Source organism: Microbispora triticiradicis, assembly GCF_005864065.1.
In the GTDB taxonomy this organism is placed as follows: Bacteria; Actinomycetota; Actinomycetes; order Streptosporangiales; family Streptosporangiaceae; genus Microbispora; species Microbispora triticiradicis.
In genome coordinates this window covers 115,344-173,014 of the sequence record NZ_VANP01000010.1, presented here as the reverse complement: position 1 = coordinate 173,014, position 57,671 = coordinate 115,344, and the positions used below count along the sequence as shown (strand labels likewise).

Annotated in this window: 48 protein-coding genes (2 of these 48 cut by a window edge); 25 read left to right on the top strand and 23 right to left on the bottom strand. The window is 71.5% G+C overall.

The window, feature by feature from the left end:
* Positions 1-1,666: the 3' portion of a malto-oligosyltrehalose trehalohydrolase gene (gene treZ, locus FED44_RS24875; protein WP_138462230.1), read on the top strand. Its footprint begins 32 nt before the window's first position; only the last 1,666 of its 1,698 coding nucleotides appear in the window; its start codon lies beyond the left edge, outside the window; its stop codon occupies positions 1,664-1,666.
* Between the two features lie 20 nt (positions 1,667-1,686).
* Here treZ and FED44_RS24870 read toward each other — a convergent pair whose 3' ends face one another.
* The 4 genes from FED44_RS24870 to FED44_RS24855 all read right to left on the bottom strand — a co-directional run bounded on the left by FED44_RS24870 (position 1,687) and on the right by FED44_RS24855 (position 5,391).
* On the bottom strand, positions 1,687-2,376 hold the full coding sequence (locus FED44_RS24870) for an FkbM family methyltransferase (RefSeq protein ID WP_138462229.1): 690 nt from the start codon (positions 2,374-2,376) through the stop codon (positions 1,687-1,689).
* A gap of 9 nt (positions 2,377-2,385) precedes the next feature.
* On the bottom strand, positions 2,386-3,642 hold the full coding sequence (locus tag FED44_RS24865) for a hypothetical protein (RefSeq protein ID WP_138462228.1): 1,257 nt from the start codon (positions 3,640-3,642) through the stop codon (positions 2,386-2,388).
* Positions 3,639-4,742 carry a hypothetical protein gene (locus FED44_RS36575; protein ID WP_187406045.1) on the bottom strand — a complete coding sequence of 368 codons (1,104 nt, stop codon included), beginning with the start codon at positions 4,740-4,742 and terminating at the stop codon, positions 3,639-3,641. The genes FED44_RS24865 and FED44_RS36575 overlap by 4 nt, the downstream gene beginning before the upstream one ends.
* A gap of 157 nt (positions 4,743-4,899) precedes the next feature.
* Positions 4,900-5,391, bottom strand: a complete 492-nt coding sequence (locus FED44_RS24855) for a PIN domain-containing protein (protein ID WP_117409973.1) — start codon at positions 5,389-5,391, stop codon at positions 4,900-4,902.
* Positions 5,392-5,538: 147 nt separating this feature from the next.
* Between FED44_RS24855 and FED44_RS24850 the strand changes: the two genes are divergently transcribed.
* Positions 5,539-7,578, top strand: a complete 2,040-nt coding sequence (locus FED44_RS24850) for an N-6 DNA methylase (protein WP_244302235.1) — start codon at positions 5,539-5,541, stop codon at positions 7,576-7,578.
* A gap of 9 nt (positions 7,579-7,587) precedes the next feature.
* Here the strand turns inward: FED44_RS24850 and FED44_RS24845 are convergent, their stop codons facing one another.
* From FED44_RS24845 to FED44_RS24835, 3 genes are all read right to left on the bottom strand, one after another.
* Positions 7,588-7,932, bottom strand: coding sequence for a hypothetical protein (locus FED44_RS24845; protein ID WP_138462227.1), 345 nt, complete (start codon positions 7,930-7,932; stop codon positions 7,588-7,590).
* Positions 7,933-8,152: 220 nt separating this feature from the next.
* Positions 8,153-10,384, bottom strand: coding sequence for a catalase/peroxidase HPI (gene katG / locus FED44_RS24840; RefSeq protein ID WP_117409975.1), 2,232 nt, complete (start codon positions 10,382-10,384; stop codon positions 8,153-8,155).
* Positions 10,385-10,416: 32 nt separating this feature from the next.
* The gene (locus FED44_RS24835; RefSeq protein ID WP_138462226.1) at positions 10,417-10,854 is read right to left on the bottom strand and encodes a Fur family transcriptional regulator; all 438 of its coding nucleotides are present in this window, start codon (positions 10,852-10,854) and stop codon (positions 10,417-10,419) included.
* A gap of 392 nt (positions 10,855-11,246) precedes the next feature.
* Between FED44_RS24835 and FED44_RS36005 the strand changes: the two genes are divergently transcribed.
* Positions 11,247-12,383 carry a hypothetical protein gene (locus tag FED44_RS36005; protein WP_167521583.1) on the top strand — a complete coding sequence of 379 codons (1,137 nt, stop codon included), beginning with the start codon at positions 11,247-11,249 and terminating at the stop codon, positions 12,381-12,383.
* A gap of 52 nt (positions 12,384-12,435) precedes the next feature.
* On the opposite strand, the gene FED44_RS24825 is transcribed toward FED44_RS36005, so the two are convergent.
* Positions 12,436-12,843, bottom strand: a complete 408-nt coding sequence (locus FED44_RS24825) for a winged helix-turn-helix transcriptional regulator (RefSeq protein WP_138462225.1) — start codon at positions 12,841-12,843, stop codon at positions 12,436-12,438.
* Positions 12,844-12,977: 134 nt separating this feature from the next.
* On the opposite strand from FED44_RS24825, the gene FED44_RS24820 reads away from it, so the two are divergent.
* From FED44_RS24820 to FED44_RS24810, 3 genes are all read left to right on the top strand, one after another.
* Positions 12,978-13,910, top strand: a complete 933-nt coding sequence (locus FED44_RS24820; protein WP_138462224.1) for an NADP-dependent oxidoreductase — start codon at positions 12,978-12,980, stop codon at positions 13,908-13,910.
* Positions 13,911-13,974: 64 nt separating this feature from the next.
* Positions 13,975-14,916, top strand: coding sequence for a hypothetical protein (locus FED44_RS24815; protein ID WP_138462223.1), 942 nt, complete (start codon positions 13,975-13,977; stop codon positions 14,914-14,916).
* Positions 14,917-15,083: 167 nt separating this feature from the next.
* Complete coding sequence (locus FED44_RS24810; RefSeq protein ID WP_117409982.1) at positions 15,084-15,626, top strand: MOSC domain-containing protein; 543 nt, start codon at positions 15,084-15,086, stop codon at positions 15,624-15,626.
* A 91-nt stretch (positions 15,627-15,717) separates the two neighbouring features.
* Here the strand turns inward: FED44_RS24810 and FED44_RS24805 are convergent, their stop codons facing one another.
* The 7 genes from FED44_RS24805 to FED44_RS24775 all read right to left on the bottom strand — a co-directional run bounded on the left by FED44_RS24805 (position 15,718) and on the right by FED44_RS24775 (position 23,092).
* A complete protein-coding gene (locus FED44_RS24805; protein WP_138462222.1) occupies positions 15,718-16,563 on the bottom strand; it encodes an LLM class flavin-dependent oxidoreductase in 846 nt (281 codons plus the stop codon).
* Between the two features lie 235 nt (positions 16,564-16,798).
* Positions 16,799-17,149, bottom strand: coding sequence for a hypothetical protein (locus tag FED44_RS24800; protein WP_117409984.1), 351 nt, complete (start codon positions 17,147-17,149; stop codon positions 16,799-16,801).
* A 24-nt stretch (positions 17,150-17,173) separates the two neighbouring features.
* Complete coding sequence (locus tag FED44_RS24795; RefSeq protein WP_117409985.1) at positions 17,174-17,851, bottom strand: uracil-DNA glycosylase; 678 nt, start codon at positions 17,849-17,851, stop codon at positions 17,174-17,176.
* Between the two features lie 188 nt (positions 17,852-18,039).
* Positions 18,040-18,939, bottom strand: a complete 900-nt coding sequence (locus FED44_RS24790; RefSeq protein WP_117409986.1) for a carbohydrate ABC transporter permease — start codon at positions 18,937-18,939, stop codon at positions 18,040-18,042.
* Entirely contained in the window at positions 18,936-20,186 is a 1,251-nt protein-coding gene (locus FED44_RS24785; RefSeq protein WP_138462221.1) for an ABC transporter permease, read from the bottom strand. The genes FED44_RS24790 and FED44_RS24785 overlap by 4 nt, the downstream gene beginning before the upstream one ends.
* Positions 20,187-20,486: 300 nt before the next feature.
* Positions 20,487-21,827, bottom strand: a complete 1,341-nt coding sequence (locus tag FED44_RS24780) for an ABC transporter substrate-binding protein (RefSeq protein ID WP_117410237.1) — start codon at positions 21,825-21,827, stop codon at positions 20,487-20,489.
* 2 nt (positions 21,828-21,829) lie between these two features.
* The gene (locus tag FED44_RS24775; RefSeq protein WP_117410236.1) at positions 21,830-23,092 is read right to left on the bottom strand and encodes an ABC transporter substrate-binding protein; all 1,263 of its coding nucleotides are present in this window, start codon (positions 23,090-23,092) and stop codon (positions 21,830-21,832) included.
* A gap of 132 nt (positions 23,093-23,224) precedes the next feature.
* Here FED44_RS24775 and FED44_RS24770 point away from each other — a divergent pair, with 132 nt between their 5' ends.
* The 3 genes from FED44_RS24770 (at position 23,225) to FED44_RS24760 (ending at position 26,975) form a co-directional block, all read left to right on the top strand.
* Positions 23,225-23,740 (top strand): PadR family transcriptional regulator, encoded by a 516-nt coding sequence (locus FED44_RS24770; RefSeq protein WP_138462220.1) that lies wholly within the window; start codon positions 23,225-23,227, stop codon positions 23,738-23,740.
* An 84-nt stretch (positions 23,741-23,824) separates the two neighbouring features.
* Positions 23,825-24,571, top strand: coding sequence for an ABC transporter ATP-binding protein (locus tag FED44_RS24765; protein WP_117410234.1), 747 nt, complete (start codon positions 23,825-23,827; stop codon positions 24,569-24,571).
* A gap of 52 nt (positions 24,572-24,623) precedes the next feature.
* Entirely contained in the window at positions 24,624-26,975 is a 2,352-nt protein-coding gene (locus tag FED44_RS24760) for an FtsX-like permease family protein (RefSeq protein ID WP_244302233.1), read from the top strand.
* On the opposite strand, the gene treS is transcribed toward FED44_RS24760, so the two are convergent.
* From treS to FED44_RS24745, 3 genes are all read right to left on the bottom strand, one after another.
* A complete protein-coding gene (gene treS / locus FED44_RS24755; protein WP_117408989.1) occupies positions 26,902-28,644 on the bottom strand; it encodes a maltose alpha-D-glucosyltransferase in 1,743 nt (580 codons plus the stop codon). The two genes, FED44_RS24760 and treS, sit on opposite strands and share 74 nt — an antisense overlap.
* Before the next feature lie 234 nt (positions 28,645-28,878).
* Entirely contained in the window at positions 28,879-30,579 is a 1,701-nt protein-coding gene (locus FED44_RS24750; protein ID WP_117408988.1) for an asparagine synthetase B family protein, read from the bottom strand.
* 102 nt (positions 30,580-30,681) lie between these two features.
* A complete protein-coding gene (locus FED44_RS24745) occupies positions 30,682-31,947 on the bottom strand; it encodes an ATP-binding protein (protein WP_138462219.1) in 1,266 nt (421 codons plus the stop codon).
* A gap of 316 nt (positions 31,948-32,263) precedes the next feature.
* Here FED44_RS24745 and FED44_RS24740 point away from each other — a divergent pair, with 316 nt between their 5' ends.
* The 4 genes from FED44_RS24740 (at position 32,264) to FED44_RS24725 (ending at position 37,985) form a co-directional block, all read left to right on the top strand.
* Positions 32,264-34,291 (top strand): glycosyltransferase family A protein, encoded by a 2,028-nt coding sequence (locus FED44_RS24740; RefSeq protein WP_138462218.1) that lies wholly within the window; start codon positions 32,264-32,266, stop codon positions 34,289-34,291.
* A 97-nt stretch (positions 34,292-34,388) separates the two neighbouring features.
* Entirely contained in the window at positions 34,389-35,087 is a 699-nt protein-coding gene (locus FED44_RS24735) for a DALR anticodon-binding domain-containing protein (RefSeq protein WP_138462217.1), read from the top strand.
* A gap of 141 nt (positions 35,088-35,228) precedes the next feature.
* On the top strand, positions 35,229-36,635 hold the full coding sequence (gene lysA, locus FED44_RS24730; RefSeq protein WP_396699235.1) for a diaminopimelate decarboxylase: 1,407 nt from the start codon (positions 35,229-35,231) through the stop codon (positions 36,633-36,635).
* 42 nt (positions 36,636-36,677) lie between these two features.
* Positions 36,678-37,985 carry a homoserine dehydrogenase gene (locus tag FED44_RS24725; protein WP_117408983.1) on the top strand — a complete coding sequence of 436 codons (1,308 nt, stop codon included), beginning with the start codon at positions 36,678-36,680 and terminating at the stop codon, positions 37,983-37,985.
* A 67-nt stretch (positions 37,986-38,052) separates the two neighbouring features.
* On the opposite strand, the gene FED44_RS24720 is transcribed toward FED44_RS24725, so the two are convergent.
* The 3 genes from FED44_RS24720 to FED44_RS24710 form a co-directional block, all read right to left on the bottom strand.
* Positions 38,053-38,373 (bottom strand): hypothetical protein, encoded by a 321-nt coding sequence (locus FED44_RS24720; protein WP_138462216.1) that lies wholly within the window; start codon positions 38,371-38,373, stop codon positions 38,053-38,055.
* Positions 38,374-38,475: 102 nt separating this feature from the next.
* Positions 38,476-38,838 carry a GntR family transcriptional regulator gene (locus FED44_RS24715; RefSeq protein WP_117408981.1) on the bottom strand — a complete coding sequence of 121 codons (363 nt, stop codon included), beginning with the start codon at positions 38,836-38,838 and terminating at the stop codon, positions 38,476-38,478.
* On the bottom strand, positions 38,832-39,809 hold the full coding sequence (locus FED44_RS24710; protein WP_138462215.1) for a hypothetical protein: 978 nt from the start codon (positions 39,807-39,809) through the stop codon (positions 38,832-38,834). The genes FED44_RS24715 and FED44_RS24710 overlap by 7 nt, the downstream gene beginning before the upstream one ends.
* A gap of 181 nt (positions 39,810-39,990) precedes the next feature.
* Here FED44_RS24710 and FED44_RS24705 point away from each other — a divergent pair, with 181 nt between their 5' ends.
* From FED44_RS24705 to FED44_RS24690, 4 genes are all read left to right on the top strand, one after another.
* Positions 39,991-41,532: a glycosyltransferase family 39 protein gene (locus FED44_RS24705; protein ID WP_138462214.1), complete on the top strand. Its 1,542-nt coding sequence runs from the start codon at positions 39,991-39,993 to the stop codon at positions 41,530-41,532.
* Between the two features lie 82 nt (positions 41,533-41,614).
* Positions 41,615-42,505 carry a polysaccharide deacetylase family protein gene (locus tag FED44_RS24700; protein ID WP_138462213.1) on the top strand — a complete coding sequence of 297 codons (891 nt, stop codon included), beginning with the start codon at positions 41,615-41,617 and terminating at the stop codon, positions 42,503-42,505.
* 92 nt (positions 42,506-42,597) lie between these two features.
* Positions 42,598-43,713 carry a glycosyltransferase family 2 protein gene (locus FED44_RS24695; protein WP_244302232.1) on the top strand — a complete coding sequence of 372 codons (1,116 nt, stop codon included), beginning with the start codon at positions 42,598-42,600 and terminating at the stop codon, positions 43,711-43,713.
* Positions 43,710-45,368, top strand: coding sequence for a glycosyltransferase family 2 protein (locus FED44_RS24690; protein ID WP_117408977.1), 1,659 nt, complete (start codon positions 43,710-43,712; stop codon positions 45,366-45,368). Before FED44_RS24695 ends, FED44_RS24690 begins: the two co-directional genes overlap by 4 nt.
* Before the next feature lie 156 nt (positions 45,369-45,524).
* Here the strand turns inward: FED44_RS24690 and FED44_RS24685 are convergent, their stop codons facing one another.
* Positions 45,525-47,144, bottom strand: a complete 1,620-nt coding sequence (locus tag FED44_RS24685) for a glycosyltransferase family 2 protein (protein ID WP_244302230.1) — start codon at positions 47,142-47,144, stop codon at positions 45,525-45,527.
* 186 nt (positions 47,145-47,330) lie between these two features.
* Here FED44_RS24685 and thrC point away from each other — a divergent pair, with 186 nt between their 5' ends.
* The 3 genes from thrC to rho all read left to right on the top strand — a co-directional run bounded on the left by thrC (position 47,331) and on the right by rho (position 51,801).
* The gene (gene thrC, locus FED44_RS24680) at positions 47,331-48,389 is read left to right on the top strand and encodes a threonine synthase (protein WP_111700011.1); all 1,059 of its coding nucleotides are present in this window, start codon (positions 47,331-47,333) and stop codon (positions 48,387-48,389) included.
* Between the two features lie 38 nt (positions 48,390-48,427).
* Positions 48,428-49,354 (top strand): homoserine kinase, encoded by a 927-nt coding sequence (gene thrB, locus FED44_RS24675; protein ID WP_111700012.1) that lies wholly within the window; start codon positions 48,428-48,430, stop codon positions 49,352-49,354.
* A 413-nt stretch (positions 49,355-49,767) separates the two neighbouring features.
* Positions 49,768-51,801 (top strand): transcription termination factor Rho, encoded by a 2,034-nt coding sequence (gene rho / locus FED44_RS24670; protein ID WP_138462212.1) that lies wholly within the window; start codon positions 49,768-49,770, stop codon positions 51,799-51,801.
* A 187-nt stretch (positions 51,802-51,988) separates the two neighbouring features.
* Here the strand turns inward: rho and FED44_RS24665 are convergent, their stop codons facing one another.
* Positions 51,989-53,086, bottom strand: coding sequence for a hypothetical protein (locus tag FED44_RS24665; protein WP_138462211.1), 1,098 nt, complete (start codon positions 53,084-53,086; stop codon positions 51,989-51,991).
* A gap of 316 nt (positions 53,087-53,402) precedes the next feature.
* Between FED44_RS24665 and rpmE the strand changes: the two genes are divergently transcribed.
* The 5 genes from rpmE to FED44_RS24640 form a co-directional block, all read left to right on the top strand.
* Entirely contained in the window at positions 53,403-53,621 is a 219-nt protein-coding gene (rpmE, locus tag FED44_RS24660) for a 50S ribosomal protein L31 (RefSeq protein ID WP_117409077.1), read from the top strand.
* 106 nt (positions 53,622-53,727) lie between these two features.
* Positions 53,728-54,774, top strand: a complete 1,047-nt coding sequence (gene prfA, locus FED44_RS24655) for a peptide chain release factor 1 (protein ID WP_117409076.1) — start codon at positions 53,728-53,730, stop codon at positions 54,772-54,774.
* Positions 54,775-54,947: 173 nt separating this feature from the next.
* Positions 54,948-55,802 carry a peptide chain release factor N(5)-glutamine methyltransferase gene (gene prmC / locus FED44_RS24650; RefSeq protein ID WP_117409075.1) on the top strand — a complete coding sequence of 285 codons (855 nt, stop codon included), beginning with the start codon at positions 54,948-54,950 and terminating at the stop codon, positions 55,800-55,802.
* A 78-nt stretch (positions 55,803-55,880) separates the two neighbouring features.
* A complete protein-coding gene (locus FED44_RS24645; protein ID WP_117409074.1) occupies positions 55,881-56,528 on the top strand; it encodes an L-threonylcarbamoyladenylate synthase in 648 nt (215 codons plus the stop codon).
* Between the two features lie 144 nt (positions 56,529-56,672).
* Positions 56,673-57,671 carry the beginning of a hypothetical protein gene (locus FED44_RS24640; RefSeq protein WP_167521582.1) on the top strand. The gene runs 1,677 nt beyond the window's last position, so 999 of the gene's 2,676 nt are visible here — the first part of the coding sequence; the start codon lies at positions 56,673-56,675; its stop codon lies beyond the right edge, outside the window.

Genomic DNA, 57,671 nt, shown 5'->3' with positions numbered 1-57,671 from the left:
GGTCGAGGTCGAGTACGAGGGCGCCCGGCACGCGATGTCGCCGGGCGAGGGCGGCTGGTGGACCGCGCCCGGTGACGAGCACGACCGCGACTACGCCTTCCACGTGGACGGCGAGGGTCCCTTCCCCGACCCCAGGACCCGGCGGCAGCCGTACGGCGTGAACGGCCCGAGCCGGGTCTACCACCAGGACAGGTTCGCCTGGACCGACCAGGACTGGCGCGGTCGGGACCTGCGCGGCGGGGTGATCTACGAGCTGCACGTCGGCACGTTCTCGCCCGAGGGCACCTTCCAGGGGGTGGCCGACCGGCTCGGCCACCTCGTGGACCTCGGCGTCGACTTCGTCGAGCTCATGCCGGTCCCGCCCGTCCCGGGCACCCGCAACTGGGGCTACGACGGCGTGGAGCTGTACGCGGTCTTCGAGGAGTACGGCGGGCCGGACGGGTTGAAGAGCCTGGTGAACGCCTGTCACCGGGCCGGTCTCGGCGTGATCCTCGACGTCGTCTACAACCACCTCGGGCCGTCGGGCAACTACCTGGCCAAGTTCGGGCCGTACTTCCACGACGCGAAGGGGTCCTACTGGGGCGACGCGGTCAACCTGGACGGATACGGCTCGGACGGGGTGCGGCGCTACTTCATCGAGAACGCCCTGCAGTGGCTGCGCGACTACCACGTCGACGGGCTGCGCGTCGACGCCGTGCACGCGCTGCACGACAAGCGTGCCGTCCACTTCCTGGAGGAGCTGTCGGTGGAGGTCGACGCGCTGTCCACCGCGGTGGGCCGTCCGCTCACGCTCGTCGCCGAGTCGGACCTCAACGACCCCCGCATGGTCACCCCGCGCGAGGCGGGCGGCCTCGGCATGCACGCGAGCTGGAACGACGACGTCCACCACGCCATCCACGCGAACGTCACCGGGGAGACGAACGCCTACTACGGCGACTTCGGCACGCTGTCGTCCCTGGCCAAGGTGCTCACCTCCGGATATTTCCATGACGGCACCTATTCGTCCTTCCGGGGCCGCTCGCACGGCCGTCCGGCCGCCGGGATCCCGGGGCACCGGTTCGTCTGCTGCGCGCAGAACCACGACCAGATCGGCAACCGGCCCGAGGGCGACCGCATGCGGCCCGACCAGCTCCGCCTGGCCTCCGGTCTGCTGCTGACCTCGCCGTTCACGCCGATGCTGTTCATGGGCGAGGAGTGGGGCGCCACGACGCCGTTCTACTTCTTCACCGACCACTTCGAGCGGCACCTCGCCGAGGGCGAGGGCGAGCGGCGCAGGAAGGAGTTCGAGGGCTTCGGCTACGACTGGAAGGCCCCCGAGCCGGGCGAGGAGGACACCTTCCTGCGGTCCAAGCTCGACTGGGAGGAGCTGTCGAAGGACGAGCACGCCTCCCTGCTGGGCTGGTACCGCGCCCTGATCGCCCTGCGCAGGTCACATCCCGACCTCACCGACCCCCGGATGGACCGGGTGCGGGTCGACGTGGACGAGGAGCGCCGGGTCGTGGTGATCGAGCGCGGCTCGCTGCGGGTCGCCGCCAACCTCGCCTTCGACCCGGTCTCCGTACGGCTCGCCGCGTCGCGCCTCCTGCTCGCCTCCGACGAGTCGGCCCGCCTGACCGATCACGTCCTCGACCTGCCGGCGCGGTCCCTGGCCGTGGCCGAGATCTGAGAGCCGGGCCGGGGTGGGGATCAGGACGAGCGGGGGCGTCCGCGGACCGGCGACGCCCGTGATCGCCACACCCCGCCCCGGCTCCGGGACACCACCGACCGGTGTGCGTAGACGTCGTCGCAGCCCAGCTCGGCGACGCGCAGATAGCCGTGCCGCGCCAGCAGGTCGTGGATGGGGCAGCGCTGGGGCCCCCAGTTGTGCTCCACCGTCAGCATCCGCACCAGGTATCGGCCGAAGGGGAACGTGCGGAGGATCGCCAGCTCGGAACCCTCGGTGTCCAGGCTCCAGTAGTCGATCACACGGGGAGCGTCGAAGTGCCGCAACAGCGAGCCGACCGTCCGGCACGGCATGACCGTCGCGGGCATCGGCGCGTCGTCCGGCAGGTCCAGGGCCCGGCGCACGTACGGGATCAGCTGCGGGGAGTACTCGCCGAGGATCCCGCCGATGGTGCCCGCCTCCACGAACTCCACCGTGCCGTCGTGGTCGTACAGGCAGCAGTTCACGCAGAGGCAGCGGCGGTTCGCCGTCAGCTCCGCGTAGTAGTGCGGATTGGGCTCGACGCAGATTCCCGTCCAGCCGTATTCCTGCTCCAGCAGCCTGGTGTTGCTGCATCGGACCCCATTCGAGGCGCCCGAATCCAGGAAGTATCCCGCCCGCTTGTGCCCGAGGGCGGCGAGCACGTAGGCGTCCTGGCCATGTTGTGACGTCACCTTGCGACGTCAACGTCCCGCTCGCCGCCGGGCCAGCGCGTTGGAGCGCCACGCCGGACGGTAGGGGAGCTGGTTCGGCGTCGCCTGCCGCGACAGGCTGGGGTGGTGGACGTCGTCGGCCCGCTCGCCGTAGAGCATGGTGATGTTCACTCTGCGGTTCTCGTAACCGGGTCGGAAGCGCACCTCGGCGGTCGCGTGGAACAGGTCGGAGTTGAAGATGATCGCCCGGTTGGCGCGGTACGGAATCCGCACCGCCTCCGCCTTCCGCTGGGCCAGGAAGGGCTTGATCAGGTCCTGGCGGCCGTTGTACATGTGGAAGTTCCAGTCGGGCGGCGCGTCGACCCCGTACACGATCAGGCCCCCGCTGCTCTCGTCCAGGTTGGCCTCCGACGGTGTGATCCAGAAGTTCACGTTGACCGCGGCGAAGTCGGCGTGCGTCGTGGTGTCACCGGGCAGGTAGTCCTTGTTCTTGAATCCCCACAGCTGGCGGAGCGGATAGGGGCCGAGCACCTGCGGCAGCGTGCCGCGGAGCTCCTCCGCGACCTGCAGGAGCAGCGGGCAGTTGAAGCCGTCGTGGAAGAACGCCCCGAGCCGGCCGTTCGCGTAGCGGTTGCCGAACCAGACCGTCGACCCGAGGCAGAAGCGCCGGACGGCGTCCAGCGCGGCCGGGGAGAGGAAGTCGTCCACGACGACCAGCCCGGCACGACTGGCCAGGTAGCGTTCGGTGACCTCCCGACCGTTCCACGAAGCCGACAGCGCCCGCGGTAGGCGCGGGGCCGGCTGCAGCGTGACGATGCGGTTGAAGACGTCCCCTATCGCCGCCTCCGCCTGCTCGTCGAACGGCACGTGCTGGTCGGGATCGACGCCGGCCTCCAGCAGGCGGTCGGCCGTGTCCGCGTAGGCCTGGACGACCGCCCCGAACTCGCCGCCCAGGATCCCCGACTCCAGCAGGTAGGTGAACTGCTCGATGTCGTGCCGCAACTTGTGGATCGTGATGAAACGGTTGACCGGGCGCGTGGCGCCGTCCGCGCTCTGGACGGGGAACCACCGGCTGCCCCGGCGGATGGACGCCAGCAGGTGCGCGAACTCGCCCGCGAGCGTGAGATCCGTGGACCGCATCAGCTCGCCGGTCTGTTCGGACAGCCAGCCCAGATCGTCGTCGGAGAAGTCCGCGCCTGACCACAGCGCGAAGGCCTCGCTCTGGTGGCCGGCCTCCAGCAGCGCCCGGGTCGTCTGTCGCAGGGAGCCGGTGTCGGTGGTGGTCATCCGCCGCCCCCGATCTCGTCGAGCACGCCGGAATCGCGGAGTTGAGCGGCGAATTCACGGAGGGTTTCCAGGGTGACCTGCGCCGCGCCCGAGTCGAGGGCGTTGATGTTGAAGTGCCCGAACGTTCCGCCGAAGGTGCCACCGAATGTCCCGCCAAATGTGCCGAACGTTCCCGGGGACGTTCCGCCGAATGTCCCGGGGGACGTGCCCGGCGGCGTCAGCGTGGTGATTTGGGTGATTGACGTGATTTCGGTTGTATGGGTAATTGGGGGGAATGTGTGCTCTTCAGTGCTTCCGAAGGTGAATGTCACATCGGTGCCCGGAATCGTGGCCGGGGGGCCCGTCTCGGTGCCGGTGCCTGTTCCCGTCCCGGTACCTGTTCCCGTTCCCGTTCCCGTCCCTGTGCCTGTTCCGGTTTCCGTCCCTGGCTCGGTGCCCGTTCCGGTTCCCGTGCCGGTGCTCATCTCTGTGCCGGTGCCGGTGCCGGTGCCGGTTCCGGTGCTCATCTCCGTTCCAGTGCCGGTGCCTGTCCCGGTGCTCATCTCCGTGCCGGTTCCAGTGCCGGTGCTCATCTCCGTGCCGGTTCCCGTGTTGGTCTCGGCGGTGACGGTGCCGGTGCCTTCCGCGGTTCCGGTGAGCTGGATTCCGGTCCCGCCCTGGCCGATCCCGACGCCACCGAAGATCAGATCCTTGATCGACCTGTCCAGCGGGAAGATCGGCTGCTGCTCGGTCGCCGCTCGCATCAGGGCGAGCGCCACGTGGTGCGCGTTCGTGTCGACCACCGCCCGGGCGAACTGTGTCGCGAGCTCACCGTCCGACGGCGCGACGCCGTTGCGCTCGCCGCGATAACGGATGATCCACTGCATCAGCTCGTCGCTGGCCAGCACGGCGTAGACGAACTGGTTGATGACGTCCGCCCGATGCCGATCGAGGGGCGCGCTCTGGACGTACTCCGAATAAATCTGCGCCGGATCGGTCACGAACTGTTCGCGGAAGAGATGGTCGCCCGACATCGCGTCGAACAACGCCTGGGTGCGTCGCAGGGCCGACGCGGCTCTGAGAGACGATTGGGGGGAGGTGCCGGATGGCTCGACGTTCATGCGTCATCTCGCATTCCGTGCCCGAAGCTCTGCCGTACTCGGCTGGCCCGGCAATATTCCCAGATTCGCCCCGACCGTGGAACTCCCTTTGCGTATCCGCCGCCGAAATGTCTCCCGGGCGGACCGGCCGATGAATTCCCTCGAAATCGAAACGCGGTCAGGCGGCCTGGGGAACGGGAAGCGAGAAGGTGACGGTGTCGGGGACCGCCGTGTAGAGCCGCCAGCTCAGGCGGTCGCGCTGGGAGGCGACGGTGACGTGCAGGCCGCGTCCCGCCAGCCACCCGGCCAGGTCGGCGAAGTAGCCGTCGCCCGACCCGATCACGACCCGCTCGAAGCGCAGGTCGACCCGGTCCGTACGGGCGGCCTCGTCGAGGGCCTGGTCGGCGCCGTCGGGACCCGAGCGGACCAGCAGTTGCACGCCGCCGAGCGCGAGCCCCATGGCGACCCCGACCGGCACCAGCGCGCTGTGGTTGACCGCCACGATGAACTGGTCGAGCGGCCCGATCGGCACCGCGTGCCGGTAGGCGCCCATCGTCTGCCGCACGTCGTACGTCGTGGGCCGGGGGGACCCGGCGAGGTTCTCGATGTCCAGGAGATGGATCGCGCGTCCGCGGCGCAGCGACCTGAGGCGCGTGATGGGAGAGGTCACGATCCCTGGTCCCTTCTGTGACGGGGCTTGCCGTCCATTGAAGCATGTGTTGACGCCATCAACCAGACTTTGGCGCGACGTTGCCTGTGTCTCGGGTGTGGGTTATCGTCCCCTCTGTTCGTAGAACGGGGGGGAAGGACGGTGGACGTGCGCCGAGACGTACACGTCACCGCGGCCGACATCGCCCGCATGGCCGGTGTGGGCCGTGCGGCGGTGAGCAACTGGCGACGCCGCCACGACGACTTCCCCCAGCCCGTGGGCGGCACGTCCACCAGCCCGGCGTTCTCGCTCGCCGAAGTCCGGGACTGGCTGCGCGGGCACGCGGAGGGCAGGGAACTGCCCCCGGACGAGTGGCTCTGGCAGGAACTGCGCACGACGGCCGACGACGACGAACTCGCCGACCTGATCGCCGACCTCGGGGCCTTCCTCGTCTACCTGCAGCACGAGGCGGACGACTGGGAGAGACTCTCGTCCGGAGACGACGAGACGGTCGCGCGTGAGATCCCGGACAGGGTCAGGGCCGCCTGCGCCAAGACCATCAGCGACCGGGCGTTCCCGGAGGCGCTCGCGCCGGCCCGGATGCCGCTGGTCAGGTCGATCGCCTCGCTGGCGGCGGAGCGCGGCGCGTCCGCCACCTTCGAGTTCCTGCGCGAGCGGTACTTCGAGGTGCACACCCGGCGCGTCTACTCCACCCCGGTCGAGATCGTCCTGCTCGCGCTCGACCTCGTGGGCGACCGCGTCGGCTCGGTGCTCGACCCGGCCTGTGGTTCCGGGCGCATCCTCGGCCGCGCGCTGGAGCGCTCGCCCGGGGCCCGCCTGCTCGGCCAGGACGTCGACCCGGCGTCGGCCCGGCTCACCGCCGTACGGCTCGCGCTGCGCAGCGACAACGTCCAGATCAGGGCGGGCGACTCCCTGCGCGCGGACGCCTTTCCCGGCGAACTGGTGGACGCCGTGGTGTGCAACCCGCCGTTCAACGACCGCAACTGGGGCTATGAGGAGCTGACCGCCGACCCCCGATGGGAGTACGGCCTGCCGCCGCGCGTGGAACCCGAACTCGCCTGGGTGCAGCACGCGCTCGCCCACCTCGCGCCCGAGGGCGTGGCGGTGCTGCTGATGCCGCCGGCCGTCGCCGCCCGCAGGTCCGGGCGGCGGATCAGGGCCCAGCTCCTGCGACGCGGCGCGCTGCGCGCGGTTATCGCGCTCCCGCAGGGCGTCGTGCCCAACGTCGCGGTCGGGCTGGCGCTGTGGATCCTCCGCCAGCCCGCGGAGGGGGGCACGCCGAGCCACGTCCTGATGGTCGACACCTCGGGCAGGCAGGACGACTACGCCAGGGTGGCCGTCGAGGCGTGGCGGGAGTTCGGCGAGGGGCACGAGCTGGACGAGCCGGAGGTGAGCCGGTCGGTCCCGCTCGTCGACCTGCTCGACGAGGACGTGGACCTCACCCCGGCCCGCTATCTGTCCACGGCGGCCGACGACGTGTCACCGGAACGCATCACCGGGGCGCGTGACCGGCTGGGCGGGCTGATCGACCGGGTCTCCGGCCTCATGCCGGGCGCCGGGGGGCGGCCGCCGGAGGACCTCGTGCTGGTCCCGCTGCCCGAGCTGGTGCGGCGGGGCATGCTCGCCCTGGGGCCCGCGGGTGTGCCGGAGGGACCGGAGCCGCCGTACGGGCTGCCCGTCCTCACCGCCGAGGACGTGATGGAGGGACGTGCGGCCACCGGGGCGCAGCGGGCCGTGGAGAAGGCGATCGTCACGCGGCCTGGTGACGTCGTGGTGCCGCAGGTCGTCGCCGCCCCGGTCGCCCGGGTCCTGACGACCGGCGACGCCCTGCTCGGCCCGTACCTCTCCCTGCTGCGGCCGGACCCGGAGGCGCTCGACCCCTACTTCCTCGCCGGGTTCGTGTGCGCGTCCATGAACGTGCGTCATTACAGCACCATGTCCTCCCGCTACCGGGTGGACGTGCGACGCGCGGAGGTGCCGTTGCTGCCGATGGCCGAGCAGCGCCGGTACGGCGAGGCGTTCCGGCGCCTGGCGGACTTCCGCGCGGCCCTGCGCGAGGCCGCGGCGCTCGGTGAGGACCTGGCCCGCCTGGTGGCCGACGGCCTCACCCACGGAGTCGTCCGGCCGGGCGAGCCCGCAGGGTTCACGCCCGAAGTTGCGGTGCGGTCCTCAGGGATTACCCGGTAAATCGAAAACTCACCAGCATCGAACGTAGTGGATATGGGTGAGGTGAATCCAGCCGCTGGTGTACCAGACGGGGCCCGGGTCGGTGTAGAAGTTGCCGCCGCGCCAGTCGCCGTCGAACTGCGTGATGTTCACGAATCCATTCGAGCGCGTGTAGTCCTTGACCCCGGTACCCGTCCCTGCGCCGTTGTAGATGGGCATGCCGGAATCGGTGATGTACTGCCAGGTCGAGCATGCGGCGCGAGCCGGTTGTGCGGGTCCTGCCTTCGCAGCTGCAGCCGCCGGGGGCACCGTGGACACCGTGAGGCAGGCGGCGAGAACACCCAACAGGTGTTTTGACTTCCACACAGGCGTCAACCTCTCCTTTTCTTGGAGTCATGTTCTACTGTCAATCTATAAATCACATGATCGCCGTCTGTCAACGCCTCGGCTCGCACGGTGATTCAGCCGGGCGGGATGCGTCCGGGGTTGCTCGGAGGGTGCGTCATCACGACTCTGGCCGGCACGGCTGCTCGGCTGGGTTCTGGGCGGAAAACGTTCAGGCCGGCCCGAGTGGGGCCGGCCTGAACGGTCGTGATCAGCGCAGGTCGAACCGGTCGAGGTTCATGACCTTGTCCCACGCCTTGACGAAGTCGGTCACGAACTTCTCCTTGGCGTCGTCGCTCGCGTAGACCTCCGCGACCGCGCGCAGCTCGGAGTTGGCGCCGAAGACGAGGTCGGCGCGGGTGCCGGTCCACTTGACCTCGCCCGTGGCGGCGTCGCGGCCCTCGAACGCGGTCTGGTCCTCGGACGTCGACTTCCACTCCGTGCCCAGGTCGAGCAGGTTGACGAAGAAGTCGTTGGTCAGCACGCCGGGGGTCTCGGTGAGGACGCCCAGCTTCGACTGCTGGTGGTTGGCGCCCAGGACGCGCAGGCCGCCGACGAGGACCGTCATCTCGGGGGCGCTGAGGTTCAGCAGGTTCGCCCGGTCGATCAGAAGGTACTCGGCGGGCAGCCGGTTGCCCTTCCCGTAGTAGTTGCGGAAGCCGTCCGCGCTCGGCTCGATCGCGGCGAACGACTCGACGTCCGTCTGCTCCTGCGACGCGTCCACGCGGCCCGGCGCGAAGGGCACCTCGACGTCGAAACCGGCGTCCTTGGCGGCCTTCTCGACGGCGGCGCATCCGGCCAGCACGATCAGGTCGGCCAGCGAGACCTGCTTGTCACCACTCTGGGCGTTGAACTCCTGCTGGACGCCCTCCAGGGCGCTCAGCACGGTCGCGAGCTGGTCGGGGTCGTTGACCTCCCACCCGCTCTGCGGCTGGAGGCGGATGCGGCCGCCGTTGGCGCCGCCGCGCTTGTCACTGCCGCGGAAGGACGCGGCCGCCGCCCAGGCGGTGGACACCAGCTGCGACACCGGCAGGCCGGTGGCGAGGATCCGCTCCTTGAGGGAGGCGATGTCCGCGGCCTCGACCAGCTCGTACGTCCGCTCGGGGAGCGGGTCCTGCCACAGCAGCACCTCGGACGGGACCTCCGGGCCGAGGTAACGCACGACCGGGCCCATGTCGCGGTGGGTCAGCTTGTACCACGCCCGGGCGAAGGCGTCCGCGAACTCGTCGGGGTTCTCCAGGAAGCGCCGCGAGATCTGCTCGTAGATCGGGTCGAACCGGAGCGCGAGGTCGGTCGTGAGCATCTTCGGCGCCTGGCGCTTCGACGGGTCGTGGGCGTCGGGGACGGTGCCCTCGCCGGCGCCGTCCTTCGGCTTCCACTGGTTGGCGCCGGCGGGGCTCTTGGTCAGCTCCCACTCGTAGCCGAACAGGACCTCGAAGAAGCTGTTGTCCCACGTGGTCGGGGTGGGCGTCCAGGTGACCTCGAGGCCGCTGGTGATCGTGTCGCCGCCCTTGCCGGTGCCGTACGTGTTCCTCCAGCCGAGACCCTGCTGCTCGATCGGGGCGGCCTCGGGGTCGGCCTCCACGTGGTCGGCCGGGCCGGCGCCGTGGGTCTTGCCGAAGGTGTGGCCTCCCGCGATCAGCGCGACCGTCTCCTCGTCGTTCATCGCCATCCGGCGGAACGTCTCACGGATGTCGCGGGCCGCGGCGAGCGGGTCGGGGTTGCCGTTCGGGCCCTCCGGGTTGACGTAGATGAGGCCCATCTGCACCGCGGCGAGGGGGTTCTCCAGCTCCCGGTCGCCGGTGTAGCGCTCGTCGCCGAGCCAGGTGGTCTCGGGACCCCAGTAGACGTCCTCCTCGGACTCCCACACGTCCGCACGGCCGCCCGCGTAGCCGAAGGTCTTGAAGCCCATCGACTCCAGCGCGACGTTGCCGGCGAGGATCATGAGGTCGGCCCACGAGATGTTCTTGCCGTACTTCTTCTTGACCGGCCACAGCAGGCGGCGGGCCTTGTCGAGGTTGGCGTTGTCCGGCCAGCTGTTGAGCGGGGCGAAACGCTGCTGACCCGCGCCGGCGCCGCCGCGGCCGTCGCTGATGCGGTAGGTGCCCGCGCTGTGCCAGGCCATCCGGATGATGAGCGGGCCGTAGTGGCCGAAGTCGGCCGGCCACCAGTCCTGCGAGGTGGTCAGCACCTCGGCGATGTCCCGCTTCACGGCCGGGAGGTCGAGGGAGTTGAACGCCGCGGCGTAGTCGAACTCCTCGCCGAGGGGGTTGGCCACGGCGGGGTTCTTGGCGAGGATCCTCAGGTTGAGCCGCTCCGGCCACCACTGGCGGTTGCCGCCGCCCTGGGTGGGGTGCAGGGCGCGCCCGTGCGCGACCGGGCAGCCGCCGCCCTCGCCCTCCGTCTTCGGGTCGACAACGATCGCGTCATGGTTCTCAGTCATGGAAATCCTTCTGAATCAGCGGATCATGGGGCTCAGGAGCTGCGGGCGCTGGAACAGCCGGGGCACAGGCCCCAGTAGATGACCTCGGCCTCGTCGATGGCGAAGCCGTGGTCGTCGGAAGAGGTCAGGCAGGGGGCCTCGCCGACCGCGCAGTCGACGTCCGCGACGACACCGCAGGACCGGCACACGAGGTGGTGATGGTTGTCCCCGACGCGCCCCTCGAATCTGGCCGGGCTGCCGGCCGGTTCGATGCGACGGATGAGGCCCGCCGAGGTGAGCGCGTGGAGGGCCTCGTAGACGGCCTGGAGAGAGATGTGGCCGACGCGGTCGCGGACCCCTGACGCGATCGTCTCGACGTCGAGATGGTCACCGTGCCGGACCGTCTCCAGCAGTGCGACGCGCGCGGCCGTCACCCGCAGGCCGGCACCGCGCAGCTCCTCGGCGGCGGTCGGAGTCCTGGGTGCGGTCATGACGCCAACCTATCTCCCTAAACATGAACAGTTCAAGTCATCGAATCGTCCAAGTTTGTGACATTAAGGGTAACGTTTGCGTCAAGGGGCGCGGCGTGAAGCCATACGTGCTGCTCAGGGATCTCTGTGCCGAGTAGCGGACGTCCCTGTGACGAGTCACGCCGCTGATCTATGGACCAATCCGGCCATACGGGCGGCCACGATCGGCTCGATGGATCGGTTATCCACAGAGCGGCGTTCGGGTGGGACGCGTGCCGCGGAAATGGCGCAGGCTGTGCACGCGGCGATCGGAGGAGCGGCCGGCGCGGTGTGCGGCCGTTCCTCCGGCACTTCCCGCGGCAGATCGCGGCCGTTCAGCGGTCCGCGTACGCAGCACCCTTCGAGGAGGAGCCATGCGTCTCACCTACCCCGTGCCCGCGCAGACCTCGTCGGTCTTCGTCGTGGTCACCGACCGTACGCCGGCCGACCTTTCGTCGGTCGTGCCCTGGCGGATGGGCCCGGCCCATCGGCGGAGCGCGAGGGAGGCGCTCGGAACCGCCCGGCTGGAGCTGGCGGAGTTCCGCTCGGCACGGTCTCCCTGGCGGCGGATGGACGTGGGCCGCGACGACCTGAAACGGGTACGGCGTGCTCGTCACCACGTGGTGGTGACGAGCACGGCCCCCGTCGGGGAACAACCCGAGGCCGCGCAGGTCGCCCGGGCGGCCGCGCGCGGAATCGCGGAGGCCTGCCACGGCACGCTGTACGACCCGCTCGTCGGCGGGGCGGTCTACCACTGCGCCGAGTGCCCGGGGGAGCGCGAGGACTTCGATCTCGGTGACGACTGGCTGGGCTGGAGGTTGTCGTGCGCGGAATCCGCGGCCGGATGCGCGCTCGACGCCGGTGGCGCTGCCGATCCCGGCGACGGCACGGATCAGGGCACAGGCGACGGCGTCTGTCCTGGTGCCGATGGTGACGCGGGCGCGGGCGGATGCGCCTGTCTCGTCGCCGTGTCGCGGGGACTGCGGCGCTTCGGGCTTCCGGAGATCGCGCTGACCGGGCTCGCCTGCGTGCACAGCCTCTGCGCGGTCACCGCGCTGCGGACCGCCGCCGAAGCGCTGCTGGAGGGCCACCTCACCTGGCTCTCGACGAGTCCTGCGGCGCCCTTCCGGAGCATCGATCAACGCCTGCGCGTGGCCGGGGCCGAATACGCGGTCGTTTCGGCCGGGTGGGACGAGGCAGGTCCACGTGTGGCGAGGGAGGAGTACGCGGTCGTCTCGGCCGGGTGGGAGGAGGCAGATGAGCGGTTGCCCGGTCGCGCACGGGCGGGCTCTGCACCGCACCCAGGGCGGCGGCAACCGCCAGTGGTGGCCGGGGCCGAGTCCGACGCCTCGCTCGGCGGGCCGGGCCACGGCGACCTTCTGCGTGTGCGGCTCACCCCGGAGGCCGCGGCCTGTTCCTGCCTCAGGCCCGGCCGGTCGGGCGGTCAGGACAGCGGTCGGGACAAGGGGAACCGCCATCCGCACCACACGCCCGGTCTGCTGGTGGCCTGACAGGTGGAGCGCGCCGGGCCGGCCGGGGTATGCGACCACCGTGTGGGCGCGGTCAGCCGGGCCGGACCGGTTGCGGTTCCTCCGCGGCCCGGCTGTCGAAGGCCGCCCGCGCGGCCTCGATCTCGCCGACGTGCGTCTCCGACCACACCCGGATGCCCTCCATCAGCACGACCAGGCTGTGCCCGAGATCGCTCAGTTCGTACTCCACCCGGGGAGGAATCGTGGGATACATGGTCCGGATGACCATCCCGTCGCGCTCCATGGCGCGCAGCGTCTGGGTGAGGCTCTTCTGGGTGATCCCGTCGAGCCTGCGCCGCAGCGCCCCGAATCTGACTGGGCCGTCGCGCAGGGCGTCCACGAGCAGGCAGGTCCACTTGTTCGCGATGCTGTCCAGGACCTTCCGGGAGGCGCAGTCGCGCAGGTACGCGTCTGCCGCGCCCCGGGGAAGCAGTCGTGACATGGTTTCCACGAGGTACCTATATACCGGAAAGGTGCCTTCTTTCCATGGGATACTGGTTCGTCCACGCTTGATCGCGATGAGGGCGGCGGCCACGCCGGTCGGCCCCCGACTGATGCGGCAGTGAGGAGAAGAGGATGAGAGCAGTCACGCAGTCGGCCTTCGGGGAGCCGTCCGTCCTGCGGGTGACCGAGGTGGACCGGCCCGAGCCGGGCCCGGGGCAGGTCCTGGTCAGAGTGGAGGCGGCGGCGTACAACCCCGTCGACGCCGCGGTCCGGGCGGGAGCCTTCCCCCTGCTCGGCGACCCGCCGTTCACCGTGGGCTGGGACGTGGCGGGAGTGGTCGAGGAGGCCGGGCCGGGTGTGTCCGCCTACGCTCCGGGAGACGAGGTGCTCGGGCTGCTCGGCTTCCCCGCGGCCGGCAACGCGTACGCGGAGTTCGTGCTCGCCTCGCCCAACGAGATCGTCCGCAGGCCGGCCGGGCTGACGGCCCCGGAGGCGGCGGGGCTGCCGCTGGCCGGTCTGACCGCGTGGCAGGCGCTGGTCGGCATCGCCCGGATCAAGGAGGGCGACCGGGTGCTCGTCCACCGCGCCGCCGGGGGAGTGGGTCACCTCGCGGTCCAGATCGCCAAGGCGCGCGGGGCGTACGTCCTCGGCACCGCCCGGGCGGACAAGCACGAGTTCCTGCGTGGTCTGGGCGCCGACGCCTTGATCGATTACACCGCGGAGGACTTCGTGACGGCAGCCCGGCCGGTGGACGTGGTCTTCGATCTGGTGGGCGGTGAGTACGGACAGCGCTCCGCGGCCACCCTGAAGCCCGGGGGTCTGCTGGTCTCGGCGCTGGGCGGAAACCCGGGCATCACCCCGCAGGAGGCGGCCGCGCTCGGCGTCCGGCTTCAGATCGTCTCCGTGCGTCCCTCGGCGCCCGATCTGGCGGAGCTGACCGCACTCGTCGAGGCGGGCCGGCTCACTGTCCACGTGGATCTGACCGTGCCCCTGGCCGAGGCGGCGAAGGCTCACGAGCAGGGACAGGCCGGCAGGACCACGGGAAAGATCGTGTTGGTTCCCTGACGCCTGGTGACCGGCGCGGTGTCGGGGTGGGAACATCAGGGCGGTTTTCGTACGTCTGTGAGATGTGATTCCTTTTGGTGCCATCGACGACGAGATCCGTGACGCGAGGGACCGCGCCCGCCGCCGGGACCAGCTCATGCGGCAGCGTGCGACTCTCCTGACCCAGATCGATGAGGTCAGTGGCGTCCTGGCCGACCTGGAACGGCAGCTCGCCAAGGAGGACCGGGACGTCGCCAAGCTGGAGCAGGGCGGCTTCGCCGGCTTCCTGGCCGGTCTGACCGGGAACAAGGAGGAGCGCCTCGCCCGGGAACGGGCCGAGGCGGTGGCGGCCCGCCAGCGGGTCGGCGGCCAGCGGTCCCGCCTGGAGTGGCTCAGCGGTGACCTGCGCACCACCGACCAGTCGCTCGGGGAGCTCGGCAACCCCCACCACGAGCTGGAGGTGCTGCTCGCGCGGAAGGAACGGATGCTGGTCGAGTCGGGCGACCCGCGCGGGCGGGAGCTCTCCGACGTCGCCGCGCGGCTCGCGAACGTGGCCGCCGACCTGCGCGAGCACGAGGAGGCGCGGCAGGCGGGGGTGGCCGCGGGCCAGGCGGTCGGCTACGTCCTGCGGCATCTCGGGGGCGCGCGAGGCGCCTCGACCTGGGACATGTTCAGCGGCGGCGGCTTCGCCGACATGGTCGAGCACGGGCACCTGCGTCAGGCCGACGAGGCGGCCTGGCACGCGCAGGGCGCGCTCGACCGGTTCTCGCGGGAGCTCGCCGACATCGGCGTCGCCGCCGCGCCCCAGTTGCCGAAGGTCGACACCCGCTGGTTCGCCGACGTCTTCTTCGACAACATCATCACCGACGCCATCAAGCACCAGCGGATCGCCCGTACGGGGGAGGCGGTGCGGGAGGTCGCCGAATGGGTGGGGGGAATGGTCAGCGAACTGTCCGCCCGATGCGGTCACCTGGCCCGGGAGCAGGAGTCACTCGCCCGCCGCCGCGAGGAGCTGCTGAGCTCCTGACGCCCGCGCTCCCGACCACTGCGCGCCCGGTCGTGGCGCGCCGTGCGGAGCCGGGACGACCGGCGCACACCGGTGAACGGGTGCGTGGCGGGGAGCGGCGGTCCGACCGGCTTCCCAGGCCCGCACACGGATGCGAGCATGCTCGGGTGAGCGAAGGAGGAACGGAGATGACCGGCAGCGTCACGGCGGTGAGCCGCAGCGCGACCCACACCTTCAGCAAGGCGCCTATGGACTCGGTCAGGCTGCTGGCCGGCCTGGGCGTCGAGGGGGACGCCCACTCCGGGACCACGGTCAAGCACCGGTCGAGGGTGGCCCGCGATCCGGACCAGCCGAACCTCCGCCAGGTGCATCTCGTCCACGCCGAACTGCACGACGAGTTGCGTGACGCGGGCTTCGCCGTACGGGCGGGGGACATGGGGGAGAACGTCACGACCAGGGGCGTGGACCTGCTCGGGCTGCCCACCGGGACGCGGCTGCACCTCGGCGAGTCGGCCGTCGTGGAGGTGACCGGCCTGCGCAACCCCTGCGGCCAGCTCAACGGCTTCCAGGACGGGCTGATGAAGGCCGTGCTGGACCGGGACGAGGAAGGCAACCTGGTGCGCAAGGCCGGGATCATGGCCGTCGTCGTGACGGGCGGCGAGGTCCGGCCGGGCGACCCGATCCGCGTCGAGCTGCCCGCCGGTCCCCACCACCCGCTCCAGCCGGTCTGACGCCTCCAGCTCGCCGGCCTAAGCGGGTGCGACACCCTGCGGCATCGCGGGGCCCCGCCATCACCGGCGCCGCCCGGCGGAGGCCGGCCGGTCAGAGGATGTCGGCGAAGCGGCCGACCTGGTCCGGGTCGCGCCCGTGGCAGTACAGCATGACCTCGTCGGCGCCGAGGTCCTCGAACCGCGCGATCGCCTCGCGGATCTCGGCCGGGGTGGTTCGCATTCCGGCGACCATGTGGTCGGCCGCCTCCGTGAACCGGTAGTAGACGGCCATGGCCCGGCGCGCCTCGTCGATCACGTCCTGGGGCCCGAGCGCGGCGTTGATCTGGGCGACCATGCGCGGGGCGCCGTCCCGCCCGTGCTCCTGCCACGCCGTACGGACGGTCTCGAACAGCGGGCCGGCCCAGGAGGGCGCGGCGGCGCAGAGGAAGCCGTCACCCCAGCGGCCGACCCGCCGGAGGGCGGCGGGCTTGAACCCGCCGAAAAGGATCTCCGGGCCGCCCGGACGGGCGGGCGCGGGGCCGATGGGACCGGCCCCCTCCCCGTACGGCTCACCGGCCCAGACGCGGCGCAGGACGGCCATCTGCGCGTCGAGACGGCGGCCCCGGGTGCGGATGTCGGTGCCCGCGGCGAAGTGGTCGTCCTCGCGGCCGCCGACGCCCAGCCCGAGGACCAGGCGCCCGCCGGTGAGGCGGTCGAGGGTCGCGGCCTGCTTGGCGAGCAGGGCGGTCTCGCGCAGCGGCGCGAGGAGCACCTCGGTCTGCACGCGCACGCGGGAGGTGGCGCCGGCGAGGACGGCGAGGGCGACCAGCGGCTCGGGATTGTCGAAGACCAGACGGTCCAGCAGCCCGAGGGTGGTGAAGGGACCGGCGTCGGCGCGCCGGGCCCAGTCGAGCAGGGATTCGGGATCGGTGACGGGCAGGCCGAGACCCACGTTCATGAGGTGCCTCCGAAAGGGCGTGCGGACAGAACGTGCCGCCCTCTCAGGGCCTTCGCGATACGCTCCCCGTTCTGCGGCGTACTTCTGGGGAGTGCCCGGTTCAGAGTGGCCCGACCTTACGACGTACGCGGTCCGCCGGGCAACCGCATTCCCCCTGACGCCCGTCGTCGTCCTTCACCGCGCCGTGGCCGCGCCGGGGGATGGGCGCGGCCCGCGCCGTGAGCCGTACGGCTGATCAGTGGCCGGGCTCGTCGTGGTCGTGGTCGTGATCGTGGTCGTCTTCGTCTTCCAGCATGCCGTCCGACGGCTCGACCCCGAGCATCGCCTCCCGCGGTTCGACCTCGGTGACGTGCTCGACCAGGCCGAGCACGTGATCGGGCTCGATCAGCCACTGCAGGGCCGCCGCGCCCGTCTCGTCGGAGTTGACCAGTTCGATCTGCTCCTGCCGCTCGGCGTCGTCCAGTTCGGCCTGGGGGTCGCGGATCTCGGCGAGCGCCGCCGCCTGCAGCGCGTCCACGTCGAGGACCTCGACCACCAGGTCGACGGTGAGCCGCAGATAGCGACCGGTGTCCGTTCCATCGCTCATGGTGGTGATCCTATCGGTGGGCCGTCACGGCAGCTTCCAGTCGACCGGTGTTCCGCCCTGCTGCTCCAGAAGGGCGTTGGCCCGGCTGAACGGACGGGAGCCGAAGAAGCCGCTACGGGCCGACAGCGGGCTCGGGTGGGCCGACTCGACGCACGGCACCTGACCGAGCAGGGGGCGCAGATTGCGGGCGTCACGGCCCCACAGGATCGCGACGAGCGGGCCGCCGCGCTCGACGAGGGCGGTGATCGCCCGCTCGGTCACCTCTTCCCAGCCCTTGCCGCGGTGCGAGGCGGGCTTGCCCGGCATCACGGTCAGCACCCTGTTGAGCAGGAGCACGCCCTGCTCGGTCCAGGGGGTGAGGTCGCCGTTCGACGGCAGGGGATGACCGAGGTCGGCCGTGTACTCCTTGTAGATGTTGACCAGGCTGCCCGGCAGCGGCCGCACGTCAGGGGCCACGGAGAAGCTCAGGCCGACGGGGTGGCCGGGGGTGGGGTAGGGGTCCTGGCCGACGATCAGCACCCGGACCTCGCTCAGCGGCTGCCGGAAGGCGCGGAGCACGTTGTCCCCCGCCGGGAGGTACTGCCTGCCTTCCGCGATCTCCTGCCGGAGGAAGTCGCCCATGGCGGCGATGCGCCCGGCCACGGGTTCGAGGGCCTCGGCCCATCCGGTTTCCACGAGTTCCTGCAACGGACGTCCTGACATGTCCGCGGACTCTATCGGCTTTTCCGGCCCCGTACGGCCCGGCGGCGGAAAGATCGGATGCCCGCCTACCCCCGTGAAGCGGGCATCCGACGTTCTTCTCGTACAGCCTGCCACAGATGGGACGTTTCCCCGGTATGCCGATCTGATGCGGGCGTTCCGGAGGCCCCGGAAGGGGCCTCCGGCCGGCCTTATTTGACCGAGCCCGCGAGCATGCCCTGCACGAAGTACCTCTGGAAGGCGAAGAACAGCACCAGCGGGACGAGGAGCGACAGGAACGCACCCGGCGCCAGGATGTCCACGTTTGTGCCGAACTGCCGCATCTGGGATTGCAGTGCCTTCGTCATCGGCTGGTTGTCGGTGTCGGCGAAGACCAAGGCGACGAGCAGGTCGTTCCACACCCACAGGAACTGGAAGATGCCGAGCGACGCGATCGCGGGCTTGGCCAGCGGGAACACCACGGTGACGAAGATCCGCCACTCCGGCGCGCCGTCCATCCGCGCCGCCTCCAGCAGTTCCCGCGGGATGCCCGCGAAGAAGTTGCGCAGCAGGAAGATGGCGAACGGCAGGCCGAACGCCACGTGGAACAGCACCACCCCGAGGATCGAGCCGAAGATCCCCAGGAGGCCGTACAACTTGGCGATGGGGATCAGCGCGATCTGCACGGGCACGACCAGCAGGGCGATGACCACGAGGAACACCGTGTCCCTGCCGGGGAACTCGATCCAGGCGAAGGCGTACGCCGCCATGGCGGCGATGCCGATCACCAGCAGGGTCGCGGGCACCGTGATCAGCACGGTGTTCCAGAACGACGAGCCGAAGCCCGACGCGAGCAGGTTGGAGTAGTTCTCGACGGTGAGCTGGGCCGGCTTGGTGAACAGCGTCCACCAGCCCGACGAGTTGTTGTCGGTCTCGCCGCGCAGCGACACGACGAGCAGGCCCAGGGTCGGGAGCAGCCAGAACAGCGCGACCAGGATCAGGAAGACCTGGACCAGGCCGCCGCCCAGGCGGTCGGCGACGCGTGACACCACCCCGCGCCGGATCGAGGAGGCGGGGTTCGGCTCGATGGCCGGCTCGGCCAGGGTCGTCATCGCTCGTCCCTCCTGAACCGGCGGATGTTGAAGATCATGAAGGGCACCACCAGCAGGAGCAGGAAGATCGACAGCGCGCTTCCCATGCCCTGGTTGCCGCCGCCGCCGAACGAGACCCGCCACATCTCCAGCGCGATCACGTTGGCCTGCGGCTGCACCGAGCCGGGCGCGATGATGAACACCAGGTCGAAGACCTTCAGGACGTTGATGATCATCGTGACGAAGACGACCAGCAGGACCGGCGCGAGCAGGGGGACGGTGATCCTGCGGAACACCTGCCACTCGGTGGCGCCGTCGATGCGGGCCGCCTCCAGGGCGTCGCGCGGGATCGCCGAAAGGCCCGCGGCGATGAGCACCATCGCGAAACCGGCCCACACCCAGATGTACGCGCCGATGATCGCGGGAGTGATCAGCGACGGGCCCAGCCAGGTGATGCCGTTGAAGGGCGCGGTGAAGTTCGACTGCGGCAGCCGTACGTCGTAGGACCCGGCGGGCAGTCCGGCGAAGCGGAACGTGCCGTCGGCGGCCGTCTCGGTCGTCGCCTTGACCACCCCGCCGGAGACCGCCTCGACCGTCACGCCGGCCAGGCCCTTCTCCTGCGGGTCGACCTGGTTGAGCGTGCCTCCGCCGCCGCGTACGACGTCGAGCCACACGGTGCCGCTCAGGCCGTCCCCGCCGGTGGCGGCCTTGGCGGGCGCGGCGTCCTTGACCACGTCCTGGGTCAGGCCGACGAGCGGGATCAGCACCGGGGTCCCCGGCCGCGCCGACTGCCGGGTCACCACCGCGCCGCCCCGCGCGACCGCGGGCGCCTGGTCGTTGTCCCGGGGCCGGGCGCCGGGATAGCCGGCGCTCGCGGAGAACGTGTCGTGGACGGTGGTGATGATGGCGTTGGCGACGCCCTTGTCCGGGTCCTGCTCGTAGACGAGGCGGAAGATGACGCCCGCGGCGAGCAGGGAGACGGCCATCGGCATGAACAGCACGAGCTTGAACGCCGTCGACCACCGGATGCGCTCGGTGAGCACCGCGAAGATCAGGCCGAGCGCGGTGACGATGACGGGGGCCACCACGACCCAGATGACGTTGTTCCTGATCGTGGTGAGCGTCCCGGAGTCGGTGAAGATCGAGATGTAGTTGCGCAGCCCGACGAAGGTGCCGCCGGTCGCGTCGTACAGGCTGCGCCAGATCGAGTAGATCAGCGGATAGATCATCCACGCGGCGAGCAGCAGCACCGCGGGCAGCAGGAACATCACCGCCAGCCGCGGCGACGGTCCCAGCCGCGCGGGCGGGGACGTCGCCGTGCCCGCCGTGGCGACGGCGCCGGGCGGGGCGGCGGTCGGGAAGCCCGCCGCCGCGGGGCCGGCGGGCGGCTCGTCCGGCGCGGCCTCGGCCGTCCCAGGCGCGCGGACGGCTCCGCCGGGGCCGGGTCGGCGGAGCCCTGGACGGGCTCCGCGGGGGTGTCGTGCGGTCCGGAGGAGGCCCCGGCGGCGGAGTCGTCGCCGCCGGAGGCCTGCGGGCCGTCCAACCGTTCGGTCACGGCCGTCCCCCCTCTACTTCTTGAAGGCCTTGGCGGCGTCGGCCTCGAGCTTCTCCTGCGCGCCCTTCACGTCGGAGGGGTTGCGGAGGAAGTCCTGCAGGTCCTTCCACTCGCCCTTGCCGTCGGTGCCGCCGAAGGCGCTGGGGGCGAGGTCGGACATGTCGTACCGCACCGCCTCACCGGCCGAGATGATCGTCTGGGCGAGCTGCTTGGTGAGGTCGTCGGGGTAGTTGTCGGGGGAGACGTTGCGGTTGGGGGAGAGGTAACCGGGCTGCTTGGCCCAGACCTCGCCGCCCTCCTTGCTGGCCAGGAACTCGAGCAGCGCCATCGCGCCCTTGGTGTCCTTCATCGCCACACCGACGTCGCCGCCGAGGACGACGGGTGCGGTGTCGCCCGCCTTGGGGAACGGCATGATCTTGGCGTCCTCGCCGACCTTCGCGCCCGACTGCCCGACGGAGGCGGCGACGAAGTCGGCCTCGATGACCATCGCGGCCTTCTTCTGGCCGTACACCTGGGTGACGCAGGTCGGGAAGTCGGTCTGCAGCGCGCCGGACGAGCCGCCGAGCATGAACTCCTTCTTGCCGAAGATCTGCGCCATCTTCTCCAGGGCCGTCTTGACCGAGGCGTCGGTCCACGGGATCTCGTGCTTGGCCAGCTTGTCGTAGTTCTCCGGGCCGGCGGAGGAGAGGTAGACGTTCTCGAACAGGTCGGTGAGCGTCCAGCCGGAGGCGGCGCACAGGGCGAACGGCGCGACGCCCGAGTCGCTCAGCGTCTGCGCGTTCTTGATGAGGTCGTCCCAGGTGGACGCGGGCTGCGCCCCGGCGTCGTCGAACGCGCCCTGGCGGTACCAGATGAGCGACTTGTGCGCCGCCTTGACGAGCACGCCGTAGACCTGCCCCTTGGCCGAGCCAAGATCCTTCCAGTACGGCGTGTAGTTCTGGTCGATCTGCGCCTGCACCTCGGGGCTCAGCGGCTTCAGCGCGTTCTCGTCGGCGTACTGCTGCACCAGGCCCGGCTGGGGCAGGATCGCGACGTCCGGAGGGTTGCCGCCCTCGATGCGGGGGCCGAGGTAGGCGCCGGTGTCCTCGCCGGTGGAGGCGTAGGTGACGGTGGCGCCCGTCTTCTCCTCGAACGCCTTCAGCACCTTCTCGAAGTTGGCCTGCTCGTCGCCGGTCCACTTCGCGGCGATCTCGATCTTCTCTCCCGCCAGGGGCTTGTCGCCTCCGGCGGCCGAGGGGGCGCCCGAGGCCGCCGGCGCGCTGCCGGAGCCGGTGTCGCCGCCGGAGTCGCTGCCGCACGCCGCGGCGGCGGCGAGAGCGAGGCACGCGACCATGATGGGGGGAAGTTTCCGCATATCTATCCTCCGGGCTGGATGACCTCGCCGAGCCCCTGTTTCAGGTCGGCGACGGTCTCGTCTACGGGTTTGGCGAGTGCGAGCGCGCCGGACACGGCGCTGGAGATGACCAGGCTGACCTGGTTGTAGCCGGCGGTGACCGGCCTGGGCCGCGCAGAGAGGATGGCCTCCTTGAGCACGGGCAGGTAGGGGAACCGCCTGATGAGCTCCGGGTCGTCGTACAGGTCCGCCCAGACCGGGGGGAACGACCCCTCGGTGAGGACGAGCCGTTCGTTGTCCCGGCCGGTGAAGTAGCGGATGAAGTCGAGGGCCGACTTCTGCCGCTTGGAGAACGCGCTGACGGCGAGGTTGTAGCCGCCGAGCGAGCTGGACCCGGGCCCGTTCAGGCCGGGCAGGCGGGTGACCGCGAACTTCCCGGCGAGCGGGGAGTGGGTGGCCGGTCCGTACGCGTGGGGCCAGTTGCGGGCGAACAGCAGCCGCCCCTCCTGGAAGGCGAGCCGCGACTCCTCCTCCTTGTACGTCAGCGCCTCGCGGGGGATCCACCCCTCCTTGACGCCGCCGACCAGGAAGCCGAGCGCGGCCCGCGCGCTGCCGAGGTCCATCGTGACCGTGCGGGCGTCCGGGCTGAGGATGGACCCGCCCGCCGACTGGACGGCCTCGGCGAAGTTGACGGTCAGCCCTTCGTACGGCAGGAACTGCCCGGCGTACCCCCCGATGTGATACTTCGCGCCCAGGCGCCTGGCCTGGTCGCGCAGCTCCGCCCAGGTCCTGGGCGGCTTGAGGTGCTCCTTCTTCAGGATGTCGGACCGGTAGTAGAGCAACCCGGCGTTGCTCGTGTACGGCGCCGCCCACAGCCGGTCGCGGTGGATCGCGGTGTCCGCGACCCCTCCGAGCAGTTTGTCGAGGGGGAACAGGCTGCGGTCGAGTGGCACGATCCACCCGGCGTCGGCGAACTCGGCGGTCCACATCACGTCGAGCGCGAGCACGTCGTACACGTCGTTGCGGGCCTGCAGGTTCGCCACCATCTGGGCGCGCTGCTCGTCGGACGCCTCGGGCAGTTCGAGCAGCGTGACCCGCTCGTCCGGGTGGCCCTGGTTCCACCGGTCCAGCAGCGGGCGGAGGTAGGCGGTGGTGTCGCGGCCGATCGCGAGTGTGATCGGCCCGGTGCCCCCGGTGCCGGTCGTGGGGCCGGCTCCGGTGTCCGTGAGCCCCGCGCATCCGGCCACCAGGAAGGCGGCCAGGACGGCGACGGCTCGGCGAACCATATGGCCTCCGCGTGAAAAACCGGTTACATACGTGTTAGGTAGGTGCATGCATGTTATGCATAGCGATAATGTGACCGTCAACGGATGGGCGGGTAACGCTCCGGTAACTGCTGACGGTCTGGGGGTGGGCGCGTGCGGCAGGCGCTGCTGGCGCTCCTGGCGAAGGAACCTGCCCATGGGTACGAGCTCAAACAGGCACTTGAGACGATTTTCGGCATCGCCTATCCCTCGCCCAACATCGGCCAGATCTACGTGACGCTGGGCCGGCTGGAGAAGGACGGGTACGTCCGCGCGGTCGACGTGGAGCAGGCCAACCGGCCGAACAAGAAGGTCTACTACATCACCGCGGCCGGGCGGGAGGCGCTGGAGACCTGGGTGGACGAGCCCACCGAGGGCCCTCGGGTCCGCGACGAGTTCTTCATGAAGCTCGTGCTCGCCCCGCTGACGGGACTGGCCGACCGCATGGCCCTGGTGAACCGGCAGCGCCGGCACTACCTTTCGCTCATGAGAGACCTGGGCGAGCTGGCCGAGCTGGCCGAGCGGACCGATCCGGCCAACCGCGCGGCCCTCCTGCTCATCGAGGGCGCGATGCTCCACCTGCAGGCCGACCTCGACTGGCTGGAGCGCTGCCAGGAGGAGCTGCAGTGATCCCGCGGCCGGGCGCGCCCGATCACGATCCGGTGCGGCGCGACGCGGGCGAGGCGGCGGCGCGACGCGGTTAGGGTGGGCGGTATGTCGGACACACCCGTCGTCCGGGTGGTCAACCTGGTCAAGATTTACCAGACCGGCGGGCTGCCCGTGCCGGCCGTACGCGGGGTCGACCTGACGGTGGAGGCGGGGGAGTTCGTCGCGGTCACCGGGCCGTCGGGATCGGGCAAGTCCACCCTGATCCACATGATCGGCGGCCTGGACACGCGGACCAGCGGCGAGATCTGGCTGGACGGCAGGCGGGCGGACACGCTGTCGGAGAGCGGCTGGGCGGTGCTGCGCCGGGAGCAGATCGGGTTCGTCTTCCAGTTCTTCAACCTCGTCGGCAACATGACCGTGGCCGACAACGTCGAGCTTCCCGCGCTGCTCGGCGGCGCCTCGCCCCGGCACGCCCGCGAGCGGCGCGAGTACCTCCTCGGTGAGCTGGGCCTGGCCGACCGGGCGGACGCCGCGCCCGCGCAGCTCAGCGGGGGCGAGCAGCAGCGGGTGGCGCTGGCCCGCGCGCTCGCCAACCAGCCCCGGCTGCTGCTCGCGGACGAGCCCACCGGCAACCTCGACAGCCGCAACACCCGCGACGTGCTGCGCCTGCTCGGGCGCGTGCACCGCCAGGGGCAGACGATCGTGCTGGTCACCCATGACGCCCGCGTCGCGAGCATGGCCGACCGCGTCGTCAGCCTGCTCGACGGCCAGATCGTCGACGACGGCGCCATCCCCCGCGTGCGCCGGCGGCCGCCCGGCGGGGCCGGGGACGTCGTCGAACTCCGGAGCTGAACCGGATGCGCTCCGGGCAGCCACGAGACGACCGCGAAGGGGTGACCTGACCGTGCCGAGGAGCGCGGAGCTGCGCTGGATCCGCGCGGACCTGCGGGCCCGCCGGGGCCAGGCGGCGCTCACGGTGCTCGCGGTCGCGGGCATCGTCACCGCCCTGATCGTCGCGGCCACGCTGCTGGAGGGCGGCACCAACCCCTGGCGGGGCCTGTTCGAGCGCGGCCACGGCGCGCACATCTGGATCCACAGCAAGGACGTCCCCGACGTGTCCGCCCTGCGCGGCCTGCCCGGCGTGACCGACGTGGCCGGGCCGTACCGCAGCGCGCCCGCGACGCTCGCCACCGGCGGGCGGCGGGTGCCGATCACCCTGCGGGAGACGCCGGCCGCCTTCACCTCCGTGGCGCGCCCGCTGCCGCGCGAGGGCCGCTGGCTCGACGCGCGCAGCCCGGACGGCGTGGTCGTCGAGCGGTCGTTCGCCCGCGCCCTCGGCCTGCGGCCCGGCAGCCCGTTCACCGTCACCGGCCTGAACGGCGCGACCCACCGGCTGACCGTCGCCGGGCTGGCCGAGAGCGGCGACCAGGGCTTCTACCCCGAGTGGACCCCCGGCCTGGCCTGGACGCTCGGCCAGACCCTCGACGTCGTGGAGCCCGCGCCCGGCCGTACGGAGGCCGTGACCGGGCTGCGGCTGGCCGATCCCGCCGACACCGACCTCGTCGTCCAGCGGGCCGTCTTCACACTGCGCAACCAGGTGCAGCGGGTGACGACCTGGCGCGAGGTGCGCGCCTCCATGGAGCTGGACGACCGGCTGCTCGGCCTGCTGCTCGCGCTGTTCGGCGCCGCCGGCCTGGTCGCCGCCGCGCTCGCGCTCGCCAACGCCGCCGGCGGCCGGGTGCTGACCCAGTTACGCGACATCGCCACGCTCAAGTCGCTCGGGTTCACCCGGGGCCAGGTCGTCCGGATGCTCCTCGCCGAGCACGGCACGCTGGGGCTGCTCGGCATCGCCCTCGGCGTGCTCGCCGCCCGGCTGGTCACGGCGTACGCGATGGGGGAGACGGTCGCGGTGCCGCTGTCGGCCGGGCCCCTCGCGGCGATCGTCGCGGGGACGGCGCTGGCGGTGCTGGTGGCGGTCCTGGTCCCGGCCTGGCGAGGCGGGCGCGTCCCGCCGCTCCCGGCCGCCCCCGCCGCGCCGCCGCGCGGGCGCCTGTCCCGGCTGGCCAGGGTCGCCCTGCTCGTACGGCTGCCGCCCGCGCTCGTCCTCGGCGCGAGGGACGCCTTCACCCGCAGGACGCCCGCCGCGCTCACGGCCTGCGGGGTGGCCCTGCCGATGATGCTGATCACCATCGGGCTCGGCTGCTGGGCGACGCTGGACGACTTCGGCCGCCACCCGGAGAGGGTGGGACAGGCCGCGGCGCTGAGCATCCGGCCGGGCGACATGACCGCGGAGGAGGCCCGGCAGCGGGTGATGGCCGACCCGGACGTGGTCGCGGCGTATCCGGGGGCCGAACTCGACGCGCTCGTGCCCTGGCAGACGAGGACCGTGCGGACCCGGGCCCTCGGCCTCTCCTCCGACCCGTACCCCTTCCCGGTCGTGGAGGGCCGCATGTTCGCCGACCGGGGCGAGGCGGTGGCCGGGCAGGGACTGCTCGACCTGCTCGGCGTGCGGGTCGGCGACCGGGTCCGGATGACGATCGGCGGCACGCCGCTGATCGTGCGGATCGTGGGCCGGGTGATCGAGCCCGAGCAGGACGGCGAGGTGCTGTCGTTCGGGCTGGACAGCCTGGCGGCGAAGGACGCGCTGCCGCCCGGGTTCTACGCCCTGGTGCTGCGGCCGGGCGCCGACGCGGCGCAGGTGCGCGCCCGCCTGCAGGAGCAGGGGCTGGAGGTCTCCCGGGCGGTGAACCCGGCCGAGCGGCTGGCGGTCGTCCGGGTGATCATCGTCGCGCTGGTCGTCGTGCTGGCCCTGATCGGGCTGGCCAACCTGCTCACGGCCAGCGCCCTCGGCCTGCGCGACCACCTTCTCGACCTGGCGGTGCTCAAGGCGATGGGCCTCACCCCCCGCCAGGTCACCGCCACCCTGGTCACCGCCGCCGGCCTGCCGGCCGCGGTGGGGGTCGTGGCCGGGGCCGCGGCGGGGGCGTTCTGGTCGCGGGCGCTGATCGACCTGGAGGGCCGGGGCAGCGGCGTCGGGGCGGGCATCGGCCGCGCGCCGACGCCCGGGATGCTCGCCGCCGCCCTCCTGATCGCGATCGGCGCCGCGTCGCTGGTGGCGCTGATCCCCGCCCGCCGGGCGGCGCGGGCCCAGGTGCCCGTCACCGCCTCGCTGAGCGTACGGCTCAGGCGTCCGGGGCGTGGTCGCCCGGGGCCCGGCGCAGCGACAGCCAGTAGAAGCCGTACCCCGGCAGCGTGAGCAGGTAGGGCAGGTCGCCGATCGTGGGGAAGGCGACCCCGCCGCGGCACTCGACCGGGGTGACCCCCGCGAAACGCCGCATGTCGAGCTCGACCGGCTGGGCGAAGCGCGACAGGTTGTTCACGCACAGGACCACGTCGTCGCCCTCCTCCCGCAGGAAGGCGAGCACGCTCGGGTTCGGCGACCACAGCTCGGTGTAGGCGCCGGTGCCGAAGATCGGGTGCTCGCGCCGGATCTGCAGCATCCGCCGGGTGAAGTGGAGGAGCGACGACTCGCTCTTGATCTGGGCCTCCACGTTGACCGCCTGGTAGCCGTACACCGGGTCCATGACCACGGGCAGGTACAGCCGTCCGGGGTCGGCCTCGGAGAACCCGGCGTTGCGGTCGGGGGTCCACTGCATCGGCGTGCGGACCGCGTCGCGGTCCTCCAGCCAGATGTTGTCGCCCATGCCGATCTCGTCGCCGTAGTACATGACCGGCGAGCCCGGCATGCTGAGCAGCAGCGCGGTGAACAGCTCGATCTGGTCCCTGTCGTTGTCCAGCAGGGGGGCCAGGCGCCGCCGGATTCCGAGGTACGCGCGCATGCGCGGGTCCTTGGCGTACTCGGCGTGCATGTAGTCGCGCTCCTCCTCCGTCACGGTTTCGAGCGTCAGCTCGTCGTGGTTGCGGAGGAAGATGCCCCACTGGGCGCTTTCCGGCAGCTTGGGGGTCCGCGACATGATCTCGGAGATCGGCTCGCGGCTCTGCCGGCGCACGGCCATGAAGATCCGCGGCATCAGCGGGAAGTGGAAGGCCATGTGGCACTCGTCGCCGCCCCGGGTGGGGTCGCCGAAGTACTCGACCACGTCCTCCGGCCAGCCGTTGGCCTCCGCCAGCAGCACCCGGTCGGGGTAGATCCGGTCCACCTCGGCGCGGATGCTCCTGAGGTAGGCGTGCGTCTCGGGCAGCCCGGCGCAGGAGGTGCCCTCACGCTCGAACAGGTACGGCACCGCGTCCAGCCGGAACCCGTCGACGCCGAGGTCGAGCCAGAAGCGGATGACCTCCATCATCGCCGCCTGGACGTCCGGGTTGTCGTAGTTCAGGTCAGGCTGGTGGTGGAAGAACCGGTGCCAGTAGTACTGCTTGCGCACGGGGTCGTACGTCCAGTTCGACTCCTCGGTGCCCACGAAGACGATGGGGACGCCGGAGTACTTCGTGGGGTCGTCCGACCACACGTAGAAGTCGCCGTACGGGCCGTCGGGGTCGGTGCGGGACGCCTGGAACCACGGGTGCTGGTCGCTGGTGTGGTTCATGACGAGGTCGGTGATGACCCGCAGGCCCCGCTCGTGGGCCGCCTCGATCAGCTTCACGAAGTCGCCGAGGTCGCCGAACTCCGGAAGGATCTTGAGGTAGTCGGCGATGTCGTACCCGCCGTCCCTGAGCGGGGACTGGTAGAGCGGCAGCAGCCAGAGGCAGTCGACGCCCAGCCAGGAGAGGTAGTCGAGCTTCTCGGTCAGCCCGCGCAGGTCGCCGGTGCCGTCGCCGTTGGAGTCCTTGAAGCCGCGTACGAGCACCTCGTAGAAGACCGCGCGCTTGTACCAGCGGGGGTCCTGCGAGGCGAAGTCGGTGATCTCCGGGAGATCGCCGGACGACCCGGGAACCGGGTCAGGGCAGGGCGCAGCAGCGTTCATTCGGTTCTCGCTTGAGGAAAGAAGGGGCGCGTGGTCAGGTCACACCCGAGCTTTGAAGCTCACGCCGTGTTGTTTGGCTCTATTTGGCCAAAAGTACCATCGGGATAGGCCTGACTGGAAAGCCTGACACCCCCCTAACATGCGGTTTTTACCTGCTTACAGGTGATCACGTACGGCGATCACAACCCGCGTATCCGAACTGTGCAGGGCCGTAACCCCTATAGGGGTGAGCTTCTACGACGGGGTGGGTACGGCGGCCGCGGGACGGAGGCTCCAGGGTGGGGTGAGGTCGCCGAGCAGGTCTTCGTAGTCGGTGAGCCACGCCCCGAACGCCACCAGCGCCCGCAGCCAGAACCGCGAGTTCCACGAGCCGAAGGCGGTCAGCGCGTCCGGTCCGGCGGCGACCGCCTCCAGCATCTGGGGCGACATCAGGCCCGGGATTTCCGTGGCTTTGACCAGCATTCTGTGGTTCCACTCGCGGGCGGCCGGGCCGTTCGAGCGCAGCGGCACCCGGCGGTTGGGCAGCAGCGGCGTGTTCGTGGACGGCAGCGCGGCCACCCGGGGGTTGGCGGCCCGCAGGACCTCCCGGTAGAACTTCCCGCCCTCCTTCGCCGCGACCGGCACCGACAGCGCCGCGTCGAAGAACTCCGGGTGCAGGAACGGGAAGACCGGGGTGGCCTCGGGGCCGACGAGGTTGACCGGGGAGCGGGCGATGCCCCGCACGGTCCGGGTGTGGAGCACGCTCAGCGGCAGTTCGGCCCGGTGGCCGTGCAGCATCGAGGTCGCCCGCGTGAAGGCCGCGCCCACCCGGTCGTCCATCCACGCGGCGGCCCGCTCGCCCAGCACGGGGATGTGGGCGTCGCCGGTCGCCAGCGCCTTCAGCAGCGCCGCGCGGCGGGACGCGCCCGTCCCCGCGCCGACGGCGTCCGCCGTGATCAGGAAGTTCTTCATCAGCGGACCGCCCGCGAGGCCGTCCACCAGCGCCCGGCCCGCCCCGTGCACCTCCCTGGCGAAGGGGGAGTACCAGGCATGGTGGCTGGTGAGGTACTCCAGGCGGCGGGCCGCCCACAGCGCCTCGTCGGGGTACCTCTCCGGGTACTGCGGGACGATCCGGTGGGGGATGCCGAGCTCACGGGTGATGTAACGGGCGAAGTCGATGTCGTGGTCCAGGCCGTCGTCGGGGCTGGTGGTCCACGACTCGACGTCCATCTTCCGCGCCATCGCGACACTGGCCAGCAGCCGCGAGTCGTACCCGCCGCTCACCGGCACCAGCACCCGCTCGTACGGCGCGAGGGCGTCGTGCAGCAGCGTGACCAGGTCGCCGGCCGTCACGCCGCGGTCGACCGGCTCCTCCCGCACCCAGCGCGGCGCGCGCCGGTCGACGCGGAGCGTGCGCTCCCGCCGGGACCAGGTCAGCGCGGTCGCGCCCGGCAGGCGCCGGATCTGGCGGTACGGCGTGTCCTCCAGCAGCGGGTAGGTCAGCCGCAGGATCGCCGCCCACGCGTCCCAGTTCACCTCGTACGGCCGCCGGGCCAGCGCGAGGAGCGGCTCGATGAGCGAGGAGAAGTAGACCGCGTCCCCGTCGGCGAGGTAGTAGACGTCGATCAGGCCCAGGCCGCCGGTGTGCAGGACCACCGTCTCCGGACCGTCCACCAGCCCCGGGGTCTCGTACGTCTCCGCGACCCGCAGCCACGCGTTCGCGCCCGGCGCGGCCTCCGGCCGCCGGCCCTCCCAGGCGTACGCCGTCGCCTCGGGACCCGACGCGTACGGCGCCAGGGGGGCGGAGGCGAGCAGCGCGGCCTCCGGTGCGGTGTGCGCGGCCTGGACGGCGGGCCCCGAGCGTGCCAGCAGGTCGAGCCTGGCCTGCTCGTAGGGGCCGACGGCCCCGCAGACGTACGGCCTGGCCTGGAATCGCGGCCACTCACCCTTGCGCACGGTTTGCCCTCCCTTGAACCGCAGCCGAGTCTACGGACCTCCCGGCCCCGGGGCACCGCCTTCGGTGGCGTGGGTCAGCCGGTCCTGGGCCCGGACCGGCCGTCAGACCTGCCAGAGGGCGCTGACCGGCACCGCGCGCATGCGTGGGCCGAAGGGAAGGGTCTGCGTGCCGGTGTAGAGGACGACGCCGGCCACGAAGTCGTCGCCCAGGCGGTCGGCGAGGTGCCGCAGGCCACGGAAGTCGTCGGCGCGTACGGTCGAGGACGCCTTGACCTCGACGCCGACGACGCGGCCCTGCCGGTTCTCCAGCACCGCGTCGACCTCGACCTTGTCCTTGGTCCGGTAGTGGAAGAGCTCCACCCGCTCGTCCGACCAGGTGAGCTGGCGGGCGAGCTCCATGAGAACGAAACCCTCCAGCAGCGGCCCGAACTGACCGTCGGGTCGTACCAGGCTCCTGGCGTCGGTGCCCAGCAGGTTCGCGGCCACGCCGGAGTCGACGAAGGCCACCTTGGGGGTGCCGACCGCTCGGTTGCTCAGATTGCGTGACCAGGCGGGGACGCGCTTGATCAGGAACACTTCTTCGAGCAGGCCGAGATAGCGGTTGACGGTCGCGGTGGACAGCCCCACGGCCCCACCGAGAGAGCTGCCGACGAGCAACTGTCCCGACCGGGCGGCCACCGACCGCACCAGGGCGCGCATCTCGGCCGTCCGCTCGATCTCCGACAACTGACTGACGTCTCGGGCGATGAGGTCCGAGACATACGAGTCGAAGAAGCGCTCGCGCCTGCGCGCATTCTCACGTGCCACCGCCTCGGGGAAGCCGCCCCGCACGACCCGTTCGGCGTAATCGGCGCGTGACAGCGTGGACGTGTGACGCAGGTTCTCGCCTTCGGCGAAGACGACGTCCACGAACCCGTCCGGGGTGCCGTCGATCTCGCCCTGGGAGAACGGCCACAGCTCGATGGTCTCCATACGCCCGGGCAAGGTGTCGGGAAGCGCCCGCAACCCCAGCACTCGGGCGGATCCGGTGAGCAGGAAGCGTCCCGGCCGGGGATCGCTGTCCACCTGCTCCTTGATGGCCAGCAACAGCTCGGGCACCCGCTGGATCTCGTCGATCACCATAAGGTCGGGAAACGCCACGAAACCCGCCGGGTCCTCCTGCGCCGCCTGTCGTGCGACGAGGGTGTCCAGGTTGCGCCATTCCGCGGTCCTCCCCTTCGCCAGGAGGCGTACGAGCGTGCTCTTGCCGCTCTGGCGGGCGCCGTTGATCAGCACCACACGCGTGTCGCTCAGCGCGTCCGCGGCGGGCTTTTCCGCATGCCGGGGGACGACGCGGCCGAGAGGGGTCTGCGAGGTGCTTCTCACCATCTCAGGATGACACGTGAGGGCGGTCACGTGAAACGTTGGTCGCATGATCGGTGAAAGATTGGTCGCAGATGTCGTGGTCGCCTGGTCGCATAGCACCTGAACCGCTGGCCGGGAGTTACCTGAACAATCGGCCGCATGATCGCTGAAAGATCGGTCGCGGGTTCGCTGGCGGAGTGGTCGCGGGGTGTGCGGTCGTCCGGTCGCCGGTGAAGATGATTCGCCGAGGGACGAGGCGTCGCCTCCGGCTGAGAATGATCAGGGGGTTCTGCGAATATTGTGACTTGCGTCCTGATGGCCTACCGCGGAGTCACCCCTTATGAGCGAGCTGAGCGAATCGGCAGCCGGACAGCCTGAGCGGAGCGACCCGGCGGCGCTGCGGCGGGCGCTGGCGGAGGCGGTGGAGCGGGCGGCCGGAGCGGCGGAGCTCACCCGGCTGATCGCCGACTACCAGCGGCGGCTGGAGGAGGTGGCGCGCGCGGAGGCCGAGGCCGTGACGAAGACGCGCGAGGCCGAGGCGCGGCTCAAGACGGCGGAGCGGCAGAACAGGCAGCTCGCCAAGCAACTCGCCGAGCAGCGCTACCAGACCGAGGTGGCCAACTGGAAGCTCGCCTCGCTCCAGGACAGCCGGTGGAGCAAGCTCGGCGACGCGATCCACAGCAAGAACCCCGGTTCGGTGGCCAAGACGCTGAAGGCGCCGACCAGGAAGCGCCCGGCGCCCAGACGCTCGGACTTCAAGCCGGAGATCCCCGTCGTCGACGAGGCGAAGGCCATTCCGGCCGCGCCCCAGCCGAAGCCCCCGCAGGTCTCCGCGCCGCTCGCCGAGCACTTCGTCGTGCCCAAGGGCCCGACGGCGCGGCCGTACATGACGGTCGCCGCGATCGTCGACCGGCAGACCGAGGCGCTGCTGCGGTACGAGTGGCGGCTGGTGACCAACTTCGGCCCGGACAACTGGGAGGCCATGCTCGACCAGCAGCGGCCGCACGTGCTGTTCGTCGAGTCCGTACGGCCCGGCCCGCGCCAGGGGAACGGCGGACGCTGGCTGGAGGCGCTGGCCGGGGAGACGCGGGCGCTGCGTCACCTGGTGGCGGCCTGCCGCAAGCGCGGGATCAAGACGGTCTTCTGGCACTCAGGAGGCGCGGTGTCGCGGGGGGTCCCGGCGGCCGAGCACTTCGAGTGGGTGCTGACCACCACCGAGGCCCGGGCCCGTGAGTGGCGCTCGGCGCTGCGGCACGACCGGATCGGCGTGCTCCCGCACGCGATCCAGCCCCGGGTGCACAACCCCATCCCGGCGGAGGGCGGCCGTACGGGGGAGATCGTGACCCTCGGCACCGTCACCCCTCCCGGCGACGGATCGGCCGCCTGGAGGCCTCTGGCCGGTCAGGGCGACGACGACACGCCGTACGACGACGTGCTGACGGCCTACCGGCAGCCGGCCCTGGTGATCGCGGGCGCCGACGCCGAGCCGAGGACGATAGGAGAGGTCACGGCCTGCGGCACCCCGGTGCTTCAGGTGCGGGCCGGGGCCAAGGGTGAGGAGATCGTCGCGGCGGCCGAGATGTTCATGGCGGACGCCGAACGGCTGGCCAGGGAGGCCCATCTGGCCTGGCGGGCCGGCGCCGGCGTGACGCCGCTGCTCGACCCGATCCTCGACACGCTGGGCGTGCCCAGCGTGCGGGGCAGCGGCGTGATCACGGCGGTCGCCGCGGTCGCCGGTCAGGCCGAGCTCGACCACCTGCTCGCCCAGGTGTCCCGCCAGATCGACCGGCCCGGCCAGCTCGTGATCGTCGCGGAGGGCCTGGACGCCGGGCTGGTGGACAAGACCGTCCGCCAGGCGTGCCCCGGCCTCGACGTCGTGGTCCGCGTCACCGAGGAGCCGATCACCCGGGGCGCCGCCCTCGACCGCGCCGTCCGGCTGGCCGACGGCGACCACGTGGCGGTGCTCGACCCCAGGGACCTGTACGGCGAGCACTACCTGGCCGACCTCGTCCGGCACTTCGCCTCCACCGACGCCGAGGTGCTGGGAAAGGCGTCCTTCTACGCGCACCTGCCCGGAACCGGGGCCACGCTGCTCCGCCAGCCGGGGGCCGAGCACCGGTTCCTGCCGGAGGTCGCCGGGGGCACCGTCCTGGCCCGCCGCCAGACCCTCACCGACCTCGGCCTCGCCGACGTCTCGGAGGAGTGGGGCGAGGTCCTGATGCGGCAGTGCCGTACGGACGGGGTGCGGGTCTACTCGGCCGACCGCTACTCCTACGTCTGCGTCCGCGACTCGGCGGAGGGCGCGCTGCTCTCCTCGGCGCGCCTGGAGGGGTACGTCCCGGCCGAGCCCCTCGCCCTCCTGCTCTGACCGCCCCCGGCTCCGGCGTTAGGCTGGCGGCGATGACCACCGCCGGCCATGCCGAACGAGACCACGGGAGCCGGACGCCGCCCGTGGAGGCCGGCGAATGATCGTCGGGGCGCTGGCCGCCGTCCTCGGCTCGCCGCCCGTGCCCCAGGGGTCGTGGGAACGGGAGGCGACGTTCGCCTCGGCGGCGGCGCTGCGGGGGAGCGGCGCGCCCGCGAAGGAGACGGCGGAGCGGCTGGCCGGACGGCTGCGGGCCGTCCCGGGGGTCGGACGGGTGGATGTCCGGCCGAACGGCTTCCTCGTCATCGCCGTCACCGGACCGGAAGACGTGCTCGACGACGTCCCGCCCGCCGCACCCGTGGAGACGGCCCCGTCCCGCCCGGCGGACGGCGCGGGGCCGTGGCCGGACTTCCCCCGCACGTGGGACAACCCCGGCTTCGCCGTCAGGTACGCGTACGCGCGGGCGGAGGCCGTACGGCGCTGGGCACGCGATCTCGGTGTCACGACCGGGGCCGCCGTGCGCCCCGGACGGCTGACCGGCCCGTACGACCGGGCGGTGCTGCGGGTCCTGGCGGAGCTGCCGAGCAGGCGGGAGAGCCGTGATCCGGGCTGGCCGGCGTATCTCGAACGGCTGGCCGCGGCCTACCACGACGCCTTCGAGCACGCCTCGCCGATCCCCCGCGGCGACGAGGAGCCGTCGGACGTCCACGCCGCGCGGGTGCGCATGGGGGACGCGGTGCGCGCGGTGCTCGCCACGGGCCTGCGGGAACTCGGCCTCACCCCGCCTCGCCAAATCTAGGGCTGCAAAATGTGAGCAAAACCAGAAGACGGCCGGAAACAGTACGCACGATGACCTGGGATGCAGAATATCTTCCACACGTTGTCTCGCAGGGTGAGCAGCGGGCGCGGGAGAATCGCCGGGTCGGCTAGCCTCGTGCGGGTGAGTCGATTCGCCCACCCAGCCGGCGACCTGCACGCCGCCTCCACGATCGTCGCCGTGACCGCCGGACCGCCCGAGGAGCGTCCGCCGCACACGCCCGCCGACCTCAACGCGCTCGAACCGGCCATCTGGCCGCGAACGTCGGGCCGCACCGGCGGAGCCGTCACCATCGGCGGCATCGACGTACGCGACCTGGCGAAGGAGTTCGGCACACCGCTGTACGTCGTCGACGAGGAGGACTTCCGCTCCCGCTGCCGCGAGTACCGGTCGGCCTTCCACGACGGAGAGGTCCACTACGCGGCCAAGGCCTTCCTGTGCCGGGAGGTCGCCCGCTGGATCGACCAGGAGGGGCTCGGCCTCGACGTGTGCAGCGCGGGCGAGCTCGCCGTCGCGCTCAGCGTGGGCTTCCCGCCCGAGCGGATCACCCTGCACGGTAACAACAAGTCGCTCGCGGAGCTGGAGCGGGCCGTCCAGACCGGCGTCGGCCACATCGTGGTCGACTCGTACGAGGAGATCGCCCGCCTCGGCTTCCTCGCCGAGAAGCACGGCGTACGGCCCAAGGTCATGATCCGGGTGACCGTCGGGGTCGAGGCGCACACCCACGAGTTCATCGCGACCGCCCACGACGACCAGAAGTTCGGCCTGTCGCTGAGCGGCGGCGCCGCCGCGGAGGCGGTGCGCCGCATCCTCGCGCTCCCGCAGCTCGAACTGGTCGGCCTGCACTCGCACATCGGCTCGCAGATCACCGACGTCGGCGGCTTCGAGGTCGCCGCCCGCCGTCTCGCCACCCTGCTCGTCGACATCAAGGAGGAGCACGGCGTCGTGCTCCCCGAGCTGGACCTCGGCGGCGGATACGGCATCCCGTACGTCACGGGCGACGAGTCCCTGGACGTCAAGGTCATCGCGGACGGCCTGCGGGAGATCGTCACCAAGGTCTGCGAGGCGGCCGGGCTCCCGGTGCCGCGCCTCACGGTCGAGCCGGGCCGCTCGATCGCGGGCCTTTCCGGCGTGACCCTGTACGAGGCCGGTACCGTCAAGAACGTGGAGGGCCTGCGCACCTACGTGAGCGTCGACGGCGGCATGAGCGACAACGTCCGCACCGCGCTGTACGGCGCGGAGTACACGGCGGTGCTCGCCTCCCGCGAGAGTCAGGCGGCGCCGATGCTGTCGCGCCTGGTCGGCAAGCACTGCGAGAGCGGCGACATGGTCGTGCGCGACCTGCACCTGCCGGGCGACCTGGCCCCCGGCGACCTGATCGCCGTCGCCGGCACCGGCGCCTACTGCCGGTCCCTGGCCAGCAACTACAACTATCTGCCCAAGCCCGCCGTCGTCGCGGTGTCCAACGGCCAGGCCCGGGTGATCATCCGCCGGGAGACCGAGGACGACCTGCTCAGGGGGCAGCTGTGACCAGCCGCCGCCGGCGGTCCGGCGGCGGAGCGAGGAGGGGTCGTGAGTAACGCCAAACCGGCGCTCGGGGTCGCGCTGCTGGGCTGCGGCGTCGTCGGGTCGCAGGTCGTGCGCCTGCTCGGCGAGCAGGCCGACGACCTCGCCGCCCGCGTCGGAGCGCCGCTGAGGCTGGCCGGCGTCGCCGTGCGCAGGCTGGGACGCAAGCGGGACGCCGACGTCGACCCCGCGCTGCTCACGACCGACGCCGAGGCCCTCGTCACACGTGACGACGTCGACATCGTCGTCGAGGTGATCGGCGGAATCGAGCCCGCCCGCTCGCTGATCCTCGCCGCCATGGCGCGGGGCAAGTCGGTGGTCAGCGCCAACAAGGCGCTGCTGGCCGAGGACGGCGCGACGATCCACCGGGCCGCCCGGGAGAACGGCGCCGACCTGTACTTCGAGGCGAGCGTGGCCGGGGCCATCCCGCTGCTGCGGCCGCTGCGCGAGTCGATGGCCGGTGACCGGGTGCGCCGGGTGCTGGGCATCGTCAACGGCACGACCAACTACATCCTCGACAAGATGGACTCCACCGGCGCCTCGTTCACCGACGCCCTGGAGGAGGCCCAGGCGCTGGGGTACGCCGAGGCGGACCCGACGGCCGACGTCGAGGGCTTCGACGCCGCGGCCAAGGCCGCGATCCTCGCGGGCATCGCCTTCCACAGCCGGGTGACGGCGGCCGACGTCTACCGTGAGGGCATCACGGACATCACCGCGGCCGACGTCGCCTCCGCCAAGGGCATGGGGTACGTCATCAAGCTGCTGGCCATCTGCGCCCGCTCCGACGACGGCCGGTCGGCCGGCGTCCGCGTGCACCCCGCCATGATCCCGAGGTCCCACCCCCTTGCCGGGGTCCGGGAGGCGTACAACGCCGTCTTCGTGGAGGCCGAGTCGGCCGGGCGGCTGATGTTCTACGGCGCGGGCGCGGGCGGCGCGCCGACCGCCAGCGCCGTGCTGGGCGACATCGTCGCGGTGGCCCGCAACCGCCTCGCCGGCACCCGCGGCCCCGAGGAGTCGACGTACGCCGACCTCAAGGTCCACCCGATGGGCGACAGCGTCACCCGCTACCACGTGTCGCTGGACGTGGCGGACAAGCCCGGCGTGCTCGCCCGGGTGGCCGACATCTTCGCCCGGCGCGACGTGTCGATCCAGACGGTGCGGCAGGAGGGGCGGGGCGACGACGCCAGGCTCGTGCTGGTCACCCACCGGGCCAGCGACGCGGCCCTGTCCGGCACGATCGAGGATCTGCGCGAACTGAACACCGTCCGGGCGGTCGCCAGCGTGATGCGCGTGGAGGGCGACGAGGCGCCCTGAGCGGTCGTACGACCGCGGAGGCCGCCGCCGCTCCCGGCGGCGGCCCGTCGGGGACCGGGTCGGCCGGTCAGAGGGTCACCTTGGCGATCTGGTCGACGTAGTCCTCGGCGAACCACAGCGCGTCGTCCGGACCCGAGGTGATGCCGACAGGGCCCGAGGTGCCGGTCGGGATGTTCAACTCGGTCACGGTCGGAACCCGCGTGGTGTCGCCGGACCGGAACGGCCGGACGGGCGGGGGTGGCCGCTGGACGGGACACCGCATGTGCCGGTGCTCCGGCATCCGCTTCAGCTTCTTGCAGATCAGCACCCACGGGGGCAGCGGCTTGGGTCGCTGGCCCGGAGCGGCGGCGGTGGCGGGCGGGCCGCTGAATAACGGCGCGGCCGTCACAGAGCCAGCGCCATCGCCGCGAGTGGACGGCGGAGGTGTCGTGAGAAGCGGGGCATGGCATCCCTTCGGCTGAGCGGAGATATCGGCCTCGTGGACGGCGGGTCAGCGGTCCGCCAGGGCTCGGCGGACCGCGTCGAGGGCCTCCTCCTCGGAGGCCCCGAGCTGCCGCACGGCGCCGGCGAACTCTTCGGCGGCCTCGCGCAGGTGCAGGCGACCTCCCTGTGCGGCGAGTTCCGTGATCGTCGCAGCACGGCCCCGGCGCAGCTCGACCAGGCCCTCGTCGCGCAGTTGCTGGTAGCCGCGCAGCACGGTGTGCAGGTTGATGCCGAGCGCGGCGGCGACGGCCCGCGCCGAGGGCAGCTTGTCGCCGGGGACCGCCTCGCCCCTGGCGACCGCCCCGCGCACCGAGGCCGCCACCTGGTCGGCCAGGGGCTGGACAGAGGACGGGTCGACGACGATCAGCATCCGGTGCCTGCCCGCATGCGGGTAGGGGTCCCGTTTACCAGAGCCGCGGCGGCCTCGGCGTCCCGGGCCGAGTAGAGGAACTCCCGGCCGTCGGTGAGCCGCAGCGCCAGCACCGGACCCCCGCCGCCGACGTAACCCCATCCTCTGCTGCCGCCGAGCATGCCGCCGAGCCCACTGCCGGACGTCTTCTTCCGCACCGAGGCGAAGACCACCGCTTCGTACGGCACGGCCCGCCGCAGCCCTCCGAGCCAGGGCAGGCTCACCTCCACGCCCCGTCCGTCGATCCGGAGCCGGCTGCGGGCCTGCAGGATCAGGAAGATCCCCAGGAGCGCGGCTATCGTGGTCGCCTGCCAGCGCTCCGCGAAGTCGGGCGCGGAGAACCAGGCGAGGGCGAGGAACACCGCCCCCTGGAACAGGGTGAGACGGTTCCAGCCGGACACCGCGTAGACGGCCCGCTGGCCCGGCGCCAGCGAGAGGAGCGGGACGTCCGGAGGCGGCGTGCCGTACGCGGGCGCGGCAGGGGGCAGCGGCCCCGACAGACGCCAGGCGGCGATTCCCGCGAGAACCGCCAGCACTATCTCCGTGGGAATCGCCCAGGACGGCTGGGAAGCCGGGCCGTCCGCGTCGATGAGCGCCGCCACCGCAACGCCGTTCCCCGCCGCCGCCAGGACGCTCTGGCTGAAGCCGAAGACGGCCAGCAGGCGCTGTAGCTCCGGCCAGCGCTGATAGTGCGTGAACATGGCGACGAACACCACCTCGGCGAACACTATGGGGAACAGCGCCATTCGCAGCCATCGGCCCCATTCGGAGCCGTGCTCTCCTGTGGCACCCGGAACGTACGTCAGGTGGGGCAGCCGGTCCCGGAAGACCGCGAAGAGCAGCAGCGGAACGAGAAGGATCAGGGGCGGCGACGCCAGGGTCAGGATCAACCGACGGAGCCAACCGGCGTCGCGGTGCGGGTAGCCGTTCATGGGACCACCTCCGACTGTTTGCATATGACTATAACAATCAAACAGTTTGTGTCCCATCCCGCCTTCGGAATCCGTCCGGCGGATGCCCTCGGGGGACCGGCCTCTGAGGCACGACTCGATCCGGTAACGACCGGTTGGATCTTCGCGGCGGTGGAAACGGGATGACCCTAGTCTCGTAGAAATGATCGCTGCCTCGGGGGAGAGCGCGGTTACGGGCGAGGCGGCCCGTACTGCCGACGACGGCGCGGCCCAGGCCGCGACAGGATGGTCCGGACGGCCCCGGCGAACGCGGTGGACAGGGCGAACGCGGTGGACGCCGCTCGTCGCGGGCGTCGTGACCACCGGCGTCGCCGTGTCCGGCGGTACGGCGTCGCTGTCGGGCGACGAGGTGGCGACCTACAGCGCCGCGGTGGCCCGGCCGCTGAGCGGCCTGCTGGTGCTCGTCCAGCACGTCGACGGCCACTTCCTGCCCTACTACCTGCTCATCCACCTCTGGTCCTTCCTGGGCGAGGCCGAGTGGTGGCTGCGCCTGCCGTCGGCCCTGGCGGCGGGCGTCGCGGCCGGTTTCCTGGCCGACCTCGGCCGCAGGCTCGCCGGTCCGCGGGCCGGGATCGTGGCCGCCGCGTTGTTCGCGGTGCTGCCGTCGGTGTCCTTCCACGGAGCGAACGCCCGGCCGTACGCGTTCGCCGCGGCGGCGGCCGTCGTCTCGGCCTGGGCGCTGCACCGGGTCGCCGAGTCGCCCACCTGGGGCCGGGTGGGCGGGTACGCGGCGGCGGTGGCCCTGCTCGGCTGCACGCACCTGTTCTCGGTCCTGGTGCTCCCGGCCCAGTTCCTGGCCGCCCTGCTCGCGCTGCCAGGCCGTATGGCGTGGACCAGGGTCGTCCCCGCGATGGCGGCGGGGTGCGTCCCCGTCGTGGTTCTCGGGCTGGTGGGATGGGGTGAGCGGGCCGCGATCAGCTGGATTCAGCCGCACGGGCCGGAGGTGCTGCTGAAGGTGCCCAAGCACGTCGCGGGCTCCGACCTCGCCGGTCCGGCGCTGTTCGCCCTGGCCGTCGCGGGGGTGCTGATCCTGCTGCGCGCGTCCGTCCCCTGGGGTGTGCTCGTCGGCGGATGGCTCGTCCTCCCGCCGCTGCTGCTGCTCGTGGTCGACGCGCTGGTGACCCCCGCCTACGTGGACCGCTACGTGTTCGTCGCGGCGCCCGCCCTGGCGCTGTCGGCCGGCGTGGCCCTGGCCTCCGTGCGCCCGGCCGCCCTCCCCGCCGCGCTGGTGGCCGTGCCCTCCGTACTGGCCGTCGCGTCGCTGGGGCTGCCCGCGCAGGCCGACTACCGGCGGCAGAACGGCCACTACGAGGACTTCCCCGGAGCGGTGGAGGTGATCAGGGCGGAGCTGCGCCCCGGCGACGCCGTCGTGTACGGCCAGAGCAGGCTGCGCACCGGCTTCCGCTACTACGGCCGTGACGGGCTCCCTGACGACGTGCTCCTCGCGGGGCCCGGCCCGGCCTTCGAGTACGCGGAGAAGCCCGGCCTCGCGGACGCCCTGGCCGGGCGCCGCCGGGTCTGGGTCGTCTGGCGGGGGACGAAACAGGCCGGCCTGGAGGGTACGAAGATCCGGCGGGTGGCGGCCGTACGCGCGGCGGGATATCGCCTGTCCACCGCCTGGCACTCCGCCGAACTCCCCGGTCTCACCGTCGCGCTGTTCGAGCGGGGCCGGGGCGGAGACTGACCGCCGGGGCGATACCCGATCGTCAGGGTGACGGCAAAGTAATTGCCCGATGCAAGTAAAGTCTTCGCCTATGCGACTTACGGTGAAGAGACTCGTACCGGTCTGTCTCGTCGCCGCGGCGTCGGTCGCGGGGCTTCAGCAGGCCCCCGCCGGGGCGGCCGGCGTTCCCTCCTCGGGGCAGGCGGCCGCGCACGCCGCCCGGCAGGCGGCCGCCCCCGCTCACGGCACGCGGAAGGCGGCCAGGAGCGCGGTGCCCATCGTGGCGCTCACGTTCGACGACGGGACGGCCGACCACCTGGCCGTGGCGAAGATGCTGAGCAAACGCGGCCTGAAGGGCACCTTCTACGTCAACAGCGCGCGCCTCGGCACCTCCGGCAGATACCTGAGTGTGGGGGCGCTGCGTGCCATCGCGCGGGCAGGGCACGAGATCGGCGGCCACACCCTCCGTCATCCGCACCTGTCGGACGAGTCCGAGGCCGTGCAGCAGAGCGAGATCTGCGATGACAGGCGGGCGCTGCTGAAGCTGGGCTTCGCCCCCCGCTCGTTCGCCTATCCCTTCGGCGACTACGACGAGATCACCAAGCAGCTCGCCATGCGGTGCGGCTACACCACCGCACGCGGCATCAACGGCCTGTACCGGCCCGACAGCTGCCAATCGTGCCCGATCGCCGAGAAGCTGCCGCCGGTGGACCTCGCCGCCGTGCGTGCCACGAGCCAGACCCGCCTGCCGCGTACGGCCCGCACGCTGGAGAGCTTCGTCACCCGGGCGCAGCAGGAGGGCGGCCGCGGCCTGGTCACCTTCGTCTTCCACGAGATCAAGAACAACCCGAGGGACCAGTACGCGACCTCGCCGAAGGAGTTCGCCGCCTTCGTCGACTGGGTGGCACGGCAGCGGAAGGCCGGGAAGATCCAGGTGAGGGCGCTGGGTGACCTCGTCGGAGGAAAGGTCTGGCCGGTCCCCGACGACATGTGAGAGACGGTCCGAGTACTCAAAGCCACAGGTTCTTACCAGCTTCTGATGATATAAGTCCACAAACCTCGTAAAGAGACGAGCGGGAGGGACACGTGACGGTCGCGACGGAGATGTGCTCGCCGTACGGCTTCACCCGCAGTCCCACCCAGGAGCCCGCCACGCTGTCCTGGAGCGGTGGCGGCTGGATGGTGGGAGATCGCCCGCTGCCCGGCCCGCCGCGGCCCGCCGACGTCGAGGAACTGCGGCCGCTGCGCGGGCTGACGGTGGAGTGGCCCGCGCAGCCCGTCGCCGCGGCCCTGGAGCCGGTGATCGCGCTCGCCGCCGCGGGAGTGCCGCTGACCTGCCCGGACCCGCCCGCCTGGGTGCGCGAGGCCGATCCGGTCCTCGCCGGGCTCGCCGCGGCTTGGACGCCCGAGCCCGGGGACGGCACCCCGGCGTCGGTCGCCGACCTGCGCCGGGAGGAGCACAGCGTGCGCCTGCGCAGGCACGCGCTGCGCGCCGGGGGAGTGGCCGTGAGCCCGGCGCCGGTCACCGTCGTCATGGCCACGCGGCGGCCCCAGTACGTCGGCGACGCGCTGCGGCAGATGGCCCGCCAGCGCGGGGTGGACTTCGAGGTGGTCGTCGCGCTGCACGGCTTCCCCGCGGCGCGGGTGCGGTCCTCGATCGAGGAGTTCCCCCGCCCCGTCACCGTGGTCGAGGCCGCCGAGGAGACGCCGCTCGGAACGGTCCTCAACGAGGCCGCCGCGCGGGCGTCCACCGGCATCGTCGCCAAATGGGACGACGACGACTGGTACGGCCCCGAGCACCTGTCGGACCTGCTGCTGGCCATGACCTACTCGGGCGCCGACCTGGTCGGGACCGCTCCCGAGTTCTTCTACCTCCAGCCTCTGGACGTCACGATCCGCCGCACCGACTACAGCAGCGAGGTGTGGACCGACCACGTCGCGGGAGGCACGATCCTGCTCGGCCGCGCCCTGCTGGAGGAGGTCGGCGGCTTCGGTCCGCAGGACCGGGGAGAGGACGCCCACCTGCGGCGCTCCGTCGAGGAGGCGGGCGGGCGGATCTACCGCACGCACGGCCTCGGCTACGTCCTGCGGCGGTCCCTCAGCGCCGACCACACCTGGAACCTTCCCCTTGCCCACTTCCTGCGAGTCGCGACGAACCAATGGCGCGGCTTTCGCCCGAGTCTGCTGCTGGACACGCCATGACGCCACGTATCAGGGGAAACGACTACACCGTGCTGGAGCCGCCCGCGCTCGGATCGGCGTGGACGCCGAGCCTGCGGGCGAGCGTCGTCATCCCGGCGTACGGCGCCCAGGAGAAGCTCGACCTCACGCTCGCCGGGCTGGCCGCGCAGACGTACCCGGCCGACCTGCTCGAAGTGATCGTCGTCGACAACGGCAGCGACCCGCCGCTGCGCCTCCCGGAGATCCGGCCGCGCGGCACGCGGCTGCTGGTGTGCCAGGCGCCGGGCCGGGCCAGGGCGCGCAACGCCGGCCTGGCCGCCGCGACGGGGGACGTCATCCACTGGATGGACTCCGACGTGGTGCCGGAGCGTGAGGAGGTGGAGGCCCACATGCGCTGGCACCACCTCGCGCCGTACCTGTCGGTCACCTCCTATCTGCGTTTCAGCACCGCGGCGCTGCCCGCTCCCGAGGAGGTCGCGGGCACGGACGATCTGGCCAAGCTGTTCGAGCCCGCCGAGCCGCACGCCTGGATCGAGGACCTGGTCGCGCGGTCGCAGGGGCTGACCCGCTCGCCACGGCCGTTCAGCATCCACATCGGCGGTGCGTCGTCGGCGAACGTCAGGCTGTTCGAGCGGGCCGGGGCGATGGACCCCGAGATGATCCTCGGCCAGGACACCGAGATGGGCTACCGGCTGGCGCAGGCGGGGGCGGTCTTCATCCCGGACCCCCAGGCCAGGGCGTACCACCTCGGGCCGTCCATGCGCATGCGCGACAGCGAGCGGATCAACCGGGTCAGCCACGCCCTGGTGACCGACCGCGTCCCCGGCTACCGGTGGCTGCGCACCCATCCCTCCCGGCAGTGGAAGGTCCCGCAGGTCGAGGTCGTCGTCGACGCGACGGCGGGATCGTACGACGAGGTCCGGGCGACCGTGGACGGCGTGCTGGCCGGCACCGTGACCGACCTCGCCGTGGTCATGACCGGACCATGGGACGAACTCGCGCCCGAGCAGCGCGCGCCGCTCAAGGATCCGCGCCTGGATCTGGTGCTGCTGCGCGCGCACTACGCGCACGAGGGCCGCGTACGGCTCGCCACGACGCCGCCCGACACCACCTCGCCGTACCGCCTGCGCGTCCCGCCCGGCTGGTCGCCGGGAGAGGACACCCTGGGCCGGCTGCTCGAAGTGCTGCGCGGGCGGGAGCGCGGGCTGGTCAGCGTGCTCCTGGCCGAGGACGCGGAGGGGATCGTCGCCGCCCGCCTGGAGCGCACCGAGGCCTTCGCCCGCGCCGCTCTGATCGCGACCGAGGGAGAGGACGCCGACGACCTCGTGGACGAGATGTTCGGCACCTACTGGGTCGACGGTGAGAGCTTCGGCTTCAGCGCCTTCGGAGAGGCCGCGCCGTACCTGAACCCCCGTGCGGCCTACCGGGCCAGGGTGTCGGCGCAGGCCGAGGTCGAGCGACTCAACAAGGAGGTCGAGCGGCTGCGCGGTCAGGTCGCCAAGTGGCGCGAGGAGGCGGGGCGGTGGCGCAAGTCGGCCGTCGAGTTCCGCCGGGAGATCGGCGCCCTGCGCAAGCAGATCTCGGCGCTGCGCCGCGCCCAGGGCCAGAGCCAGGGCCAGGGCCTGCGCGGCATCGCCCGGGGCCTGAGCCGGCCCTTCACCTTCAAGAAGTCCTGACCGCGGCCCCCACCGCGCTGACCGCCGCCCACTGATCCGCCTCCTGGACCGCCGCCCGCTGAACCGCCGTGCGCCGGGCCGCCGCGCCCGCTTGGCTGCCGCCCGCTGAACCGCCGCCCGCCGGAACGGGGCAGGACGCGCGGTGGCCAGGAGAGGTCAGGAGCGGCGGAACAGACCGCGGCGCGGCCGCGGCGCCCGGTCCTCCGGCCGCGCCGCGCCGTTCCCGCCCGGGCCGTCGCTCCCGCCCGGCGTGCCGTTCCCCGCCCGCGCCGCCACGGCGGGTTGCGCGGACTGCGTGGACTGTGTGGATTGCGTGGGCTGGGCGGGCTGCGCGGATCGGGCGGCTGGTCGCGCGGCCGGTTCGCGGCCGGTCGTCGAGGCCTCGTCGAACTCGCCCGGCGCGGCGTGCCGTACGCCGTGGGTCTGCGCGATCACGTCGGCGATCGCCTCTCCGGGCGCGGCGAGGAGGCGGGCGCGGGCCGCGGCCTCGGTGCGCTCCAGCGTGGCCGTACGGCCGCCGGGCGCCTCCAGCACCAGCAGGCCGATGCGTTCCTCCAGCATCGCCTTGACCGCACGCTCCAGCAGCGCCGGGGCGGGCGGCGCGTCGATCGGCGCGGTGTAGCGGAAGGGAACGGGCGCGGCCGTCGGCGCCGCGCTCTCGGCGAACCGCACCCGCGCGTCGTGCCCGAACGCCGCCCGCACCAGGGCGAGGTCGAACGCCTCCGTCCCCGGCGCCCACCTGCGGCCCCCGTCGAGCAGCGTCCAGGGGCCGGTCAGGGTAACCGCGACGTCCGTGAGCGTGCCGCGCAGCACGGCGTCGACCGCCGCGACGATCCGCGGCTCGTCCGCCCCGGTCACGTCGAAGACGACCTCGACGTACGGCACGCGCCACCGCCGGCCGGGCTCCTTGCGCAGATCGCGGCGGAGCGGCACCCGGTGCGCCAGGTGAACCTCGACCAGCCGGACGATCGCCCTGCCGTGCTCGCCGCGCTGCGCGGGCAGGCCGAGGTGGACGGCACGGGCCTCCGGGTCGGGGACGAAGACGGCCCCCGCCTGGGCGAGCCGGTAGGCGAACTCGGTGTCCTGGCCGCGCACGACCTCGGGATCGAAGCCCCGGACCTCGTCCAGCAGGGCCCGCCGCAGGGAGACCGTCGGCCCGGTGCAGACCTGGTAGGGGTTCTTGCTGGCCCGCAGGCCGTCGAGGCGGCGGATGGTCTCCTCGGTCGAACTGGACACCAGCGCGGACGGGTCGAACAGGTCCTCCGGCGAGCCGTGCCGTACGGCGTCGTGGACCCGGCCGGGTGTGAGCGCCGGCTCCTCGGCGAACCTCTTGCCGCCGATGGTGACGAGGTAGTCGGTGAGGTGGTGCCAGCGGAACAGCGCCTCCAGGTGCTCGCGCGAGATCACCATGTCGGCGTCGAGACGCTGCACGATCTCCCCCTCGGCCGCCGCGATGCCGGCGTTCATCGCGTGCCCGGCGCCCCACCCGCCGTCCGGCACGGAGACGATCCTGGTGTTCTCGGGCCGCAGTTCGGGCAGGCGCAGCGGGGGATCGCTGCGGTCGTCCACCACGATCACCTCGGTGAGGTGCGCGGGATAGGTCTGCGCGGCCAGCGCGGCCAGCGTCAGATCGAGGCGGTGCTGCCCGCCGTGCGCGGGGATCACGACACTCGCGCCGAGCGTGGGGCTCCAACCGCCGAGGGGCGGCGGCGTGAGCGGAGAGTAGTCGTTGTGGCGAATCCTCGGCCGGGGCTCGACGCCCGTCAGGTGGGCCACTCCTCATCCTTCACAGCGATGGTCAAAGGGCTCGCCCACACTAGCGAAAGCCACTGACGGTTCCCTAAGGTGACGCCCAATATGTCCAGTCGGTGGACAACGGAGTCCGCACGTCAAACGGTTGGCCGTAGACTCGGTGACCGATACCCCTGGTGACACGCGTACACACGCGTGGGAGGAGCAACCATGTTCAGGGCTTGGCGTGGCCTTATCGAGGAGTACCGCGACCGTCTGCCGGTCTCCGCGACGACGCCCGTGGTGACCCTGCTCGAAGGCGGTACGCCGCTCGTCCCCGCCAGGCGGGTGTCCGAGATCACGGGATGTGACGTCCATCTGAAGGTCGAGGGGCTCAACCCCACCGGCAGCTTCAAGGACCGCGGCATGACCCTCGCGATCAGCAAGGCCGTCGAGGAGGGCGCCCAGGCGGTCATCTGCGCCTCGACCGGCAACACCAGCGCCTCGGCCGCCGCGTACGCCGTACGGGCCGGGCTGACCTGCGCCGTCCTCGTCCCGCGCGGGAAGATCGCGATGGGCAAGCTGGCCCAGGCGCTGGTCCACGGCGCGAAGCTGCTCCAGGTGGAGGGCTCCTTCGACGACTGTCTGGAGATGACCAGGAAGCTCGCGGAGACCTACCCCATCGCGCTGGTCAACTCCGTCAACCCGCACCGCCTGCAGGGGCAGAAGACGGCGGCCTTCGAGATCGTCGACGCGCTCGGCGACGCGCCGGACGTCCACTGCATCCCGGTCGGCAACGCCGGCAACATCTCGGCGTACTGGATGGGCTACAAGGAGTACGCCGAGGACGGCGTGGCCACCAAGCGGCCCCGCATGCTGGGCTTCCAGGCCAGCGGCGCGGCGCCGATCGTCGGCGGCTCGCCGGTCACCCACCCACAGACGATCGCCACGGCGATCAGGATCGGCAACCCCGCCTCGTGGCGGCTCGCCGAGGCCGCCCGCGACGAGTCCGGGGGCGACATCCAGGCCGTGACCGACCGCCAGATCGCCGCGGCGTACAAGCTGCTCGCGCAGGAGGAGGGCGTCTTCGTCGAGCTCGCCTCGGCCGCGAGCGTCGCCGGCCTGCTGCAGGCCCACGAGCAGGGCCTGCTCACGCCGGGACAGCGGGTCGTGTGCACCGTGACCGGCAACGGCCTGAAGGACCCGGACTGGGCCATCTCCGGCGCTCCCGCTCCGGTGACGATCCCGACCGACGCCTACGCGGCCGCGGCGGCGCTGGGACTCGCCTGACCCGCCCTCTGACACTCAGCACATCTCCAGGTGACGAATTGACCGACAGTCACGGCGTCGTCGTACGCGTGCCCGCGACGAGCGCCAACCTCGGCCCGGGCTTCGACAGCCTCGGCCTCGCCCTCGACCTGTACGACGAGGTTGAGGCGGCGATCTCCGATTCGCCCGGCGTGCGGATCGCGGTGGAGGGTCAGGGCGCCGGTGAACTCGACGACGGCGAGGGCCATCTCGTCGTCAGGACCATGCGCGCGACCTTCGACCGCATGGGGTTCGCCCAGCCCGGCGGCATCGAACTGCGGTGCCGCAACCGGATTCCGCACGCGCGGGGGCTCGGCTCGTCGTCCGCCGCGATCTGCGCGGGCATCCTCGCCGCCCGCGCCCTCGCGCGGCGGCGCGGCGCGGAAGATTTTCCGGATGCTGACGTGTTCGCGCTGGCCACCGAGCTGGAAGGGCATCCCGACAACGTGGCGCCCTGTCTGGCGGGCGGGCTCACCATCGCCTGGACCGACCAGTCGGGGGTGGCGAGTATGGTGAAACTGACTCCGCACGAGGACGTCCGGCCGGTGGCGTTGATCCCGGATTTCCGGTTGTCCACGGAGGAGGCACGGGGGCTGCTGCCGAAGGACGTACCGCACTCGGACGCGGCGGCCAACGCGGGGCGGGCGGCTCTGCTCGTCGCGGCGCTCACGGAGAGACCGGAACCCGGCCTCCTGCTCGCCGCCACCGAGGATCGCCTGCACCAGAGGTACCGAGCGCCGGCGATGCCACGCACCGCCGACCTGGTGCGACGGCTCCGTACGGCGGGGGTGCCCGCCGTCGTCTCGGGGGCAGGTCCGACGGTGCTCGCGTTGACGACAACGGATGCCAAGGATTTGATCGCGGCAGAAGTGGGTAATGACTGGCACATCCAGCCAATGAACGTCGACCCGTCTGGTGCGTTCGTTCGGTTTCCCGAGACACGCTGATACTTCTTCGACCTTCAGGGAATAGCTGTGCGCGCTGGTGATGTTAGGCTGATAGCCGCACCAGGTGCCCCCGTGTTGGGTGCGTGCTTGTCATTCGCACATCGCTGCACTTCGTCTCGCGTCCCGCGACGCGGGCAAGGCGATTTCCCCGAAACCGTTTCTTCCAGTCGGCACACCCTCGGGTGGCATGACCGGAGGCGGCGCGCTCGGAGACATGCGCGTTCGAACCACCAAGACATCTGGTCGGTGGCGGCAATCCGGGGGATCGCCCCCGGGCACCTACCGCTCGCGAATCCCGAGGGTCGCCGACACATGAGATTCGCGAAGCCCGACCCGGTCTGTCCCGCCGGGTCGCATCACCGGGACGCCTGGACGCACGATTCTGGCGCCCGACCCCTGGGAAGGACCCTTAGTTGAGCGACACCACCGAACTCCTCTCCGACGGCCAGGCCGCCGGCGACACCCCCACATCCGCCCCGGCCCGTCCGCGACGTCGCTCCGGCACGGGCCTGGCAGGCATGGTGCTCCCCGAGCTTCAGGCCCTGGCGACCAGCCTCGGCATCACGGGGACCGGACGGATGCGCAAGAGCCAGCTCATCGCGGCCATCCAGGAGAAGCAGGGCGGAGCGGGAGAGGCCGCGGCCGAGCCGAAGGCCGCCGCGGAGGCGGCGCCCGCCGTCGCGGAGCGCCCCACCCGTACCCGCAGGGAACGTTCCCGCTCGGCCGCGCCCGCGACGGCGCCCGCCGAGCCCGTGGCCGCCGCCGAGCCGGTCGTCGCGCCGCGCGACGAGCGCCCCGCGATCGAGCACGCGCCCGCCGTGGTCGCCGAGTCCGCGCAGAACGGATCCGCCGCCGTCGTCTCCACCGAGCCGCAGGCCGAGTCCGCGCCGTCCGAGGTGCGGGGCGAGCGCCCCGAGCGCGGCGAGCGCCGGGAGCGCCGCACGCGCGGCGAGCGCAGCCGGGAGCGTGGCGAGCGCGGGGACCGCGACGGCCGCGAGAGCCGCGAGAGCCGTGGTGACCAGCGCGGCGACCAGCGTGGTGACCAGCGCGTCGCCGACGGCGGCGACGGCCCGGGCCGCCGCGACCAGCAGAGCCGTGGTGACAGCCGTGGTGACAGCCGTGGCGACAGTCGTGGTGACAGTCGTGGTGACAGTCGTGGTGACAGCCGCCAGGACAGCCGTCAGGACAACCGCTCCGACGGCAAGGGCGACCAGGGCGAGGACGGCCGCGGGCGTCGTGGCCGCTTCCGCGAGCGTGGCCGCCGCGGGCGCGACCGCTTCGAGGGTAACGAGCCGGTGATCAGCGACGACGACGTCCTGATCCCGATCGCCGGAATCCTCGACATCCTCGACAACTACGCCTTCGTGCGCACCAGCGGCTACCTGCCCGGTGCGAACGACGTGTACGTCTCGCTCGCGCAGATCCGCCGCAACGGCCTGCGCAAGGGCGACGTCGTCACCGGCGCCGTCCGGCAGCCGAGGGACGGCGAGCGGCGTGAGAAGTTCAACGCGCTCGTCCGCCTCGACACCGTCAACGGCATGGACCCGGAGCAGGCCCGCCAGCGGCCCGACTTCAACAAGCTCACGCCGCTGTACCCGCAGGAGCGGCTGCGCCTGGAGACCGAGCCGAACATCCTGACCACCCGGATCATCGACCTCGTGTCGCCGATCGGCAAGGGTCAGCGCGGACTCATCGTGTCGCCGCCCAAGGCCGGCAAGACGATGGTGCTCCAGGCGATCGCCAACGCGATCACCCGCAACAACCCGGAGTGCCACCTGATGGTCGTCCTCGTGGACGAGCGTCCGGAAGAGGTCACCGACATGCAGCGGTCGGTCAAGGGCGAGGTCATCCACTCGACCTTCGACCGCCCGGCCGAGGACCACACCACCGTCGCGGAACTCGCCATCGAGCGGGCCAAGCGGCTGGTGGAGCTCGGGCACGACGTCGTCGTCCTGCTCGACTCCATCACCCGTCTCGGACGCGCCTACAACCTCGCGGCGCCCGCGAGCGGCCGGATCCTGTCCGGTGGTGTCGACTCGACCGCGCTCTACCCGCCGAAGCGGTTCTTCGGCGCCGCCCGCAACATCGAGAACGGCGGCTCGCTGACGATCCTCGCCACGGCCCTCGTCGAGACCGGGTCCAAGATGGACGAGGTCATCTTCGAGGAGTTCAAGGGCACCGGCAACGCGGAGCTCAAGCTCAACCGCTCCCTGGCCGACAAGCGGATCTTCCCCGCGGTCGACGTGGACGCCTCCGGCACCCGCAAGGAGGAGATCCTGATGGGCAAGGAGGAGCTGGCCATCGTCTGGAAGCTCCGCCGCGTCCTCCACGCCCTCGACATGCAGCAGGCGCTGGAGCTCCTTCTGGAGAAGATGAAGGAGACCAAGTCCAACGCGGAGTTCCTGCTCCAGGTGCAGAAGACCACGGTCAGCAACGACCGCGACTGACACCAGGACGTCACTCGCCGACGCCCCGGACGGCTCGCCCGTCCGGGGCGTCCGCGTCTACGGGTACGGCGTCCGCGCCCGGAGACGCGGGAAGGCCCGCACGGACTGGTCCGCGCGGGCCTTCGGCGATCTGTGCTGCTGTACGGCCGGCGCCAGGGGTTGATGGGGCGAGCCGTACAGCCAGGGGCTACTTCACGTCGACGAACTTGATGTTCGACAGGGAGCCGTAGGTCAGGCTGGTCGCGGCGGCAGTGGTCCGCCAGTAGCCGTCGTACTTCGGCTTGACGCTCTTGGTGTACTTACCGGTGGAGGTCGCGCCGACGTAGCCGACGAACTTCCACTTCTTGGTGCCCTTCTTCTTGAAGTAGAGCTTCAGGATCTTCTTGCTCCACGCCTTCGAGCCGCGGTAGACCTTGCCGTAGAGCTTGGTCGCCTTGCCCTTCTTCACCTTGCTGGGGGAGGCGTACAGGGTGATCTTGGACTTGGCCTTCGAGCTGCCGCTCTTCCTCACCTCGAAGGCCTTGGTGAAGGAGTACTTCTTGGTGGCCCGGCTGATGCTGATCCGCAGCTGCCAGCTGCCCGTCGACGTGCTGTAGTCCATCGACGTGGAGTCGTGGTAGGAGTCGTCCGCCTCGAGGCCCGTGGTCAGCGAGTAGTAGTCGTCCGAGTCCTTCGACTCCAGCCGGACGTCGGTGATCTTCTCGTCGCCGAACTTCTCCAGGTGGAAGGCCGCGTAGACGTCGACCTCCTTGCCCGACTTCAGATACACCGGGTCCGGGTCCACGTTCGCGCTGGTCACCCGCGTCGCGGCCTTGACCTCGAAGGTCTCCGTCCTGCTGACCGGACTGGCACTGCCTTCGGGGTCGACCGTCACCTTCAGGGTCCACTTGCCCGTGGCGGTGGTCGGCTTGTCGCTGGAGGAGACCGGGATGCTGCCCTTGACGTCCACAGAGCTCGCCGGCGTCGGAGCCGGAGTCGTGTTGGCCAGGTCGCTCAGGGCGGTCACCGACGCGGCGTGCCCCGCGCTGGTGGTCGCCTCCCCCTCCTTCCAGAACTCGGCCTTGATGTCCGGGGCCTTGGAACCCACGTAGGGGTCGTTGACCTTGACGACGAACGGAATCGAGTCACTGCCGGTGGGCGGGATGAAGCTCACCGTGGTGTCAATCTTGATGTCTGCGACCGCCGCAGCGGCGTACGCGGGGGTGACTGTCGTGATGGCCGCTCCTGCGGCGAGGACAGCGGCCCCCGTTGCGGTCGCCAAGGCGAGCCGCAAGCCCTTCCTCATGGTTACCCCTTACATTAGTAAAATTGAGGGAAAAGTCGGGTTTGGACACGGGAGCCTAGTGGTACGGATGTGGCTCGTCCACACAGGTGTCAACCCCGGTCCTGTTTCACGGCGTTTCTGTCGGACCGGCGGCGCCGCCCTGGAGCCCTCCTGCGCGTGGGAATAGCGCATGGCCTGGGATGGTTGGAGGATCTGGCACACTGGTAGCCGACCGCAGCGGTACCGGTTCCCGCGCAGCGCATCGTGGTGTGCCCGATGCGCGCAGCCCCGACAGGCAGAGCGACCCGGCGACCGCACCTAGCGTTAGGACTGAGACATGAAGGCCGACATCCACCCGGAGTACGTGGTCACCCAGGTGACCTGCAGCTGCGGGAACTCCTTCACCACCCGTAGCACCGCCAAGAACGGCGTCATCCACGCCGACGTCTGCTCCGCCTGCCACCCCTTCTACACGGGCAAGCAGAAGATCCTCGACACCGGTGGCCGGGTGGCGCGCTTCGAGGCGCGCTTCGGCAAGAAGGCCCAGGGCAAGTAGCTCCTCCAACACGCCGGCTCGGGGCGCCCTCTGTTCGGGGGCGTCACCGGGTCGGCGTTCTTGGTGATTGCGGCCTTTACCGAGGACTGAGCGTAAGGAGCGTGCGGTGAACCTCGACGAGATCATGAGCGAGTACGCGGACCTCGAACTGCGGCTCGCCGACCCCGCCGTGCACGCCGACCAGAGCAAGGCGAGGACGTACGGCAAGCGGTACTCGCAGCTCACGCCGATCGTCACGACGTACCGGGAGCTCGAAGGCGTACGGGAGGATCTCGCGGCGGCGCGCGAACTGGCGGCGGAGGATCCGGCGTTCGCGGACGAGGCGGCCGAGCTGGAGGGCCGCATCCCGGTGCTGGAGGAGAAGCTCACCCATCTCCTCGTCCCGCGCGACCCGAACGACGACAAGGACGTCATCATGGAGATCAAGGCGGGTGAGGGCGGCCAGGAGTCCGCCCTGTTCGCCGGAGACCTCCTGAGGATGTACCTGCGGTACGCCGAGCGGGCCGGCTACAAGACCGAGGTCATCGACGCCCAGCACTCCGACCTCGGCGGCTACAAGGACGTCACCGTCGCCATCAAGGGGCGGGAGGGCGTCTGGTCGCGGCTGAAGTTCGAGGGCGGCGTGCACCGCGTCCAGCGCGTGCCGGTGACCGAGTCGCAGGGCCGCATCCACACGTCCGCCGCGGGCGTGCTGGTGTATCCCGAGGCCGAGGACGTCGACGTCCAGATCGACCCGAACGACCTGCGGATCGACGTCTTCCGCTCCAGCGGGCCCGGCGGGCAGAGCGTCAACACCACCGACTCGGCCGTGCGGATCACGCACCTGCCGACCGGCGTGGTCGTGTCCTGCCAGAACGAGAAGAGCCAGCTCCAGAACAAGGAGTCGGCCCTGCGCATCCTGCGCGCGCGGTTGCTCGCGATGGCGCAGGAGGAGGCCGACGCCGCGGCGATGGCCGAGCGCAAGTCACAGGTGCGCACCGTCGACCGCTCCGAGCGGGTCCGCACCTACAACTTCCCCGAGAACCGCATCTCCGACCACCGTGTGGGCTTCAAGGCCTACAACCTGGACCAAGTCCTGGACGGCGATCTCGACGCGGTGATACAGGCATTGCTCGACGCCGAACTCGCGGAGAAGCTGGCCGCCCGTACGTGAGACGGCGGCGGGCGAGGTAGCGGCGGGGGGACGATGGGAGACCGTGGAGGACCTGGGAGATGATGCGTGAGACCCGGAGACTCGGCGACCCCGCCGCGCGCCACCCCGCCGGCCCGTGCTCCGCGGACCGGCGACCGCCACGCCCAGCCGCGAACCCCGTGCCGTAAGAGACCATGACCTTCCTGCTCGACGAAATCGCCCTCGCCACCGCCCGGCTCGCCGAGGCGGGAGTGCCGTCACCGCGAACGGACGCCGAGGAGATCGCGGCCTTCGTCCACGGCGTGCCGCGCGGCATGCTGCACACGGTGAAGGACGCCGACTTCGACGCGCGCTTCTGGGAGGGGGTCGCCCGGCGCGAGGCGCGCGAGCCGCTGCAGCACATCACCGGGCGGGCCTACTTCCGCTATCTGTCCCTGGAGGTCGGCCCGGGGGTCTTCGTGCCCCGCCCGGAGACCGAGGTCGTCGCGGGCTGGGCGATCGACCGGCTCCAGGAGATGGACGTCGCCTCCCCGGTCGTGGTCGACCTCGGCACCGGCTCGGGGGCGATCGCGCTATCGATCGCGCAGGAGGTCGCGCTGGCGCAGGTGCACGCCGTCGAGATCGACCCCGTGGCGTACGGCTGGGCCAAGCGCAACGTCCTCGAACACGGTCAGGGACGCACGACGCTGCACCCCGAGGACCTCACCGACTGCCTGCCCGAGCTGAACGGCCAGGTGGACCTGGTCGTCTCCAACCCTCCGTACATTCCGCCGGGAGCGGTTCCCCGGGACCCCGAGGTGCGCGACTACGATCCCTCCCGGGCGTTGTACGGGTCGGGCGAGGACGGGCTGGACGAGGTCAGGGCCGTCGAGCGTACGGCCCGCAGGCTGCTGCGGCCGGGCGGGTTCGTCGTGGTCGAGCACGCGGACCTCCAGGGCAACGCGGTGTACTGGCTGTTCTCGGAGGAGAAGGGCTGGCGCGACGTCCGGTTGCGGCAGGACCTGACCGGCCGGGACCGGTTCGTCACCGCGCGGCTGACCCAGGACTGATTCAGGACTGATTTCGGATCGGCACGGCGAGCCGGTCACGACGGCGGCGCCGGGCGAAAGACGTGGAAGGATGGCTTCGTGAGCCGACGGTATGACTGCGCGAACCCGGCCGAGCGGACCGGTGGCCTGACCGACGCCGCCTCTGCCGTGCGCAAGGGCGAACTCGTGGTGCTTCCCACCGACACGGTCTACGGGATCGGCGCCGACGCCTTCACCGCCTCCGCGGTCAACGCGCTGCTGGAGGCGAAGGGGCGGGGCAGGGACATGCCCGTCCCCGTTCTCGTGGGCACCGTGCGGGCCGCCAACGCGCTCGTGGAGAGCCTCGGGACGTACGGGCAGGACCTGGTGGACACCTTCTGGCCCGGGCCGCTCACGCTCATTTTGAGGGCCAACCGGTCGCTGTCGTGGGACCTCGGCGACACCAAGGGAACGGTCGCCGTCCGCATGCCGCTCCACCCGGTCGCGCTGGACCTCCTCAAGGAGACCGGTCCGATGGCGGTCTCCAGCGCCAACCGGTCCGGCAACCCGCCCGCCACGACGGTGGACCAGGCCCAGGAGCAGCTCGGAGAGTTGGTGACCGTCTACCTGGACGGCGGCCCCTGCGGCGACGACGTCCCCTCCACGATCCTCGACCTGACCACCGCCGTGCCCCGGGTGCTGCGCAAGGGCGCGATCCCCGTGGACAAGATCCGGAACGTGGTCGGGTATCTCGCGACGGAGGAGTGACCGCGCTCCGGGCCTGCGTCTCACATTCTGAGACGCTGTCACGGCCCCGAGCAGGATGATCGATGCCGTCTGGCTATCGGTCTTCTCTACTGAAGTCACCCCGGCTACCGTGAAGTGCGCCGATATCTCTGTGGAGGCGCGCCCATGGCCAAGCTTGACGGGATGGATCCGAAGCTCGTCCGTGAGCTGTTGTCGCAAGTTCAGCACGCAGCGAATCAGATGGGCACCATCGAGGCCCGCGTCACCCAGCTGACGCGCAACGCGGGCGTGTCCGTGCACGTGACGCACCGGCCGTCGCAGGTCGCAGACGCCTGCACCACGATGGTCAAGGACGTCACCGGCCGGCTTGAACTGCTGGAGAAGAAGGAGAAGCAGAGCACCGGCAAGGCGCCCACGGTCAACGGCGCCACCTACACGCAGGAGAAGGACATCACGGCGCCGGCGGACGACCCGGCGCCGAAGTCCGATTCGCACGGAGACAAGGCCGATCACAAGGCTGACCAGAAGGCTGATTCCAAGGCCGACCACAAGCCCGCTCCGAAGCACGGGACGGCGGGGGGCGGGGCGGAGAGCACGGCCACGCAGCCCGGGGACAGGCAGGTCCACGACAAGGAGCAATCCGTCCGCAACTCGCCCGCCGGCCACGGCTCGGGCGACTCGGGCGCGGCGGGGCGGGGCGAGAGCTCCCACCAGGTGCACAGCGCGTCCGACGGAGCGCCTCGCTCCGCCACGGACGGCGGCGGCTCGGCCGGGGCGAAGCACGCGGAGAAGACCCACGGCACGGCGACGGGCGAGCTTCCGCAGATGCGGCCCGCACAGGACGCGGCCCAGATCACCCATCCCGTCCAGCCCGTCGACGTCTCCGACACAGGCGATTCCGGCCCCGGGCAGACCCAGGGCCAGGGCCATGGGCAGGCCACTTCGGAGGGGTCGAGGCCGGCGGGTGGGCAGCAGCCCGGCGTCCGCGACGACTCGCAGATCATCGACACTCCGGGCATCGACCATCCGGATGACATCGACCAGAGGGCCGGCCGGCAGGAGATGACGGTCGACGGGACCAGGGTCGTCGCCACTCCCTTGAACCAGCCCGACGCGGGGAGCGCGACAACCCACGCCCAGCAGACGGCGAACGGGAGTGGTCCG

Coding starts and splice junctions, on each gene's coding strand:
- FED44_RS24865 (WP_138462228.1), bottom strand. CDS start 3,642: ATGACCACCACCGACACCGGCTCCCTGCGACAGACGACCCGGGCGCTG.
- FED44_RS36575 (WP_187406045.1), bottom strand. CDS start 4,742: ATGAACGTCGAGCCATCCGGCACCTCCCCCCAATCGTCTCTCAGAGCC.
- katG (WP_117409975.1), bottom strand. CDS start 10,384: ATGACTGAGAACCATGACGCGATCGTTGTCGACCCGAAGACGGAGGGC.
- FED44_RS24835 (WP_138462226.1), bottom strand. CDS start 10,854: ATGACCGCACCCAGGACTCCGACCGCCGCCGAGGAGCTGCGCGGTGCC.
- FED44_RS36005 (WP_167521583.1), top strand. CDS start 11,247: ATGCGTCTCACCTACCCCGTGCCCGCGCAGACCTCGTCGGTCTTCGTC.
- FED44_RS24825 (WP_138462225.1), bottom strand. CDS start 12,843: ATGTCACGACTGCTTCCCCGGGGCGCGGCAGACGCGTACCTGCGCGAC.
- FED44_RS24820 (WP_138462224.1), top strand. CDS start 12,978: ATGAGAGCAGTCACGCAGTCGGCCTTCGGGGAGCCGTCCGTCCTGCGG.
- FED44_RS24810 (WP_117409982.1), top strand. CDS start 15,084: ATGACCGGCAGCGTCACGGCGGTGAGCCGCAGCGCGACCCACACCTTC.
- FED44_RS24805 (WP_138462222.1), bottom strand. CDS start 16,563: ATGAACGTGGGTCTCGGCCTGCCCGTCACCGATCCCGAATCCCTGCTC.
- FED44_RS24800 (WP_117409984.1), bottom strand. CDS start 17,149: ATGAGCGATGGAACGGACACCGGTCGCTATCTGCGGCTCACCGTCGAC.
- FED44_RS24795 (WP_117409985.1), bottom strand. CDS start 17,851: ATGTCAGGACGTCCGTTGCAGGAACTCGTGGAAACCGGATGGGCCGAG.
- FED44_RS24790 (WP_117409986.1), bottom strand. CDS start 18,939: ATGACGACCCTGGCCGAGCCGGCCATCGAGCCGAACCCCGCCTCCTCG.
- FED44_RS24785 (WP_138462221.1), bottom strand. CDS start 20,186: ATGTTCCTGCTGCCCGCGGTGCTGCTGCTCGCCGCGTGGATGATCTAT.
- FED44_RS24780 (WP_117410237.1), bottom strand. CDS start 21,827: ATGCGGAAACTTCCCCCCATCATGGTCGCGTGCCTCGCTCTCGCCGCC.
- FED44_RS24775 (WP_117410236.1), bottom strand. CDS start 23,092: ATGGTTCGCCGAGCCGTCGCCGTCCTGGCCGCCTTCCTGGTGGCCGGA.
- FED44_RS24765 (WP_117410234.1), top strand. CDS start 23,825: ATGTCGGACACACCCGTCGTCCGGGTGGTCAACCTGGTCAAGATTTAC.
- treS (WP_117408989.1), bottom strand. CDS start 28,644: ATGAACGCTGCTGCGCCCTGCCCTGACCCGGTTCCCGGGTCGTCCGGC.
- FED44_RS24745 (WP_138462219.1), bottom strand. CDS start 31,947: ATGGTGAGAAGCACCTCGCAGACCCCTCTCGGCCGCGTCGTCCCCCGG.
- FED44_RS24740 (WP_138462218.1), top strand. CDS start 32,264: ATGAGCGAGCTGAGCGAATCGGCAGCCGGACAGCCTGAGCGGAGCGAC.
- FED44_RS24735 (WP_138462217.1), top strand. CDS start 34,389: ATGATCGTCGGGGCGCTGGCCGCCGTCCTCGGCTCGCCGCCCGTGCCC.
- FED44_RS24715 (WP_117408981.1), bottom strand. CDS start 38,838: ATGCTGATCGTCGTCGACCCGTCCTCTGTCCAGCCCCTGGCCGACCAG.
- FED44_RS24710 (WP_138462215.1), bottom strand. CDS start 39,809: ATGAACGGCTACCCGCACCGCGACGCCGGTTGGCTCCGTCGGTTGATC.
- FED44_RS24705 (WP_138462214.1), top strand. CDS start 39,991: ATGATCGCTGCCTCGGGGGAGAGCGCGGTTACGGGCGAGGCGGCCCGT.
- FED44_RS24690 (WP_117408977.1), top strand. CDS start 43,710: ATGACGCCACGTATCAGGGGAAACGACTACACCGTGCTGGAGCCGCCC.
- thrC (WP_111700011.1), top strand. CDS start 47,331: ATGTTCAGGGCTTGGCGTGGCCTTATCGAGGAGTACCGCGACCGTCTG.
- FED44_RS24665 (WP_138462211.1), bottom strand. CDS start 53,086: ATGAGGAAGGGCTTGCGGCTCGCCTTGGCGACCGCAACGGGGGCCGCT.
- rpmE (WP_117409077.1), top strand. CDS start 53,403: ATGAAGGCCGACATCCACCCGGAGTACGTGGTCACCCAGGTGACCTGC.
- prmC (WP_117409075.1), top strand. CDS start 54,948: ATGACCTTCCTGCTCGACGAAATCGCCCTCGCCACCGCCCGGCTCGCC.